This is a genomic window from Bifidobacterium pseudolongum subsp. pseudolongum DSM 20099 (genome assembly GCF_000771225.1).
GTDB classification, from domain to species: domain Bacteria; phylum Actinomycetota; class Actinomycetes; order Actinomycetales; family Bifidobacteriaceae; genus Bifidobacterium; species Bifidobacterium pseudolongum.
On record NZ_JDTZ01000005.1, the window covers coordinates 57,672 to 115,342 of the forward strand.

A 57,671-nucleotide genomic window follows, 5' to 3' on the forward strand; every position below is an offset into this window, starting at 1 on the left:
TGCAGTAGATGTGTTTGCGCGTGCCCGGGTCCATGCCCACGAACGCGCGCACTGCCTGCTCGAGGTCGGTGTTGACGCCGCGCGCCGCCACGCCGTCGTATTCGAGCCGCAGCGCCATGTCCCACGCGCGCACGCCCGACACGGCGTCGACGCCGGTGGCGTGCAGGCTCGTGAAGTCGACGTCCCACAGCCAGCTCATGTCGCGGCCGTCGGCGTATTCGTCGTTGATGCAGATCATCGTGTTGCAGCCGGCCGGCGGGAACGAGGCGAGCGCCAGACGGAACCCCATCGGGTTCTTCACGAGCAGCAGCTCGACGGGCGAGCCCTGCACGTCGATCACCTCGCCGCGTCCGAACGCCGGCGTGACCTGCGCGAGCGCATCGACGAGCGCATCGGTCGAGGCGCCGGCGAAGCGCTGGGCGCGCATCACGAAGCCGTCGCGGCGTTTGGCGGGCAGGCGTGCGGCGCGCTCGCGGATCGCCTGCGGGTTGCGTACGCTAGCCTGCACCGCGCGCACCACGGCGAGCGCGGCCGCCGCGTTGTACAGGTTGTAGACGCCTTCGAGGCGCACCTCGGAGTCGTATTCGGTGCCGTCGATGAGCAGTTGCGCGCGGTGGTCGCCCACGCCGGTGAGCATCACGTCGGCCACGGTGCCCGCGGTCGGTTCGGCGGGCGCGGACGCCGGTGCGGCGTCACGCTCGAAGGTCGTGGCCATGTCGTCGTCGGTCGGGAAGAACCGGCGCAGGGCCTGCGAAAGGCCGAAGTGCACAGTGCGCGCACCGCTTGGCACGACCTGCGCGAGCGCGGCGATGCGCGGGTCCTCGCGGTTGAGCACCACCGTGCCGGTCGTGGCGGCTGCGACGCGTGACAGCAGGCGCGCGGTGTTGTCGATCTCGCCGAAGCGATCGAGCTGGTCGCGCATCACGTTGAGCAGCAGCGCGTAGTCGGGGCGCACCTGCTCCACGAAATGCACGGCGTAGGCCTCGTCGAGCTCGAGCACGGCGATGTCGGCGTCGAGCGCGCCGTCCGCCGAGACCTCCTGCAACAGCGCGGAGACGACGCCGCGCGTGAAGTTGGAGCCGGTGGGATTCGTGAACACGCGCAATCCCAACGATTCGAGCATCATCGAGACCATGCGCGTGGTGGTCGTCTTGCCGTTGGTGCCCGAGACAAGCACCACACCGAGCGGCAGCTGCGCGAGCGTGCGGCGCAGGAAGCCGGGGTCCACGCGTTCCACGACCTTGCCGGGGAACGCGCTGCCCCCATGGTGCGTGATGCGCGAAGCCCAGCGCACGCCTTTGCCGATCGTGGGCGTGGCGAAGGCGTACCAAGGCGCGCGCGGCGCCGGTGTGCCGGTGGGTGCTTGCGTCATGTCAGACCCCCTGTTGCATGTTCTGGGCCATGTCGCTGAAGCGCGAGTACTGGCCCTGGAACCCGAGTTGGAACGTTGCGGTGGGGCCGTTGCGGTGCTTTGCCATGATGATGTCCGCCTCGCCCGGCCTGTCCTCTTTATCATAGACGTCGGGGCGGTGCACCAGGAAGATCACGTCGGCGTCCTGCTCGATCGAGCCGGATTCGCGCAGGTCGGAGATCTGCGGCTTGCGGTCGTTGCGCATCTCGGAATTGCGGTTGAGCTGGCTCAACGCCACGACCGGCAGCTCGAGCTCTTTCGCGAGCAGCTTGAGCGCGCGCGAGAATTCGGAAACCTCCTGCTGGCGGCTTTCCACCTGCTTGCCCGAGCTCATGAGCTGCAGATAGTCGATCACCACGAGCTTGAGGCCCTGCGTCTGCTTGAGGCGGCGGCACTTGGCGCGGATCTCCATGAGGCTCATGTTCGGCGAATCGTCGATGTACAGCGGGGCGCTCTCGAGCTTGCCGTAGAAGTCGTTGAGCACGTTCCAGCGGCCGGGGTCGATGTCGTCGGGGTTGCGCATCGCGGCGAGCGGAATGTTCGTCTCCGCGGCGATGATGCGCTGCGCGAGCTCGATGCGGCTCATCTCGAGGCTGAAGATCACGGTGGGCTCGTGGTGCTTGAGCGCGGCCGAACGCGCGAAGTCCACGCCGAGCGTCGATTTGCCCATCGCGGGGCGGCCGGCCACCACCACCATCTGGCCGGGCTGCAGGCCCTTCGTCATCGCATCGATCTCGCGGAAGCCGGTGGGGATGCCGGCTTCGATCTCGCCTTTCTGGATGCGGTCGATCTGGTCGAGCGCCGTGTTCACGGCGTCGCGCAGCGGCACGTAGTCCTGATGCACCTTGCCTTCGCCCATCTCGTAGGCCTCGGCCTGTGCCAGGTTGATCACGTCCTGGGCCTGCGCGCCGCCGGCGTTGTAGCCGAGCTGGGTGATTTTGGTGCCGGTGGCGATCACGCGGCGCAGCAGCGCGCGCTGGTGCACGATCTCGGCGTAATACAGGGCGTTCGCGGCCGTCGGCACCTCCGACGCCAGGTCGTGCAGGTAGTTCACACCGCCGATCTTCTGCAGGTCGCCGCGCTCGTCGAGCTTCGTGGCCACCGTCACGCTGTCCACGGGGTCGCCGGCGCTGAACATGGCCAGGATCGTCTCATAGATCGTCTGGTGGTTCGGCTGGTAGAAATCCTCGGGGTCGAGGGCCTGCGAGATCTCGCCGATTGCGTCTTTGCTCACGAGCATGCCGCCCAACGCGGCGCGCTCGGCGTCATCATCGTGCGGGGGCACGCGGTCGAACAGCGATGCGTCATTCATGTCGGTTTTCTGGAATCCTTCAGCCATAGCTCACGAGTATATCCATGGAATGGCACAGGCGAAACCGTGCGGATGGAGCACTACCCGTAGCGGAAGAGGACGGAGAGGGAGAGGCATCAACGCACTTGTTGGGGGCTGCCGCATTTTCCCTGTAACGTGACCCGTCGCCCACCGAGGTGTCGCGCCTACAATCGGAAATCAGGATATGGGAGGCTGCATATGGCAAGTATCGAAGACATCAGAACCAGCATCATCAACGACCCGCGCAACGCGCGCTTCACCGCCGAAGGGTGGAAGCCGGTGTTCTCCGCACCATCCACCGCCGTGATCACGATTGTCGGCCAGACGCCGAGCGCGGACGCGCAGCGCAGCGGGCTGTGCTGGGACGACCGCAGCGGTGACCGCCTGCGCGAATGGCTCGACGTGGACCGCGAGACGTTCTACCATTCCGGCCTGTTCGCGCTCGTGCCGATGGATTTCTACTTCCTCGGCGATGGAGAGGACGGCCATGGAGACACACCGCGCCCGTGGGTCGCGCCACAATGGCACCCGCAGATCAACGCGGACCTGCCGCATGTGCAGCTGACGGTCCTAGCGGGCGAAGACGCGCAGCGCTACTACCTGCATGAGAACACCGAAGCGCGCGAGACGCAGACCGTGGAGCATTTCGAACAATACCTGCCCAAGTTCTTCCCCATCGTGCACCCTTCGGGCCGCACCAACATCTGGCGTACCGAGCATCCGTGGTTCGACGAGCGCGTGATCCCCGCACTGCGCACACGCGTGCATGGGATCATCGACGCGCGGCAGTGACGTGCCCTGCCCCCTACATGGAAAGGTGACCGATGGAAACGATTGAGCGCATCACACAGGAGATCATGGCCGACCCGGCCAACCGCAGCTACACCGAGCGGGGCATTCCACCGCTGTTCAGTGCGCCCACGACCGCGCGCATCAACATCGTGGGGCAGGCGCCGGGCGTGCGCGCGCAGGAGACGCGGCTGTTCTGGAACGACCCAAGCGGCGACCGCCTGCGCGCATGGATGGGCGTGGACCGCGACACGTTCTACCATTCGGGCATGTTCGCGATCCTGCCGATGGATTTCTATTTTCCGGGCAAAGGCAAATCAGGCGACCTGGCGCCGCGGCGCGGATTCGCCGAGAAGTGGCATCCGCGCATCCTGGCCGACCTGCCCGATATCCAGCTCACAATCCTCGTGGGCCAATACGCGACGCACCACTACCTGCACCTCAAGTCGTCGGTCAAGCTCACGAGCATCGTCGAGGACTACCGCAGCTACCTGCCCGAGTTCTTCCCCATCGTGCACCCTTCGCCACGCAACGGCATCTGGCTCGGCGCCCACCCGTGGTTCGAGCGCGACGTGGTGCCTGCGCTGCAGCAGCGCGTGCACAGCATCCTGCAGTGAGCGAAAACAGCGACGCTGGATACCAGTCCAGCAGGCCACTGCATTTTGGCGGTGGGCAGAAAACCACGGTGATGCCGCCCTGTGGATTGGTGTATCCACAAAATCGTGATTTATCCACATTCTGGGGATAACCATGTGGATTGCCGCTGATTTTATCCACATTCGGTGGATAAGTCTGTGGATAGCGTGGGGATACGAGGTGTACAGCCTCCATTCCCCACTGTTCCGATTTGCCATATGGCTAGTTCTCTGCTATACTGCCCGCACCATTCACATGTGGTATTGCGCGACCGAAGCCATCGTCGTCACCAGTTTGGCGCGCCACCGGCTCCACCCCACCTTGCCCGAGATCTGCTCTTCGGCGGTGGCTCCCAACGAACACATGTCGGCACGCGTCAAGTCGAACAGCATGTCGAGCAGCGCCGGGTCGTGCTCCACGCGCCGCGCAAGCTCACCGCCCGCCTCGGGGTCGTTCGGGTTGCGCGAACTCGCGAATTCCGAAAGTGTCAGATGCTCGCGCACAAGCAATGTAGCCCAGTGCACGATTCGCGGGTCGAAACCCATGCGCGTGAGCACCGCGCGCGCATGGCGCGCCCCTTCACGCGCGTGGTCAGTGACACCGGGCCGTTTGCCGATGTCGTGCAGGATCCCCGCGAGCAACAGCGCCGTGTACTGGTCGCTCGTGTAGTTCTCGGATGTGCGCGGCGCCACCCCGGCCGCCAGAAAATCGGGACGCACATGGGTGAGCTGCGCCGTCACTTCGAGCATGTGCCGGTCGATTGTGAAGCGGTGCGCGGCGGAGGCGCTCGGCCGGTTGCGGATCGCCTCCCATTCGGGCATCCACCGGCTGGGGATCCCCACAAAGTCCAGCTCCTCCCACGTGCGCGCCAGTTGATCGCCGGTGGCGAGCAGGCGCACGAACAGCGCGCGCGTCTCGTCCGTCCACTCCGTGTAGCGGATCGGTGCGCGCCGCAGGTTCAGCAGTGTGGACGTATTGATCGAAAGTCCGTGTTCGGCCGCTGCTACCGACGCACGCAGCGGCAGCGCGCCGTCGGTCCGCACATCGGCGCCGGGGGCGAGCACAACCTCGTGTTCGTGCTCGGCCACGCCGGCGGCGAGCACGTCGAATGTCGGCGCTTCGCGTTTGCCGCCGGCGCGCGGATGGCGGAGCTGAAAGAACGAAAAACGCGGTTTGTCATGCACGAGTGTGCGTTCGGCGCGCGCCGCCGTGGCGTCGAGCGAGAACGCGATGGTGCGCCCGAGCCGCGCGAGCAATGTCTGCAAATCATCGATCGACTTCGCCTCGCGCGCACCACTCGGCAGCGTGGGATCCGCAAGCCCGAGCATCGCGGCTACCGGCGCCTGGTATGGCGCGAGCAACAGGTTCGTGTCTTTGCCCGCGGCCATATGGATGCAGTCGCGCACATCGAGCAGGCGTTCCACACTGGCGTCGTACCTGCCGTGCGGGCGGTCCGCGAGCCACGACGCGGCGAGCGCGCCCAACAACACGGTGTCGCGCAGTCCGCCGCGTGACTCCTTGATGTCGGGCTGGTTCACATACGGCATCTGCCCGAACCGCTCCAGCCGCACGCGCGCGGAGTCGAGCAGTTCCGGCAGCCGTTTGCGCGCGGCCTTGCGCCAGCGCTCCAAAATGGCGGTGGATGTGCGCGTCACGAGTTCACCGTCGCCCGCGACCGCGCGCACGTCGAGCCAGCCCATCGCCGCCGGCAGGTCGTGGTCGGTCACGGCCTCGCACTCCGCCACTGTGCGCACCGAATAATCCAGGTCGATTCCCGCGTCCCAGATTGGATACCACAGCTTGTTCGCGAGTTCGGCGAGCCGCGCATGGTCCAACGCGCGGCCGTCGCTGATCAGCACGAGGTCGAGGTCGGACGCGGGGCCGATCTGCCCGCGCGCGAGCGAACCGACGGCGGCGAGCGCTACGCCGCGACTCGGCACGTCGAACGGCACGGCCTGCGCGGCTTCGTTCCACAATTGCGCCAGCGCGTCCATCGCGAGCGCGGTGCGCGCGGCGCGCTTGGCGGTGCCGCCGCGCAGTACGCCGTCCGCGTCCGGCGCGCTCAGTTCGAGCATGCATGTTTTGAGATCGCTGACTGCGCTGGGCATGGGTTCCTTTCGCGTATGAGAATCCCCGCGCGCGCTTGCTGCGCCACGCGGGGATGGGATTGCGCGCGGGCGGGCGGAAGGGTTCAGGGACCGCCCGCCCGCGCATGTCTTGTTGTGCGGTCAGATGGCCGCGGAGCCGGTTTCGCCGGTGCGCACGCGCGCCACCATGTCGAGCGGGGCGACCCACACCTTGCCGTCGCCGATCGTGCCGGAGCCGGCGGATTTGATGATGACGTCGACGAGTGTTTCCGCATCGGCGTCGTCGCACAGGACCTCCACGCGGATCTTGGGGATCAGGTCCACCGTGTATTCGGCGCCGCGGTAGATCTCGGTGTGGCCGCGCTGGCGGCCGTAGCCGTTGGCCTCCGAAACGGTCAGGCCGTGCACGCCGGCGGCCGCGAGGGCCTCCTTGACGTCGTCGAGCTTATGGGGCTGGATGATGGCGGTAATCAGTTTCATTTCACTTCATCTCCCTGATGACGGAGCTGGCGGTGCCAGCGAAATCGTATGCGCGCTCGCCCTGGTCGGCCAGATCGATGCCGCTGACTTCCTGCGCGGTGGTGACGCGCCAGCCGACGGTCTTCTCAAGCGCGAAGGCGATGATGGTGGTGATGACCGCGGAGAACGCCATGGCGACGACCGCGATGATGATCTGCACGACGAGCTGGCGCCAGTCGCCGCCGCAGAACAGGCCGGTGTCCTGCATGAAGAAGCCGAGGGCCACGGTACCGATGAGGCCGCCGACACCGTGCACGCCGACCACATCGAGCGAATCGTCGTAGCCGAGCTTGAACTTGAGCGAGCAGGCGAGGCACGTGCAGATACCGGCGATCGCGCCGAGCACGATGGACCACAGCGGCGAAACGACATCGGCGGCCGGGGTGATGGCGACGAGGCCGGCCACGATGCCCGAGGCGGCGCCGATCGCGGTGTAGTGGCCCGTGCGGATCTTCTCGGTGAAGCCCCAGGCGAGCATGGCGGCCGCCGCGGCGAGCGACGTGGAGACCCAGGCGTAGCCGGCCACGCCGTTGGCGGCGAAGGCGGAGCCCGCGTTGAAGCCGAACCAGCCGAACCACAGCAGGAAGGCGCCGAGCATGACGAACGGCACGTTGTGTGGGCGCATCGGCTCGGTGCCGAAGCCCTTGCGCTTGCCGATGATGAGGACGATGATCAGCGCTGCCACAGCGGCGTTGATGTGGACGACCGTACCGCCTGCGAAGTCGTGCGCGGCGGCGCCGATCGCCTGCGAGATCGCGCCATCCGCAGAGAGGATGCCGCCGTTCCACACCATGTGGGCCATGGGAGCATAATCGAAGGTGATCCACAGCGCCACGAAGATCATCCACGTGCTGTACTTGACGCGTTCGGCGATCGCGCCACAGATGAGGGCGACGGTGATCATGGCGAACGCGGCCTGGAACGCCACGTCCACACTGGCCGGGTAGTTGTTGCTGTTCACCCCGGCGGATGTGAACACGCCATCCTGGGCGACCATTGTGTCGCGCAGCAGGAACCCTGTGGCGGGATCACCGAACACACCACCGATCGAATTGCCGGCGTATGCGATCGACCATCCCCACAGGCCCCAGATGAGCATCGTGACGGACAGCGCGGCGGCTTCCATCATCAACATGTTGAGCACGGCCTTCGCACGGACCATGCCGCCGTAGAAAAGCGCCACACCTGGCGTCATCAGGAACACAAGACACGCAGAGGTCAAGATCCACGCGGTATTGCCGGAATCAAGCTGTCCCATACGGCCACCTCCCTATTTATATTTATGTAGTCTTTCTTTCATTTTCGTCCCGCGCATCGCGTGGGCGACTCTCCAATGATGCAGCCCCCTGCGGGGCTCACATGCGCTATGGAACGCCCCGCGGATTTTGAACAAGTTACGGCGCATTACGAATGTGTAACCTCACGCAGAGGGCTGCGAAGGGCTGCTTGGGTCAGCCGAGGATCCCGTCGACAAACGATTCGGGATCGAACGGGGCCAGATCGTCGGGGCCCTCGCCCACACCCACGAGCTTGACCGGCACGCCGAGTTCCTTCTGCACGGAAATCACAATGCCGCCCTTCGCGGAACCGTCGAGCTTCGTCAACACCACACCGGTGATGCCGATCGCCTCGGCGAACACCTTGGCCTGCGCCATGCCGTTTTGGCCGGTCGTGGCGTCGAGCACGAGCAGCACTTCGTCCACGGGCAGGTTCTTTTCGGTCACGCGGCGGATCTTGCCGAGCTCGTCCATCAGGTTCGCCTTGTTCTGCAGGCGGCCGGCGGTGTCGATGATCAGCACGTCCACGTCGTCGTCCTTCGCTTTCGCGGCGGCTTCGAACGCCACCGAGGCCGGGTCGGCGCCCTCTTTGTCGGAGCGCACCACAGGCACGTCCACTTTCGCGCCCCACGTCTCGAGCTGGTCTGCGGCGGCGGCGCGGAATGTGTCGGCGGCGCCCAGCATCACGGTCTTGTCTTCCGAGACGAACAGGCGCGCGAGTTTGCCCGCGGTCGTCGTCTTGCCGGTGCCATTGACGCCGACCATGATGATGACGCTCGGCTTCTTGGCGCCCGGTTTCTCCGCCTCGAGGCTGCGGTCCACATCCGTGCCCACCAAGGCGAGCAGTTCGCTGCGCAGCGCCTCACGCAGCTGCGTGGGGTCGGTCTCGCCGGTCACGCGCGCGTCGGTGCGCAGTTGTTCCACAAGCTGTTCGGAAGCCTCGGCGCCCACATCGGCGAGCAGCAGCGTGTCTTCCACATCCTCCCAGTCGGTCTCCGACAGGTGGTCCTTCGCCAGAATGTTGAACAGCGCCTTGCCGAAGGGATTGCCCGACTTCGACAGGCGTTCGCGCAGGCGCTGCAGGCGGCCCTTCTTGCCTTCCGGCTTCTCGACGGGCGGCACTGGCTCGGCAGGCTCCTCGACGACGACCGCTTCGAGGGACTCGCCCCCTTCGGGACCGGGCTCCTCGACGAGTCCCGGCTCGGCGGGCGGCGCGAGCGTGTCCGGAGTCTGTTCGGCGCGCTCCCTCCCCTGCCCGGCCGGCTCGGGCACCGTGGGCTTTTGCGCCGCACGTTCCGCGGCCAGACGCTCATCGGCCTTCGCCTTCGCGGCCTCTTGTGATTGCTGTATGTTCTTCTTACGTGAGCGGTCCATCCAGATGCCGCCCACAATGAGCAGCACCGCGATGACCACGACGGCAATGATGCCGTACACCATGTTGGTATCCATGCCCTCCAGCCTAGACCATTGCGCGCACCGCCCCAAGCCCGGCCGGGCGAGGGGATGTGAAAAACTGGTGGGCATGGCCAATGCTTCGAGAATGTCTTCATACCAACGCCGCGAACAGCTCATCTGCGTCGGGCGCGCGCTCTTCGCCGCAAAAGGCTTCGAGTCGGTCAGCGTCGAAGAGATCGCCGCGACCGCCAAAGTGAGCAAACCGATCGTCTACGAGCATTTCGGCGGCAAGGAGGGCCTGTACGCGGTCGTCGTGGACCGCGAGATGCGCGCGCTCAACGACATGCTCCTCGGCGCACTGCGCGCCGACGACGTGCACCCGCGCCAAATCGTGGAGCGCACGACGCTCGCGCTGCTCACCTATATAGAGGAGAACACCGAAGGATTCCAGGTGCTCGCGCGCGATTCGCCGACGACCGACCCGACGAGCTCGTTCTCGTCGTTGCTCGGCGACGTCTCCACGCGCGTGGGGCAGATCCTTGAGGAGTGGTTCAAACGGCAGAAACTGCCCGCGAAGAACGCGCCGTACTATGCGCAGATGCTCGTGGGGATGACCGTGTACACCGGCCAGTATTGGGCCGACCGGCGCAAACTGAGCAAAGAGCAGCTCGCCGCGCTGATCGTGAACCTGGCATGGAATGGACTGAGCCGCATGGAAGCCAAGCCGACCCTGCGGTTCGAAGGCGGCAAGGCCACCAAAGCGGCCGCCGCCCCCGAACCCGAACACCATCCCGACGGGGAGGCGGCTACTTCGTCCAGTGATCAGACATCTTGAACGCGTTATGCATCAGGTTGCTCGCCTCGTAGAGCACCTGGTTGAGCAACCGCTGCGTGCGCCCCTGCAGCCAGTGCGCCATCTGATTGTTCGCCTCGCCGAGCGCGAGCCGCACCGCCGCCGTGCGCTCCGTGCCGTTGTCGCCTTCGAGCGCGTCGGCGTCATCGGCGATTGATGCGTCGGTGTGCTTGACAAGCGCATGGCCGTAGGTCTGCACATCCTCGATGTACTGTTCGATCAGGTTCATCGTGCCATACCAGTGCGCGTCGGCGATCACCGCGATGATGCGGTTCGTCCAATACAGCGAATCAGTTGACGCGTCCACACCCGGCGTGTCGCGCAGGTACGCGGGCGTGTCCACAACATTCGCATAGAACGGCGCCGGCGCGGTGAACGCGCCGCAGCCGTACGAGATCCACATGACCGACCGGTACGCCTGCGCCGCGTACGGGCGGATCTGCATGCACACCATATGCCCAGTGCGGTTGATGCCGATCGGGCGGTAGGCGTGGCGCGTCACCGCCGTGCCCGCGGTGCCGTACGGGTCATACGGCGTGCCGTCGAAATGCGAGCCCAGCAGGAATGCCACATCCTCGATCGTGATCTTGCGCTCCGGCTCGCGGCACCACGGCATGTCCTGCGAGGCGGGCGTGTATTGCGCGGCCGGCGAATCCCAGTCTTCGCTGGGATTGAGATGGCGCTGCATGTACCACGCGCGCGGCGTGTTGTAGATCGCGTCTTTCGGCGTGGCCGTGCCGAACGCCGAACGCGGGTCGAAGTGCGCGGGGCTGCCGTCTGGGCTCGTCATGTCACGGTCGAGGTGGTTCTCTTCGATGAATTCGCGCAGATCGGCGCTGCACATGTTGTTGCGGCGCTCGCTGAACGCATCGTCCAGATCGAGCGAATCGATGCCCAGCTGGTTGGGAATCGCCGCGTAGCAGTCGTCGGGCACACGGCGCGCGATCCAGTGGTGGCCGCCGATTGTCTCGACGTACCAGATTTCGTTGACGTCGCTGATGATGATGCCGTTCGACTCGTACGTGCCGACTTCCTCAAGCAGACGGCCGAGGCGCTCCACGCCTTCGCGCGCGGTCTTGACGTACGGCAGCACGATGGTGATGATGTCCTCTTCGCCAAAGCCTCCCGGTGTTTCCTCCACATACCCCGGCTCGCCCGGCTCGCCGACGGCCGGCTTGAGCGCCACAAACGGGTCGGCGGCGAGCACGCGCGGATTGACGGCGATCGTCTCGGTGGCGCTCATCGCCACATTGTGTTCGTTGACGCCGGCCTCCGCGAGCACGCCGCGGTTCGGCACCACATTCGGCACGATGCTGTAGCGGCAAGGGTCGCCGGGCAGGTCGAGCTCCATGTGGCTGATCACGCTGCGGTAGTGGTGCGGCTGGTCGGCCGGCGCCACGGCCACGAAATGCTTGGGGTCGTAGGTGCCGCTGCCTGAATCGTCATTGCGGGCGATGATGGTGGATCCGTCGTAACTGGCTGATTTGCCGACTAACAATGTGGTACAAGACATAGGCACTACGTTAGCGCACGCGCCCCGGTGCGGGAGGCCGTCCCACACCCGATTTTGCGTTTTCGTGCGGTGGTTGTAGAATAGCGGCTTGTTGCCCCTCTAGCTCAACGGTTAGAGCAGCGTCCTTTTAAGTCGTGGGTTCAGGGTTCGAATCCCTGGGGGGGCACCGACAAAGGCCCCGAACCATTGCAATTCCATGGATTCAGGGCCTCACTCATATCACCACACATACGCATGACCGCACTGTTTGGGTGCACTTTGGGCGCACATTCAGCGATAAAAGCCCTATAGGCTCTCCAGCCCTCCCCACGCATCCCACTTTCCGCTGCATCCCAACCCTGCGTGGGAAAAGCCCGGTACAATACAGGAAAAGCCTAGGACTGACCTCCTAGAAAATCCCAAAGAATACCGCACCCCGCTTCTGGATGGCTGTCGGTGTCTAGTGGGCAGACGCATGCGGCTGCCATTTGTGCTTTGGGCGTCCGTCCGTGTCTAGAGACCAGCTATATGCAGCCGTCTTCGGCTTCTTGGGTGGTCGTCTGTGTCTAGTGGCTAGACAGGAGCAGTCACCACCCATACCCTAGATGGTCGTCGGCGTCTAATGGCTAGACTGAAGCGGTCACCACCCATGCTTTGGATGACCGTCAGTGTCTAGAATCCAGCCGTGGGCGGCCACGGCGATGACGAAAACGGCGAATATATTGCCAATATGATCATCATCCCCACCCAACACAGCAGTCCTTTCCGTTACCGGTAGCATCCTTTTCTGCTATGGGTAGTGCCCCTTCGCTACGGGTAGCGCGCCCGCAGCCAGCCGCCAGATACAATCGTTGGAAAATGGCGGCTCATAGACGCAGCGACGCCAAAAATACACTACCCGTAGCGAAAAGGCGCACTCGCCAGGGACAATCGAGGATGGCCAGGCCCTCCGACCAACGCTATCCCCATGATGCACCACACCAGCAAGAGGCGGACGGCTCCGGTACCGGATCAAGCGAATCCGACTCCGGCGAATCCTCCACGGAGTCGAGCGATTGGCTCATGGAGCTCTTCGAGATCGCCTGAACCCGCCAATCAACTCAATCCAGTGCGAGGATCCGGTCGCACCAGTGGGCGGCGAGCTCGTCGTCGTGCGTGATGACGAGCACCGCAACCCCGCGGTCGGCGAGCGCGCACAGCAGCGCGCCGACCTGCATCATGTGCGCGCGGTCGAGCCCGCTCGTCGGCTCGTCGAGCACCACGAACCGCTTCTTTCCCATCAACGCCACGGCAATCGCGAGCCGTTGCTTCTGGCCTCCGGAAAGGCTCATCGGGTGCCGGTCCGCCACGTCGAGCAGATCGAGTTCGGCCAGCAGCGCGTCGCATTGTTCGCGCGCGGCGGCGAGCTCCTGTTCGCTGCCGCCGCGCTGCACCGTTTCGAGCATGACTTCGGCGCGCACGCTTTCGGCGAAGAGCTGGTAGTGCACGTCTTGCATCACGAGTGCCGCGGCGCGCGAGAGCGCCGACGCGCTCGCCGGCTCGCCGCCGAGTTCGATTGTGCCGGCGAGCGGCGCCTGCAGCCCGCACAGCGTGCGCGCGAAGGTGCTTTTACCGGCGCCGTTATGCCCCATGATTCCCACGATCTGCCCGCCGTAGACATCGACGTCCGGAATGCGCCGACTGAATGCCGCGCCACGTCCGCGTCGAAGCATCCCGCGCGTGCGGTATCCCACTTCGAGCCCTCGTGTGCCGAGCACCGGCGCGCCTCCCGCCGGGCACTCCAGGTGCGAGAGGGCGGCGATCCGCGCGCGGTCCTCGCTCACGTCGAGCGCGCGCAACCCCCACGCCTCGCGCTGCGACGCCGGCAGTGCCTCGAATTCGCGTGCGGTGTAGGTGCCAAGCAGTTCGCCGCTACCGAACACGCAGTAGCGGTCCACGAGATCGGCGCACCATGCCAGCCGGTGTTCGGCGATTACAATCGCCACCCCGTCGGCTTTCAGTGCGGCGATCATGCCGTGCAGGCGCGCCATCGACGCGGCGTCGAGGTTGCTCGTCGGCTCGTCGAGCACCATGACCGCCGGTTCGAGCACGGCCGCGGACGCCACGGCGAGCCGCTGCTGCTGGCCTCCCGACAGGTTAACGATTGCGCGGTCGAGCAGGTCGTCGATGCCGAAGCGCGCCGCCACCTGCCGCACGCGTTCGCGGATCCGCGGCGCCGGCATGCCGACGTTCTCGCACGGGAATGCGAGTTCGTCGGTCGAACGGGCATGGAAATACTGGGTTTTGGGGTTCTGGAACACGCTGCCCACCACGCGCGCATATGACTCGAGCGGCGCACGGCCGGCCTCAAGGCCGCCGGTGCACGCGCGCCCGGTGAGCGCACCGGTGAAATGGCTCGGCGCAAGCCCGTTGACGAGACGCGTGACGGTGGTTTTGCCGCAGCCGCTGGGCCCGACGAGCATCACGAGTTCACCCGCGCGCACGTGCAGCGTCACGTTGCGCAGGGCGGCGCCTTCGCCGCTGTATGCAAACGTGCAGTCGCGCACTTCGCACAATGCCGTGCTGTCCACTCCCCTGTCCTTTCTCAGCCGGTGACCGCGGCGACCGCGAGCGGCGCCAGGCTCAACGCCACGGCGAGCCAATCCACCGCGCGCATGCGCAGTTCGACCATGCTCGACGGCTCGCCGGACGCGCCCAACCCGCGCGCCAGGCCCGCCACCGTCAGGTCGCGCGCCACGTTCGCCGCGTTCATCAACAGCGGCACCAATATGTATTCGAGCGAGCGCAGCGGATGCCGTGCCAACGCCATGCCGCCGCCAGCGAATCCGCGCAGGCGCAGGCTTTGGCGGATGAGCCGGTAATCATGGCGGATCGTGGGGAAGAAGCGCATCATCACCACCACGGGGATCACGAGCGCGTCCGGCGCGCGCATGCGGCGCATCGCGCACACCATGTCACCCGGGCGTGTTGTGGCGAATATGGCCATGCCGGCGGTCAGGCACGGCATCATCATGCACACGCCGGCCGCGGTGGCGCCGGCGATGTGCAGCCACGGCAGGCGGTCCACGCCGAGCGCGCTCGCCCATTCCACCGCACACAGCGCACCGTAGACGGCGAGCATGCGCGCACCAGCCGCGGCTTTGCCGCCGAGCAGCAGCGGCAGGGAGAACAGCGCGACCGCGAGCGATTGCGCGGCGGGGCCGGCGTGCAGGAACATGAGCACATTGGCCACGGCGAGCATGGCGAGCTTGGCGCGCGGGTCGAGGCGCAGCGAGCCGGTGTGGGCGCGGGCCACGCGCACCGCGGTTTGCGTCATTGCGCGACCCCGGCCTTGGCGAAGTGGCGTCGCATCAGCGTGAGGCCGAAGATGCCGCCCGCGAGCGCGCCGATGACGATCGCGAGCATCGCGCCGGCAAACGTGGCCATGTTGACGTGGTCGAACAGGCTCGCGATGTAGGCGGAGTCCTTGCCTTTGCGCTCAAGGCTCGCGATGTAGGCGTCTTTCATGAGCCACACCGGCAGAATCGGGCCGACGCAGCCGAACGAGAACAGCACGTAGCCGCCGAGGAGCGCCGCCTTGTTGCGGTAGGCGCCGAGGCGCGCCACGAGGTCGCCGAGCAGCGGGAACACGATGCCGGTGACGAGCGATGTGGCGAAGTGCCCGGAGACGAACAGGAACAGTCCCAGCACCATGCCCATCGTGGTGGTCGCGCCGAATGCGCGCACGCGCGCGTTGAGCAGCATGAACACCGGGCCCGCGAGCAGCGCGGCGAACGCGGGCAGCAGCAGGTTGCCGGCCACGCCGAAGATGATGTTGCTGACGAGTGCGCACAGCGCCACAATCATGAAATACAGTGCGGAGAACACGCCGATGTTGATGTAGTCGGGCACGGCGAGGCGGCGTTTGGTGTCTTGCGCGGTGGGCAGTGCGGACTGCTGGGTCATGCGTTGCGCTCCGTTTCGGTGGGGCAGCCCGGCGCGTGCTTGCTTGGTTTTGCGCGCCGCGAAAAGACCGTCATGCGGAAGACTGGCGTCTGCATGACGGACATGCGCTGCGTTGGTACGTGAATGATTCACAATCTATTGGCCACAAGCGTGTAAAACAAGAGTTTTGCGCAAAGAATCCCCATTAATTCCACAATGCGGACTGTATTGTGGAACTTGGCAGCGCATCACAGGTCGCCCACAGCACAACTGCGCGCACGCCTTCGGCATAACGCTACACTACCCGTAGCGCTACGTAGAGCGTATCGTTTATGATGGCCCTACGGCACTGTTCACCGTCCGGCAGAAGAGGAGACCCATGCGCAACATATGGTTCATTCTCAAGCGCGACCTCAAGCGCCTGGTCCGCGTACCCACGGCATGGGTCATCATCTTCGGCCTCACGTTCATCCCCGCACTGTACGCGTGGTTCAACATCGCCGGGTTCTGGGACCCGTACGGCAACACATCGGGCATCCGCGTGGCGGTGGCCAACGAAGACAAGGGCGCGGACAGCTCTCTGCTGGGCAAGATGAATCTGGGCGACCAGATCGTGGGCACCCTCAAGAAGAACCACCAGCTCGGATGGCAATTCATGTCGAAAGCCGAAGCCATGGAGTGCGTCGAATCGGCGCACTGCTACGCCGCCATTGTGATCCCCGGCGACTTCAGCGAAGCGATGGCCAACGTGCTCACCAGTTCCGGCACACGCCCGCAGCTCGACTATTACGTCAACGAGAAGGCGAACGCCGTGGCCCCCAAGATCACCGGCGTCGGCGCCACAACTGTGGACCGCCAGGTCAACAGCACCTTCGTCTCCACCGCCAGCAGCGTGATCAGCGGCATCGTCAACACAACCAACACGTCGATCAGCAGTCAGGCAGACAGCTCCGTGCAGCAGGCGCTCGCGCAGATCACCAAAACCAAAGACAACCTGGGCAAGACGCGCACCATGATCGCCGACCTGCGCACCACGCTGTCCAACACCAAAACCAAGACCGACGCAGCCGAAAAAGCGCTCGACGGCGTCACCGCTGCCGCCAACTCCGCCGGCACCGGACTGGCTACCGCCTCCAGCCTGCTCACGAAAACACAATCCGGGCTCAACGGCTTCACCGCAAGCGCCTCCGACCAGCTCGACAAAGGCAGCAACCTGTTCCTGCAGGCGAGCGGCCAGGCCACAACCGACGCCACACGCATCACGAACGGCATCCTCACCGCCAACGGCGCCGCCGGCACCGCGCTCAACAGCATGACGAGCGTCAACAACGACGTGGCGCAGATCATCGAAGACCTCAAGAATCTGCCAGACAACCCGTTCACCGAAGACATCAACCAGATCGTGGACGACCTGACCCGCGAAAACCAGAAAGCGGCGGCCACACTCGCCGCGCTCACCCAGCTCAACGATTCCACAAAAACCGCGGCCACCAGTGCGCAAAGCACGATCGACCAGTTCTCGCAGACCAGCACGAGCACACTGAACGCGATCAGTGGCGCGCGCAACACGCTCAGCTCGAGCGCGCTGCCACAGCTCAACGCCGGGCTGAGCGCGCTCGCCGGCACGAGCGGCACGCTCTCCGGCGGCCTGAGCGGCGAAAGCGCGCTCGTCGGCCAAAGCAAGATCGTGCTCACCCAACTCGGGAGCATCTGCGCCGACGCCGCCGATTCGCTCAAAAGTACCGACGCGCTGCTCGACACGTTCATCGGCAAACTCAACACGGTGGGCACCGATCTCGGCGCGCTCGCCAATGTGAACGTGCTCGACGAGATCACCGGCGACGGCGGCTCGCTCAACGCCGAGCGCATCGCGAATTTCATGCTCTCGCCGACCGTGCTGAAAACGCACACGCTCTACCCCGTGCACACCTACGGCTCCGCGATGGCGCCGCTGTTCACGAGCCTCGCGCTGTGGGTGGGCGCGTTCATGCTCATGGTGCTCATCAAGCTCGAAGTGGACGACGAAGGCCTCGCCGGGCGGCATGTGACGATGAACCAGACCTACATGGCACGCTGGCTGCTGCTCGCGATGATCGCGGGACTCCAGGGGCTCGTGTGCTCGATCGGCGACCTGGTCATCGGCGTGCAGACAGTGAACGCGCCCCTGTTCGTGTTCACCGCATGGTTCACCTCGCTCGTCTATGTGTCGATCGCGTACGCGCTTTCCGCCACGTTCATGCACGTGGGCAAGGCGCTCGTGGTGGCGATGGTCATGCTGCAGATCCCCGGTGCCTCCGGCCTCTACCCCATCGAGATGATGCCGCACTTCTACCGTGCGCTGTACCCGCTGTTCCCCTTCACCTATTCGATCGACGCGTTCCGCGAGACGATCGGCGGCTTCTACGACGGCCATTGGGGCAAGGTGATGCTCACACTGCTGCTGTTCGCAGCGCTGTCGTTCGCGATCGGGCTGGGGCTGCGCCCGCTCATGTCGAACTTCAACCACCTGTTCGCGCGCGAAATCGAGGAATCGGACATGATTGTGGGCGAGCAGGTGTACACGCCGGTGCACCGCTTCAACCTCTCGCTCGCGATCCGCGTGCTCGCCGACCAAGCCGGCTACCGCAAAGAGGTAGAGGAGCGCGCCCACCGATTCGCGCACCTCTACCCCAAGCTCATGCGCGGCGCATTGGTGGCCGGGTTCGTGGTGCCGATCGTGCTGTTCGTCACGTTCTCGTTCACCGACGGCACCAAGCTCGTCGCGCTCGCCACATGGATCGTCTGGATCCTGCTGATCATCACGTTCCTCATGGTCGTCGAATCGATCCGCGACAGCCTGCGCCAGCAAGCCGAACTCGGCACCCTCAGCGAACAGTCGCTGCGCGAGCTGATCCTGCACCAGGGCCTGCTGAGCGGCGGGCACAAGCATAGGCGCCGGTTCAGCGCCGTGATGGCCCAAGGGGCGCCCCACGGTGCGGACGAGGACGACGATTCCCCCGACGTCGAACATCTCGCGGACTTGGAAGACGCACTCGACATGAACCTTGACCAACTGCGCCATCGCCTGTTCGACGGCCGTAAGCACCACGAAGGGAAGCACGCATCATGAGCATGATCGGCAAGATCTTCGTCAGCGACGTCAAACACATCACCAGCAACATCGTCTCGATCATCATCGTGATCGGCCTGACCGTGATCCCCGGCCTGTTCACCTGGTTCAACGTGGCAGCTTGCTGGGACCCCTTCGCCAACACCCGCAACCTGCAGTTCGCCATCGCGAACGAAGACGACGGGTACAAGGGCGACCTGCTGCCCGTGCGCGTCGACATCGGCAGCCAGGTGATCAACACACTACGCGCCAATTCACAGCTCGACTGGACCTTCACCAAAACCGCGCAGGACGCAATCGAAGGCACCAAATCGGGCAAATACTATGCAGCCGTGGTGATTCCCAAAGGCTTCAGCAAGACGATGATGACGTTCTTCACGAACGACGCGCAGCACGCCACACTCGACTACTACAACAACGAGAAACTCAACGCGCTCGCCCCCAAGGTCACCGGGCAGGGCGCCGACGAGATCTCCGCGCAGATCAACGAGATGTTCGCCAAAACACTTACGGGCACCGCGCTCGACATCGCCTCGTCGATGCTCGATTCGCTCAGCAAACCGGAGGCGCAGAGCCGGCTGAAGGATTTCAACGCGAACATCGGCGAGCTGTCGGGCACACTCAACGAAAGCGCCTCCACATTGCGCGCGTACGCCGGCCTGACCGACTCCGCCCAGACGCTGCTCAGCAGTTCGCAGCAGCTCATCGGGCAGGCCGGCGACACCGCCGAAGACGCGGCGGGCAAAATGGGCGACGCCAAAAAGGCGGTGGGTGACCTGACCGGCGCGCTCGATACCTCCGTGGCGGCGGTCGGCGACGCGCTCGACGCCAGCTCAAGCAGCCTCGAGGCGCTTTCCGGGCGCGTCGACACACTGTTCAGCAGCGTGGATGGCCAAGCCAACGCCGCCGTGGCCGCGATCAAGGACCAGTCCGGCAACATCGCGGCGGAAAGCAAGGCCTACGCCGCCACACGCGACCGCCTGCAGGCACTCCTCGACGGATCGTCGCTGCCGGAAAACGGCTTGGTGCGCCAAGGGATCCAATCGTTCATCAACCGCCTCGACGCCGTCTCGAAGACGTTGGGAAATCTGGCGAGCACACTCGACGCGGCCGCCGCCGACATCACCGACCATGTGGATGTCAACGGCGATACGCGCGCGTCGATCAAAGACCTCGCCGCGCAGGCCGGGGCTGCGATCAGCGGCATCAGCGGCGACTTCGACTCGACGATCAAGCCTGACCTCGCGCAGATGAACAGCTCGTTCACCAGCGCGGCGCAGCAGATCAACACGAGCGTGGGCACGGCGAAGGACGCGCTCGGCGACCTCGACAGCGCGGGCGAGAGTGCGAAAACACAGCTGACGAGCGTGCGCACACTGATCGACGATTCCGCGACCGACCTCGAAAACGCCGGCAAGAAGCTCTCCGACTTCAACGGCCAGCTCAACAAGGCACTGACGACCGGGGACATGGGGATGGTCAAGCAGGTGCTCAGCGGCAATTCCAATGCGCTCGCCACCACGCTTTCGGCACCCGTGGAGTTGAAGACGAAGAGGCTGTTCCCGGTGGAGAACTTCGGCGCGGCGTTGACGCCGTTCTACACGTTCCTGCCGCTGTGGGTGGGGGCGCTGCTGCTCGTGGTCACGCTCAAGACGAGCCTTTCGGCCAAGCGCAGCAAGGAATTGGGCGACCCGAAGCCATGGCAGGAGTTCCTGGGCCATTACGGTGTGTTCGCCTGCATCGCGCTGATGCAGAGCACGTTCTCATGCGCCGGCACGCTGCTGTTCCTGCGCGTACAGTCGGTGCACCCCATGTTGTTCATGCTCACCGGCTGGTTCAGCTCGCTCGTGTATTCGTTCTTCACCTACACGCTTGTGGCAAGCTTCAGCAACGTGGGCAAGGCGATCGGCGTACTCTTCCTGGTCATGCAGATCTCCGGTTCCGACGCGGCGTACCCGCTCGCGATCCTGCCGAAGTTCGTGAGTGACCTCAGCCCGTTCCTGCCGGTCACGTATTCGGTCACGGCGTTGCGCGGCGCGATCGCCGGCATCTATGAAAACGACTATTGGATAGCCATGGGCAAACTCGCGCTGTTCCTGGTGCCGCTGCTGCTCATCGGACTGCTGCTGCGGCCAAGCTTGGGCAAGTTCAACGCATGGTACAGCGCCAAGGTGGAAAGCACGAAACTGGTCGGCTGAAGGGATGGGCATGAATATGAAAGAGACGAAAGAGCAGCAGCGCGAGCGTACCGACAGCAAGATCATGCGCGCCACGTTGGAGATCATCATCGCCCAAGGCATTGGCGCGGTCAACATCGAATCAGTGGCGCGGCGGTCGGGTGTGGCCAAGACCACGATCTACCGCCGGTACGCCAATACCGACGACCTGATCCGGCACCTCACGCTCACCGTGGCGCCGTCGCTGGATTTCTCCGCGCTCGAGCCGTCGCGTGAATCATTGCGCACCGTGTTACAGCACATCATCGACTGTTTCGACGAGGAATTCGAACTCAAGGCGATTGGCGTCGTGCTGTCTTCGGAGAACGCCCACTTGCGCAACATCGCGAAGAGTGTGATCGAGCCGGCGGCCGAACGGTTCTACGATTTTCTGCGCCGGGGCATGGCGATCGGCGCGTTCCGCGATGGGCTCGACGCGCCGTTCCTGTTCCAGACCGTGCTCGGTTCGATGCTCGCGTACAAGGCGCTCGGCACCTCGTCCGCGGCCCCGCACGCCGATTGGGCGGGCAACATGACGGGGTTGTTGTGGGCGTCCATCCGGCCTGCGCAATAATTCACAGAAGACTTTCAGAATTCTCCACCGTTCTCTCAAGACAGCCGTGGTTATATTGAAGACATCAGCCGAACAGCTGACATAACTGAAACCTTCTTTCTTCTCTTTCCTCTCTCAAGAGACCCGACCACTTCCCTTGGCCGGGTCTCTTTCGTTATGCGGCCAAACGGTTGGAGTCAGTATGTGCGGCCCTCACCGCCACGCTCCTGAACGCCATATGCCCCCTTATGATGGACGTCCCTGTCTGAGCTCAGACACAGGCTACCGCCGATTGCGCCCTACATAGCTGTTGGTGTCTAAGCTCAGTCACGGAAGGTCGCCACAGCTGCCCAAGATGGACGTTGGTGTCTGAGGTCACCCATAAACGTCCATCAATCGCGCCCTACACAGCTGTTGGTGTCTGACCATCGACACCAACAGCCATAGCAGATGAGGGCGGCGGGTTACGCAGCAACCTCATCGGCACCTGCACTCAGCGGCCGCAGCAGGGTGCGCCGCAGCACGGGTACCGAAAGCAGCGTCAGGTACGCGATCGAGAACAGACAGCCCGCAAGCACATCACTCGCATAGTGCACGCCAAGATACACACGCGTGAACATGATGACCGGCACAATCGCGCCCAACGCCACGATGAGCGCCCAAACAGCGGCGGTATGGCGCCGGTAGTGGTACAGCAGATAGATGAGGAATCCGTAGAAGGCGGTGGCTGCCATCGCATGCCCGGAGGGGAAGCTGAAGCCGCGCTCCACAACCAGATGCTCCACCGAGGGCCGTGGCCGTTGCACAATCGCCTTGATGACCTCGTTCAGCGCGGCCTCCACCGCCAGATTGAGCGCGATCGCCACACCGATGCGCACATGGTGGCGCACAGCAAGCACGATGAGCAACACCATGGCGATCACGATGAGCCCCACCGCGCTCGCAAGTTGCGTGAACGCACGGACCACCGGCGTGAGCCCCGGGCTGATCATGTGTGTGTGGATCCAGTCGTAGATGGCGGTGTCCATGGGCAGGATGTGGTACGTGTGCACGGCCACGCCGAGCGCGACGGCGCCGGCGAGGCACAGCACACCGAGAATCTGCCAGCCGAATCGTGAAAAGAAAGCATGCATAAGCGCCCACTGTACGCGCGGCGCGGCATGTCTGCGGGCAATGGGCATAATGGCGCACAGAGAGAGTCGAACATCAGTTCGATTGATTGATAAGGAGTGGATGATCCCATGCGTACGTGGAGGCGGTTCTACAGGCGGCACCGCATAGCGGTCACGGCGGCGGTGCTCGGGGTGGCGGCCCTCGTATTGGTGGGCCGGGTGCCCCTGATGCCCGACGCCGACGCGCTGTTCACACCGGTGAGCGGGGTGAGCACGCTCGTGGCGAGCCCGGTCGCCGGCGGTGCGCTGTTGTTCCGGCAACGCTCACGCAAAGCGATCCGCTGGTATGCGCTCGCGATGCTTGCGGGGGCCACGGCGCCGATGCTGTATGGCTACTTCCACAACATCCTGCCCGATACACCCATGCCATCGACGGTGGGCGACGTGGTGGCCATGCTCTCCTCCTTTGCCCCTGCCCTGCTGTTTGTGGGCGGCGCGCTGCTCGGCTACTGGCTCGCCCGCCGCCGTTGGTAGGCGCATAAAGGAAAAAGAAATGAGGCCCGGCCGAAGGGGTTCAAAAGCCGGGCCTCATAGAGAGGGAAGAAGAAGAGAAGATATTCAGTTTTCCACCAACCTTGCGGCCGGTGATTACATGGTACCCACCCCACTCTTGGCGTTCCTGTAAAGCAACCTCAAAATCCTCTGTGAATCGATGCGCTCAGCCGGTGATCTCCACAGTGTTGCCTTCCGCATCCAGAATGCAGCTTTCGTAATAGCCGTCTCCGGTGACGCGCGGACCGCTGATTTTCTCATATCCGTCCGCCACGAGCTGCGCGGTGAGTTCATCCACGCGCTCTCGCGAGCCGACGTTGAACGCGACGTGCGCATACCCACGCGCACCGCGATCCACCGGGCGCGCGATCGCGTCGTTATGCCATGACCTCCAGGCGCGTATTGCCGCCGTCGAATGTGATGAAGTACGACGAGAACCCGGTCCGCGGATTCTCATACCGCTCGCCGCGCACGCCGTCGAAATACTGTTCGTAGAAACGCGCGCCGCGCTCCAGATCCTCCACGTACACAGCCGCATGATCGATGAACATGTGCTCTCCTTACTGTTTTCGCCCTTCCATTGTATGGAGCCGCGCCGGCGGCTTTTCCGTCCACCGCACAAATCGATGTTGGATCACCTCAACCGGATTTGCCTACGACGTGCATCAGTCACTATCTGCGAATGCTGATGCCATCGTAATGCACCCCAAATGCAGCGGCCACATAGCCCGGCACCGCGGTGCACGTGGCGCATGCCACCGTAAGCCATACAGGCGCGTCAATCGCGGATGTGGTCACAGTCAGCACATACGCCACCACACCCATCACCATGCATGCCACATACACCACTGTGCGCGTACGCGGACTGAATGTCGGGGTGAAATCGTCATCGCTCTCCACATCCGCATGTGCATCATCCATCAGGCTCTGAGTATCATCCAATAAGCCTCACCTCCTTTCACGCAACAAGTCACCAAATCATGCACCGCGCATCACGTATTTGTTCCATGCGGCACGGTCGCCATAGAACACGTTGAGGTCGAGGTCTCCGGCATATCCAGGCAGTCGCCCATGCGACGAATACTGGCGCATCGCGCATGCATATGCGCCCTCGTTCCAAGGATGGGACTGGTAGCCGGTCGGCGCATCATCCGCGTACTGCGCCACCCACAGACCGCAGTCATGCCGGCTTGCCACCGGAGCGACGGATGCCATAGCCGACTGCTGCACATACACCAGGGGATGCACACCGGTTAGCCGGACATACCTAGACAGGAACCTATCCAGATACGCCGTATCACCCCATGCCGTATTGTCAGCAGCCTCCCAGTCCACAGCGGGCAGACCGTGATGCAAATAGCCGACCGTGTTCACTGCGAAGAACCGAGCCTCGGCTTCGGCACCGACTCCACGAATGTAGTGCATGTAGCCAAACGGTTTGCTGAGCGCAATGCATCGCTGGATTTTCGCGTCCGCACCCGTCCACACGCCACGCACGATCCCGTTGCCGGTGAACTCACCCGCACCCCATGTGGCCTGCACCACAAGGAAATCAAATGGTACCCGGCCAGGATCGAAATCTGCCTTCCAATTACTGATATCGATTCCCTGAATAATTTGTTCCTTTCATATTCATTCATATTCATGTCTTATCTCCGAGTAACGGCCACGAATGCCTCCTGAGTAGTCGCATGTTATACTACTTCCAATTGATGAGCAGCAACCATGGGAGTAGGTGATGGGTATGCGCCTCATCCACAACATTCATTTCCGAGATAAGTTAAAGCGCATTCGCACCGATCAATGGATTACGGGCATTCGGAAAGCACTTTGGTGGATGGGATTGTGCACTCAAGCGGGATGCATCTATCTGGCATTGGCCCACGGCGATTGGCTCGGGAGAGCAAAGCAAACAACTTGGGCAGCTTTCACCGCAGTATTGATTGCAGGAATAGCGAGCTGGTTTCTATGTGCTATTGCGCGAATAATCGGCGTGCGGTTTCCAACGTCCATCGATACCCGACAGAGTAATATAACTGATAAATCCCATCAAATATTAGCCACCGTCGTTACCGTCATCACTTTACCTCTCTCCCTCCCTCTCCTGCTTTTGGCTTTGATCACTGCATTTTATTAGCATTCGATGTCCGATCACAAAGCAAAATCCGCAATGACTCGTTATCTAGAATAATTTCGAGAAAACTATCTGCGATGTTCCTCATCTTCGTCGAAACAATGGGGGCATCAACACTTACGGAAACTGATGCCTCCATTGCTCTACCTTCTCTATCTCACCTATGTGGATTGGCCAAAAATGCAGCATATGCTCGAGCCAAAACTGCTCCTTCACTCATAGATGGTAATGTATTCGCGTTAGCAGCACCCTGCAACATTCCCAACGTGCACGTGAAGTTTGCATCACCTACATCGATGCCATTAAGAAGGGGCAGGAAAGCCCTCACGACATTGTCTGCAACACCACCAAATCGGCTCTTGTAAAAACGAGCAATTCGATGTGTATGACTTTGCGAGAATGTAGTTTTAATTGCCTCAGAGAGAGAATGCTCAGAAACATGTTCCTTCATATACTTGGTAAGCATCCAAGCATCAGCGTCAGCCAATACGTCAGCGTAACCGAATCCCACACCATCCTCAAGAGAACCGAGATGAGCATGCAGCCACTGCGCTAGGTCAGCCCCCTTTCCTTCGCGCGTGTAGGCACCCCAGATTTGAAGAAGGTCTAGCGGCCATCCGCCCAAATCGCCAAGCCCATATTTATCCTGCCGTGTCTCCACTCCCCATGTAAGGTACCCCAACATGGTTGCGGCACAATGCGCGATATCCGGGTAAACTCCGGACGTTCTAATATCATGCTGCCGCTTACACACCGTCACGCATACCGCCCGAGCTTGCGCGACTTCCGCCGATGTGCTGAGCTCTGGAGTATATGTATGCCACATGAGCTGCTTTCCCGAACTGCCATCAGACCAGTACTTTGGCTTGCGAAGCCATTCAAGAATGAACTCACCAATAGAAGATCTATAGGCATACAGCGGATTAAAAATAGTCCCCATTTCTGATACACACTCATTCTCCACACCAAGAATCCACTGATAGAAAGGATCTTTCGCCGAATCTGACGGATCCGGATCATCGTATCCTCCAGTACTCGTATTCGAAACATAACCACATGCCGAAACTCGCCCCGAGTAGGCGACGCGATCGAGGTCCCATTTGTCGTGGTATCCGCTGATTTCAGCGAACTGGTCGTAGTTCCAGTTCGCTGGAATCGGGAAGCCAAGATTGCCGGAAAAACCGGTGGACATGTCGGACACGAAGCTTGAGATGGAGTAACCATGTTCGGAGACAATCGAGCAGGTGTTGCGCGACGCGTAAATACCCACACCGTAGCCATCGCTGAGATTGTCCTGAATGGCCTTAAAATATGGCACGATCACGTCTTCGACTTGATACTCATACACGTCCATATCCACCGCGAAATAGATGACAGTGGGCGGCACGCCGAGTCGTTGCGCAGCCTTGACGGCTTCCTGCGCATGACGTTTACCTGCTTCCGGGGTGAAATGCGTGAGTTTGGTGGAGTATTCCTGAAAGATCGGGAAGTACTTGAGTCCATGCTTGACGATGCGTTCAAGCTCACCAGGCCTAATCGCCTTGAAATAATCCGCCGGATTCAAGCTCTCCTGCCCCGGTTCTGTCAGGTAGCGACCCACGATCTCATATCCATCCGCTTTGAGCTGTTCGGCGAATTCGTCGGTGATCTCAAATCGCGTATCGCACGCCTTGGCCGGGCGATTCGGGTTACCGCACGAAGTCAGCAGGCTCATCCATGTGTAGGCATCCACGCTTTGGCTCACCGGCGACCGCCCCATCCCCATCGTCGTTTTCGCCGACCTGTGCAGATTCTTGCAGGTCTCCCCCGTGAAACTCGTAGACGAAGCAGAACAACGCACCCGCAGGAACCCCTAACACATCTGCGGCAATCGCGATATCGGTCATCGACGGCAAGCTACCACCCTTCAACAGCACGCTCGAACATTTGTTCGATACTGTACGACAGTATACACCCGCTGCAACAATTGTCACATTGTACTTGGGTACTTGCCCCGATACCGCTCCAACATTTTTACGGAAAATACCTCCCTACGCATGTCGCGTTTGCTGGCATAGTAGACTGGCCCCATCAGATCGTAGAGATTGGGGCAGTTTGGGTCTCGACATCTGAAGTATTTCAAAGTTGAAATACTGTAAATAGCCAAAGCAACAGAGAAGGACACGTCATGAAGCCACGTTATTTGTCAGTCGCGTGCATCATCACCGCGTTTAGCATGATGATCCTTATGGCTGCGCTGCCGCTCATTGCGCCGCAGCAAGCCCATGCATCCCCCGCTTCGCTCCCAGAAAACGTGCATTTGGTCGAAGAAGGCATTGTAGCTAATCCGGAAGTTCTGGAACAGGATATTACGCAGCTCAACGCTGATGATTCGGATGACATCCTATGGGAAGGATACCTATCCGGAGAACTGCAGCTCTCTCCGACATGGTAGAATCCAGCATACGCAACAGCCGTCTCAACATACGCAGCAGGCGGCAATATCGTCAAAACGGCATGCACATCAACCAATTACAAAGTCATCTCCACAACAAGACCAGGCGTACTTGGAAACAGCTACTATTACACTTGCTGGGCAGGTACAGGTTACTACTACAATGGAGCCCCAATGGGCCGATACGGCAATGCCGTCGTGAGCATCATCTGCCCGGGCAACAATCGGGGATCCATAGAACAGCAATACATTGACGATGTCAACAACTACACATGGAGCCCTTATCGAGGCCCTCATCCCAACAATAGCAACTACTGCTATACATTCCCTTCTTTGCGCGTCTACCGAGCAATCAAGCTCAACCAGTAGGCAGCACTTGATGTTGCATCTTATGCGATATCCTCACAGCAGATGACGAGTGCGAAAGAGCTCGCTGAGCAGTCTCTTTCGCACTCGTCATCCTATTTCCCGCGAACACCTACTTATCCTGCAGGCAGTGGGCATATCATTGAAATCCAATAGCGGAATGTCATGACTGAATACGGGGGCAACATGACTGACAATTCTTCCGAACGCACCAATACACAACACGACAACAATCTCGATTTCTTCGACACCGGATTCACCAGTGAAGAAATGGCGCCCACCGCGCCCCCGCCACACCAGCGCCGCAATACGGTGCTCGCCGTCATCGTGGCGCTGCTCGCCACTGCGGGGTTGCTCGCGGCGGTTGTCATTCCGATCGTCAACGCATCCAACCGCCGCCAGCAGGAGGAACACGCCACCGCACTCGCCGACTGCGAGTCCGCGCAACGCGAGTTCGACACACTCAACACCACATACACGACGACGCTGTCGAACGCATCCAAGCTCGCGCAAGGCGACGGCAAAACAATCAGCGAGGAGCATGCCACCGCGCTCGCGAACAAAATCGAACACATCGACGACACGCACACCGTCTCCACGCTCACGACATCATCCTGCGAAACCAGCCAAAGCACCAGCGACCTCAATGAGCTCGCCCGCAGATTCGGCGCTGCGAGCACGAGCATGGTCAACCGCATGCGCGACGTGCAGACCGACGCCGACACGCTGCGCCGGCTCGTGGACGGCGCGCGCAACTCGGACCGGCGCGGCGAACTGCAAAAGCAGCTCACCGTTGCGAAAGCCGCGTACGAGCGTTCGGCGAACAAGGCGAGCGAGCCTCTGCGCGCCGAGCTGAACGCGCGGATCTCCACCGCGAGCGCAATGCTCGAGCCGGGCTCCACCGCCACGAACCCGCAGGTCAACGACGCGCTCGGCGCGCTCGCCACCGCCACGAACGCGGTGGTCGGCGCCATGCCGCTCGACTGCGAATTCGCCGCGTGCATCGCGCTCACCTTCGACGACGGCCCGAACAAGCAGGTGACACCACAGCTGCTGGCGGCGCTCCAGCAGGCGGATGCGCCGGCCACGTTCTTCGTGCAAGGTCAGTTCGTCTCCGGCAGCAACAGGCAGTTGCTCGCGACCATGGCCGCGCAGGGCAACGACATCGGTTCGCTGAGCTGGCGGCACAAGCAGCTGCATACACTCTCCCCCAGCGAACTCGGCAAGTGGTTCGCCGACACCGACGAGGTCATCGTGAACGCCGGCGTGGGCAAGCCGACCCTGTTCCGGCCGCCAGACGGCGCATGGAGCGAGGCCGTGGTCGAAGCAGCACGCGGCAACGGGCAATCGGTGATTCTGTGGAATGTGGATTCACGCGACTGGGACCCCAAGACGAGCGCCGCGGACATCGCGCGCAATGTGCTCGACGGCGCGTCTTCCGGCGCGATCGTCGCGCTGCACGACGGCAATGAGCGCACAGTGGAGGCGATCCCGCAGATCGTGAGCGGGCTACGCGAGCGCGGATTCACGCTCGTCACCGTCTCCCAGCTGCTGTCCGGTGAGCTCTCCCCCGGCACGGTGTTCTACGCGCGCGGTGACACCGCGCCGGCGGGTGATGTTATGCAGTGAGCGCACACTACTGCGCCAAGGAGAACTGCGCGTTGTAGATGTCGGCGTAGAAACCGCCGCGCGCGAGCAGCTCGTCGTGTGTGCCGCGTTCCACGATGTCGCCGTCCTTCATGACGAGGATCATGTCGGCGTCGCGGATCGTGGAGAGGCGGTGCGCGATGACGAAACTCGTGCGCCCTTCGGTGAGCCTGTCCATCGCCGTCTGGATCAGTTCCTCGGTGCGCGTATCGACCGAACTCGTCGCCTCGTCGAGGATCAGGATCGGCGAATCCTGCACCATCGCGCGCGCGATCGTCAGCAGCTGTTTCTGGCCTTGCGACAGCGTGGCCGACTCGTCGAGCACGGTGTCATACCCGTTGGGCAGCGACATGATGTAGCGGTGCAATCCCACGGCCTTGCACGCCGCGATGACCTGCTCGTCGCTCACGCCCTCCTTCGCATAGACGATGTTCTCGCGCACGGTGCCTTGGAACACCCAGGTGTCCTGCAGCACCATCGAGAACTGGTCATGCACGTTCCAGCGCGGCACGTCCTTCGTGTCGATGCCGTCAATCGAGATCTTGCCGCCGTTGATTTCATAGAACCGCATGAGCAGGTTGACCATCGTCGTCTTGCCCGCGCCCGTCGGCCCGACGATCGCGACCTTCTGCCCCGGCTGCACGTCCGCGGAGAAATCATGGATGATCATGCGGTCGGCGTCATACCCGAACCTGACGTGCTCGAAGCTGACGCGCCCCTCGACCGGCGTGATCTCGCCGTCATCACCCATGCCGAGCAGCGGCTGCTTGGACGATTCGTCGGCGAGCTCCGGTTCGTTGAGGAACGTGAACACGCGCTCGGCGCCGGCCGCACAGCGCTGCAGGTTCTGGAACGCCTGCGCGAACTGCGAAAGCGGCTGCGTGAAGAAACGGATGTACAGCATGAACGCCACGATGACACCGAATTCGATGCGCCCGCTCATCGCGAGCCACGCGCCGACGACACACACGACGACATACCCGAGATTACCGACGAGGTTCATCATCGGCATCATCAGGCCGGAAAGGAACTGGCTCTTCCACCCCGACTCGTACAGGTCGTTGTTGTAGCGCTCGAACCGGCGGATCGCGTCCGCCTCGCCGCCGAACGCCTTGACGACCGTGTGCCCGCTGTACATCTCCTCGACGTGGCCGTTGACGTCGCCGAGCGCCGCCTGCTGCTTGACGAAGTACCGCTGCGAGAACCGCATGACGACGAGCATGAGCACCATGCCCAGCAGGCTCGCCGCGATCGCGCACAACGCGAGCAGCCAGTTGTTCGCGAACATCATGATCAGTGCGCCGAAGAACAGCGTGACCGAGGTGATCAGTGAGCCGAGCGACTGCCCGAGCGTCTGCCCCACGGCGTCCACGTCGTTCGTGATGCGGCTCATCACGTCGCCGTTGCTGTGCTCGTCGAAGTATTTGAGCGGCAGTTTGTTCATCTTCACGTCGATCGCCGAGCGCAGGCGTTGCGCCGTGCGCTGCGTGACGGTCGCCATCATCCAGCTCTGCACGTACGAGCACAGCGCGTACGCCACATACAGCGCCACGAGCGTCCAGCCGATGCGCGTGACGGCGGCCATGTCGATGGCCCCCAGCACCGGCTTGCCGTTGATCATCGCGGGCAGGCCCTTGGTGATCTCGTCGGTCATGTCACCCAGATAATCCGGGCCGATGATCTGGCAGACCGTGCCCACCACGCCCAGCACAAGCGCGACGATGATCGCCGGGATGTACCGGCGGCTGAACCGCATCAGGTCCTTGAGCGCGCCGCCCAGATCATCCGCTTTTTCGGTGGGCGCACCACCGCGCGGGCCGTGCGGCCCCATTCCTCTTGGCATAATGCATTCCTTCCATTCACAAAACGACTGTTTCCATCATGCGCGGCGTCACGCGCCGAGTTCCTCTTCGCTCAGCTGCGATTGCGCGATCTGCCGGTACACATCGCACGACTCGAGCAGTTCGCGATGCGTGCCCTTGCCGACGAGCCGGCCGTCGTCGAGCACGAGGATGCAGTCCGCGTCCATGATCGTGCCGACGCGCTGCGCGACGATGATCTTCGTCGCGTCTTTCGCATACTCCTTGAGCGCGTCGCGCACCACGCGGTCGGTCTTGAAATCGAGCGCGGAGAACGAATCATCGAAGATGAGGATCTCCGGGTTGCGGTAGACGGCGCGCGCGATCGACAGGCGCTGCCGCTGGCCGCCTGACACGTTCGTGCCGCCCTGCGCGATCGCCGCGTCGAAGGCGCCGCGCATCTTCTCCACGAACTCGGTCGCCTGCGCCACATCGCACGCCTCTTCGACGCGGTTCTCCTCCTGCGCGGTCAGTGCGCGCGTCTCGTCCGCCTTGAGCATCTCGCGCTCCGCCTTGCGTCCACTCGCGCGTGACGCGTCAAGCATCGGCACGTCCTCCGGTTCACCCGGGCGGTCGCCGTAGCTGACATTCGACTTCACCGTGCCTTTGAACAGGAACGACTGTTGCGGCACATAGCCGATCTTGTCGCGCAGGGCCTTGAGGTCGTAGTCGCGCACGTCCACGCCGTCGACGAACACGGCGCCGGCGCTCGCGTCGTAGAAGCGCGGCACAAGATTGATGAGCGATGATTTGCCCGAACCGGTCGACCCGATGATCGCCACGGTGTCGCCTTGGTCCGCCGTGAAACTGATGCCTTCGAGCATCGCCTCGCGCGAATCGGGGTAGGTGAAGCTCACGTCGCGGAACTCGATGCGGCCGGCGAGCTCGAGGTTATCGCGGTAGTCGGCGGCATCGGCCGCGGTGATCACGCCCGCCTGCTTCGCCTCGGCCACGGTCAGGCCGCGTTCGCGCGTGCCGGACGTGACGAGCGGCTCGGTGTTGATCACTTCCATCACACGGTGCGCGGAGACGTCGGCGCGCGGCCACAGCACGAACACCATGCTCATCAGCAGGAAGCTCATGATGACCTGCACGGCGTAGCTCGAAAAGACGATCATGTTCGAAAACAGCGTGAGTTTCTCGGTCGCGCCGGCGTCTTCGATCAGGTAGGCGCCGATCCAGTAGATCGCGAGCGAAAGCCCGTTCATGATCGTGCTCATCAGCGGCATCATGACGCTCATCGCGCGGTTCGTGAACAGCTGCGTGTTCGTCAGCGCGGTGTTCGCGTCGTCGAACTTCGCCTCCTGATAATCCTGGGCGTTGTAGGCGCGCACCACGCGCATGCCGGTGAGGTTCTCACGCGCCACGAGGTTGATGTCGTCGGTCAGGCGCTGCATCGCCTTGAATTTCGGCATCACCAGAGCCATGAGGATGCCGACCGCGCACAGCAGCACCACAACGGCGATGCCCGTGGTGAGCGTCCATTCGAACCCTTCGCCCGCGATCTTGCACACGGCCCATACGGCCATGATTGGCGATTTGATGAGCATCTGCAGACCCATCGTGATGAACATCTGGATCTGCGTCACGTCGTTCGTCGAGCGCGTGATGAGGCTCGCCGTGGAGAAGCGGTGCATCTCGGACGGTCCGAACGACTCGACTTTGCGGAACTCGAGCGAGCGCAGGCGCTGGCCGAACGAGGCAGCCACGCGCGCGGCGAAGTACCCGGTGATGACGGCGCAGACGAGCGAGCCGAACGAGACGAGCAGCATCTTGCCGCCCGAGATCCAGATGTCGCGCATCTGGCTGCCCGGCGTCTCGACGAGCCGCGTGATTTCGGACATGTAGCTCGGCAGTTCGAGGTCGAAGTACACTTGGCCGACGATGGTGACGAGCGAGATGAGTAACTGCCCTATCTCCGTTTTGGAGAGGTATTTCATGATTCGTAACATCGTTTTTCCTTATGCTGTAGGGCTGTGGTGAGGGTGACGTGGGTTGGCTCAGCCGTCGGTGGCGTCTTGCGCCCCGTCGGCGAGGGGCGGGCCCATCGCGCATGCGCCGCCTTCGCGCGCCATCTCGAGCATCCGTTCATGCAGCCTGTGGCTGCGCGTGAAGGCTGCGCGCACCTGCTCTTCGGTAGGCGCCGGCGCGTCCGGCTCGCAGATCGACAGATAGGTCATGAATTCGGCAAGCAGCGCAGTGAAATCGCGCGTCCGTGTTTCGCCCATCTGCGTGAACACCCATTCGAGTCTGGCCACGAGCTTGTCGCCGTGTTCACGGAACGCGCGCCACCCCGCATCGGACAATGCGATGACGACGCTGCGGCGATCGTCAGGATCGGCGGTGCGCATAATCCAGCCCTTCCTGCCGAGGCCGGCAAGGATCGTGGAGATGCGGCCGGATGTGGCGCCCATCGCCTCGGCGAGCTGGGATGGCGTGCGCGACCCTTGGAATGCGAGTTCGCGCAACACGAACATCTCGCCCTGCGCGCAGCGTTCGAATGAACGTGTCGCCTTCGAGCGTGACGCCCACATCGCGAACATCACCTCATGCACCGCTTCCAGTCGGTAATCCATCATCATCCCCGTACATTGGAGTCAAATTTGTCTTGCACTGTAAACTACTTACAGTGCAAGACAAATTTCCGGCAAGGAACATGGTCGTGCGTGGCTACCCCCTAGCCACGCACGACCATCACCATGCCTACACACGGTTGTACGCAGCTACCGACTAGCCACATACAACCGTCATTGTGCCCGAACATGGCAGTAGGCAGCTACCCACTAGCCATATACAGCCGCAATCAGTGCAGCGCCTCGCGCAAACCGCGACTACTGTAGCGGTCGTGCAGCAGGCAGTAGCCGCCGAACACGACGAGCCACACAAGGCCTGCAACCGCCGGGCCGCGCGTGTCCGGACCGATGAACAGCGTGCCATACACGAACACGAAAAACGCGATCGTGAGCGGATTGAGCACACGGTACGCCGGCATGAGGAAGCCGCCGGGCATGAACTGCGGCGAATTGCGGTAGCGGTAGTGCGCCACCATCGTGAGGATGTAGATGAAGATGAACACCGCGGACGCCGCCGAGGAGAACAGCACGAACGCGCCGGAGACGCCCGGCATCGCAGAAAGCGCCGGGGACAGCAGCACAAGCGCGCCTGAGACGATGATCGCGCGCGCCGGCACCTTCGTCTTCGACACGACGCCCAGCTTGCCCAACACTGGCGAGTGGGATTCCTCGCCGATCTGGAACAAATGGCGCCCCGCGGAATAGAGCAGCGAGTTGAGCGACGAGGCCGCCGCCGTAAGCACCACAAAGAACACGACGGCCGCGGCCCAATGCAGGCCGGCGAACTCGAACACCATGATGAACGGCGACGAGAACTGGTTGCCGCCGCCATCCGACATGAAGTTGCGCCACGGCACAATCGCCATGATCGCAAGCAGCGCGCCCACATAGAACACGAGTACACGCATGATGATGCCGTTGATCGCCTTCGGCAACACCTTGCGCGGGTTCTTCGTCTCGGAGACGGTCACACCCACGAACTCGATCATCGTGTACGAGAAAAAGACCATCTGGAAGCTCATGAGCAACTGCGTCCAGCCGTTCGGCGCGAGCGAGAAGCCGTCGAAGATATGCGACAGCGAGGCCTGCCCCGCCGGGTATACATGGTCGGAGCCGGGCAGTTTCGTGGCGCCGTATTTATAACCGGCCACCACCATGATAATCGACGTGACGATGAGCGCGAGGATTAGAAAAATCTTGATCATCGAGAACCAGAACTCGGTCTCTCCGAACAGTTTCACCGCGATCAGGTTCACACCCACGAGCGCCACAAGGAACAACAGTTCGATGAGCCACTGCCATGACTGCACATCGAATCCGAGCGTGCCGAAGAACGTCACGCAATACTGCCCCACCGCGGAAAGCTCGGTCATGCCGGTCAGGATCAGCACGAGCCAATACGTCCACAGCGCGAATTTGCCAGCGCCGTTGCCCAAGTACATGCGGATGAAATTGATGAACGTGTGCTGGCTGGGGTCGCGGTACATCAGCTCGCCGATCGCGCGCATCATGAGGAACATGAAGCCGCCCACCAGAATGTAGATCAGCACGATGTTCGGGCCGTCGAGCGCGATCGACTTGCCCGACCCCAGGAACAGGCCGGTGCCGATCGCGCCGCCGATCGCAATAAATTGCACGTGCCGGTTCGTCAGGCCGCGTTCCATCGCGTTGCTCTCGTCGAGCGTCTCAAGGGAGGCGTTCACTTCCGCCTCACGCGTTGGTGTAGAGGTGTGTGGTGTGTGTTCTGCCATAATACGACCGACTGTAACAGCCCACTATTGCGGCCCGTTTCACTATATGAGTATTTTCGTTCATATTGCCTAATGAGTAACCGCCGCTATTCCACCGCCTTGAGCGAGCCGACCGGGTCGATCCGGTCGAGCACCGGATTGACGAACAGCCGTACAAGGAACGCGAACGCGAGCGTCACGACGACGGTGATGGCGTAACTCCACCACGCGATGTGCACTTCGAAATACAACCCCGGCATATTGAGCACACCGGTGAGCAGCCCCGCGACCCAACGCCCGAGCGGCAGGCCGACGATGACGCCCATCACCGTGAGCACCATCATCTCGCGGTTCACATAATGGTGCACCTCGTTGTCGTAGAACCCGAGCACCTTGAGCGTGGCCATCTCGCGTATGCGTTCCGAGACGTTCGTGTGCGCGAGCGTGAACAGCACCACAAGCGCGAGGCTGCCCGCGAGCAGCACGATCAGGCCCACGACCGCGCCCATCAGATTGAACTTGAAATGCTCGGCCTGGTAGGCGGTCGAGGCGGCGCTCAGCACAATCGCGTCGTCTTCGAGCTGGTCCACATATTTGATCTGTTCGTCACTGCCGCCCTTGAGCTTCGCGTAGACGGCGTTCCATGTGATCGCCGGATGCTCGCTCGCCGCCTCTCCGACCGGCGAGGCGGGGAAGAGCCGGTGGTAGAGGTCTTCGGAGATGAAGGTCTCCGCACCGATGAGGCTGCGCGTGACGGCCGCGACCTTGACATGGTGCGGTTGCGTGCCTTCGCCGCGCAGGTCCACCTCGTCGCCCGCCTGCACGCCGAGCGATTGCGCGGCGGACTGCGCGACGATGATGCCGCCATCGCCGAGCGTGACCGGCTGCGCACGGCCACCGCCGTGCACCCAGCCGAAGATCGAATTGCTCCGTGCCGGCTCCAGCCGGAACATCGTGTTGAGCTCGCCGAGCTGCGATTCCGGGATGATCGTCAGCTGCACCGACGTGCTGCTGCCTTCGCCGTTCGTGATCTCGCCGCTTTCGATGCGCGTCTCCATGATGGCGGTCGTCTTTCCGTCCTGCACGAGCTTGCTGTGCAGTTCGTCTTCGTCGCCGTCGGCGGTCATCGCGAACATGTCGTATTGATCCACGCCGCGGTACTGGTTCGGTCCGAGCGCCGCCACCGTGTCGTTGATCGCAAGGCCACACAAGATGATCGCGGCGCAGCCGGCCACACCGCTGACCGTCATGATGAGGCGCGATTTGAAGCGGAAGATGTTGCGCGCCGTCACTTTGTTGAGGAAGCTTATGCGCTTCCACACCGGGCGGATGCGTTCAAGCAGGATGCGCGAGCCCGCTTTCGGCGCCTTCGGCCGCATGAGCGTGGCCGGCATCTGCCGCATATCGCGGATCGACGCGAACAACGCCGCCCCGAGCACACCGACGACAAAGAGCAGGATGCCCAGAGACCCGTAGAGCCAGTCGTATTCCAGCGTGAGGTCGGGAATCGTGTACAGGCCGCGGATCACCACGAGCAGGAACGCCGGAATCCCCAGGAATCCAATGAGCAACCCCAACCCACCGCCGATAAGGCACGCGAGCAGCGCGAACAGCGCATACCGCAGTGTGATCGTCACACGCCCGTACCCCAGCCCCAGATACGTGCCGATCAGCCCGCGGTCCTCTTCGACGAGGCGACTCATCGTCGTCAGGCTCATCATCACCGCCACCACAAGAAACACAATCGGGAACGCGTTGCCAAGCGATTGGATCGAACTGATGTCTGATTTGAGCGAACTGAAGCCACTGAGCGCCGTGCGCGACTGCACGTACCAGCGTGGCGCGATGTCATCGATCGTCTGCTGCTCGGCGGTGAAACGGCTATCAATCTCCTGTTTGTTCGTGTTGACCTGCTGCTGCGCCTCCTTGAGCTGCGCGTCGGCCTGCACCCATTGGCGTTGCGCGCTTGCGAGCGGTTCGGGCATCGCCATGCCCGTCGGCACTTGCGCGGCCTGCGCGTCGAGCGCCTTGAGCTGCTCGTCGAGTTGGCTGCGCTGTGCATCGAGCCGTGCCTGCGCAGTGTGGATTTCGGCGTACGCCTGTTCCTTCGCGCGCGTCAGTTCGTCCTGCGCACGCTTCTGCAACGCGTCACGCCGCGCCTCCTCACGCTTCGTCTGCACGTCGCGTTCAATGCGCGAGACCGTCGACGACACGAGCGAGTCGTAATCGTCGCTGAACGCGTCTTTGTTCTGCGTATCTGCGAGCCGCATGACGACCGCACCATACACGTCCCCGTCCGCGCCGAAGGTCTTTTCAAGCGAACCCGGCGCGACGTAGCACGTGTAGTCGTTCGCGACCGCCGAACGGAATGCGGACCCCGAATACCCTTCCGGATTCGACAGATCGGATGGGTCGGTCACGATGCCGACGATCGTGAGCGCGTGCGTGCCGTCGCGCTCATCACCGCCGGACGCAGCGGTCACATCGATCGTGTCCCCGATACGGTGGTGCGTATCGTACGCGAACTGTTCGGTCACGGCGACCTCGCCAGGTGCGTCGGGAAGACGCCCCTCACGCACATACGGCACGTCGATTGCATCTTTCGCGCCGTCCGCGGGTTCGCGGAGCGTCGCGTTGAGACGATGGCCGCCCTCGCCATCGATCGTCACACGCTCGATATGCACACCGACGGCATCGTCGACGCCATCAACGCCACGCAACGCGTCGACATCGTCATCGGTCAGACCCATCGTCGACACGACCTCCACATCGTGCAGCCCCTGCTGCTCGTAGAACCGGTTCGCGGCGAGGAACGTGTCGCGGCAGCCCGCGTAGATGCCGGTGAGCACGGCCACGCCGAGCATCGAGATGATCATGATCGACAGGAACGGCTTCCACGCGCGCAGCCACGACCTCCACGTGTCCAGCAGGAACGCCGAACCCAGCGCCTTGTGCCTTGTCATGTCAGCCACCTCACCATTCGATGTCGCTGATCGGCGTCGGGTGCTCGTTGATCTCCTGGCTGATGACCTTGCCGGAACGGAAGCGGATGATCTTGTGCGCCATCGGCGCGAGCGCGGAGTTGTGCGTGATGATCAGCACGGTCATGTGCTCGTCGTGGCAGATGTCCTGCAGCAGCTGCAGCACCTCCTTGCCCGTCTCGTAGTCGAGCGCGCCGGTCGGCTCGTCGCACAGCAGCAGTTTCGGTTTCTTCGCCACCGCGCGCGCGATTGAGACGCGCTGCTGCTCGCCGCCGGACAGCTGCGCGGGGAAATTGTCGAGCCGGTCTCCCAAGCCCACTTTGTCGAGCGTCTGCTCGGGGTCGAAATGGTCCGCGCAGATCTGCGACGCGAGTTCGACGTTCTCGAGCGCCGTGAGATTGGGGATCAGGTTGTAGAACTGGAACACGAAGCCGATGTCGTTGCGGCGGTACGTGATCAGGTCGTGGTGGTTGAGATCGGTGATGTCGCGGCCGCCCACCACCACGGTGCCGCTCGTCGCGGTGTCCATGCCGCCCAAAATATTGAGCGCCGTCGTCTTACCCGCGCCGGACTGCCCGAGGATCACGCTCAGTTCGCCTTCGTCGGCAGTGAAACTCGCGCCGTCGAGCGCGCGGATCACGGAATCCCCCGCCGGATATTCCTTGACCACGTCATTGAATTCGATGTATGCCATCGTGCGCTCCTTTCGCCCCGCTGCACAACCCAGTATCGTCGAGTTTTGGCGGCGAAACGCCGATTTTTCGGCAATACCCCACCGTCAGGATGCGCGGACGCGCCTGCCGCACGCCGCACAAATCGCAAATACCAGCCGTATTTGCGATTTGTGCGGCGCAGAATGACGAAAACAGCGAATACAAGCAGCGGCGGCGCACTCAGCGCCGGGGCCGCTGCGTGAGCGCGTAGGCGGCGAACAGCACAGCGAGCCAAACCACGCCGGCGATGAGCGCGATGCGGTAGCTCGGCGAGAAGCACATGAGCACCGCCACAAGCGCGAGGAACGCGATGATCACATACGGCATCCAACGCCAGCCGGGCAGCTTGAACTGGATCTTCGCGAGCGCCTCGTCACCGCGCAATCCGCGCAGTTCGCCCGGCCCGTCGCCCGCCGCCACACGCTTGCGGAACAGCATTTCGGTGATCATGATCATCGTCCAGTTGATGATCGCGGCGATCGTGGCGATCGACATCAGGTAGTTGAACGCGAACTGCGGCCACAGGAACACAACAACCACCGCGACCACGGTGACGGCGGCGCTCGTCAGCACGGCGGCCACCGGCACGCCGCGCTTGTTCACGCGGCCCAAGTACGCCGGCGCGTTGCCCTGGCGCGCGAGCGAGAACAGCATGCGCGAGTTCGAATACAGCGCGGAATTGTAGACGCTCATGACCGCTGTGAGGCACACGAAATTGAGGATGCCGGCGGCCACCGGCACGCCGACCGAGTCGAAGATCTGCACGAAGGGGCTCATCGTGCCGTCGATACGGTCCCACGGAACCACGGCCATGATGATGCCGAGCGCGGCCACGTAGAACACGAGGATGCGCCAGATGATGCCGTTCGTGGCCTTCGGGATCGTCCTGCGCGGGTCTTCCACTTCGCCCGCCGTGACGCCGATGAGTTCGGTGCCGCCGAAGCTGAACATGACGACGACGAGCGCCATCAGCAGGCCGGCCCAGTGCCCGTCGCCCGCGCGCGTGAGTGCGCCATGCGGGAAGAAGCCGCCGTCCACCGTGAACCAGTTCGCGAACGATGCGCGCACACCGGAGTCGGTGGGCAGATTGGCGATGATCACCCATAGACCGCCGGCGATCATCGCGATCACCGCCACGATCTTGATCAGCGCGAACCAAAACTCGAACTCGCCGAATTCACTGACGCCGAACAGGTTGAGCACGGTGATCAGCACGAGGAAGAACGCCGCGGAGGCCCACTGCGGAATGTTCGGGAACCAGTAGTTCACGAACGAGCCGACAACCGCCAGTTCGACCATCGAGACGAGCACATAGTTGAACCAGTAGTTCCACCCCGAGATGAACCCGGCGCGCTTCGACCAGTAGCGCGACGCGTAGTAGCTGAACGCACCCGCCTTGGGGTCCTCGACGCTCATTTCGCTCAGCGCGCGCACAATCATGAAGATCGCGGCGCCGCCGATGAGATATGCCAACAAAATCGACGGTCCGGCGAGCGCAATCGATTCGCTCGAGCCGTAGAACAGGCCCGTGCCGATCGCGCCACCGAGCGCGATGAGCTGGATATGCCTGTTTTTCAATGATTTGCGCAGCTGTTGTGGCTGCTCACTCACTTCGGGTGTGGAGGCCATGGTCGTCCTTTGGTATCGCGGCGCGCTCCGCGCCATGAAATATGCCGCCGCTTATTCTATGAACGCGTTGTTACGGTTAGGCGCGCAGCGGATTCGGCGGAAGGACGGCCATGTTCTCACTCGCAGGCGATGCCGTCGCCATCGCGGTCGAGCTTCGAGCTGTAGCCCGGTTCGCCCTGATGGAGCGGGGCCTTGCCAGCGGCGCGCACGGCGGTACAGTTCTTGTAATACACGTTCGTGTCTTGCTGTGCGGGCTGCAGCGCAGGTTCTTGCGTGGGGGCTGGCTGCGGCGTCGGCACTTCCTGCGTGGGTTGCGGTTCGACCGTCTGCGCCGGCTGTTGCTCGGCCTGTACCGGAGTGATCACACCGCCGTCCGCGGGAATGGTTTGCGTTGGGCAGGTGGCGAGCACGTTCGCCATCGCATCGTGTTCGGCCTGCGTGACCCACAGGCGGTACTTCTGCTTGACGCCGATCTGCCGCGCCACATACTCGCAGCGGAACCCGGTGTTCGCGGGAAGCCATGTGGCCGCGTCGCCATCCGACTTGCGCTGGTTCGACGGGCCGTCCACCGCGAGCAGGTTGTATGGGTCGTTCGCCAGGTTCCGGCGTTCGTCTTCGGTGAGCTGCTGTGCGCCTTTCTGCCACGCGTCGGACAACGCCACCACATGGTCGATCTGCACGGCGGCGCTCGTGTCCTGACCGCGCACGAAGTCGATGCGTGTGCCGGTATACGGATCCTGCAGCACACCGCTCGCCACCACACAGTCATGCGTGTTCGCCTTGTAGGTCTTGTCGGTCAGGTCGCGGTTGAGGATGTCGTTGCGGGTATCGCAGCCGTTGTGGTCCACGTCGGCCCATGCCGCGCCGAACTGGTCGCGGCTATACCCGGTCTTCGGCGCACGGCCCTTCACTGCAAGCGTGTCGAGCACGGTGAGCGCGTTGTCTTGCGCACCTTCCGGCGCCTGTCCGATCATATCCGCGGTGGATTGCTGTTCTTCCGCGGTTTGCGACGGCTCCGGCTCCGGCGTGGTGGTGGCCGAAGGCGAGCTCGTCGTTGAAGGCTGCGCGCTGGAGCTGGAGGTCGAATCGACCGGCGAGCAGCCAAAAACGGTGAGGAGCAAAGCGCCCGCGGACAGCGAAGCGGCAAGGGTGCGCCAAGTGGAGGCCATAGCTGGTTCTTCTCTTCTCTATGCAATATATGGAGCGAAAACAATCAATATGGTACGCCCGCCATGCCCATGCACGCGGGACGTCTCACATATGGTCACAAAACTTCCATATTGCGAACAGCCAAGGCATGAGTGACCGTATCTCGCTTACGCGAGTGCCCTAATCGGCCTAAGGCCGAGTATAGGGCCTGCAATTTGTTGAAATCGCACGGTGTTCAGGGCGCCATACTTGCTGGTGGAAGGTTTTGGGCACCCGCGTAAGCGAGATACAGCACCCCCATGCCGAAACAATGGTCCGCGGGCGATCATGCGACCGCCCGCGGACCATTGAGGAAAGAAAAGGAAAGAGATAAGAATCAGAAGTTCAGCGAGACATGCACCTCCTCAGTTCCGGGTGCCACGATCGGCACGGTGGTACCGCTGACGGGGCTTGCCGTCCACGGTCAGGGGAGCCTTGCCGGTGCGCCGCGCGTCGATCACATAGCGCACGCCGCGCCATCCACGCTCAATGTGCAACTCGGTGAACTGCGCGGGCAGGTGCGGTTCGAGGCGCAGGCCGTCGAATGTGGGCTGCACGCCCAGCAGATACTGCGAGACGTCCACGAAGGTCCATGCGGCCGTGCCGGTGAGCCACGAATTCTTGCCTTCACCCGGCGTCGGAGCCTCGGGACCGGCCACCATCTGGCAGTAGACGTACGGCTCGGTGCGGTGCACTTCGGAATACTGCTCCACATACGCGGGACATGTGCGCGTATACACGTTGAATGCTTCGCTGTCGTTGCCGATCTTGGCGTTGGCAATCGAAATCGACGGGTTGTTGTGGCAGAAGATGCCGCCGTTTTCCTTGTAGCCGCGCGGATACGACGAGATCTCGCCGAGCTCGATGCGGTAGGTGGAATACGCCGGCGCCAGGATCGCCGTGCCACAGCGGCATGTGAGCAGGTCCTTGGTGGACCGCAGCGCCTGCGCGGCCATGCCGTCAAGGCCGCGGTCGGACCACGAGAAGCACACCTGCGGCGTGGCGTAGTCGGAGCCGGGCAGCAGTTGGATCTCGCCGGGGCCCAGCAGTTCGCCCGCGCCGAGCAGCGGCTCGTGCTGCGGCAGGTTGTCGAGCCGGTAGGTCTGATTGCCGCTCCACGCCAGATGGCACGCCCAGACCTCGCCCGAGTCGAACAGCGGCCCACCGTCGCTCGCGATGAACAGCCACGGGCTTTCGTGGCTCGTCTTGCCATGGCGGCAGTCGCGCGTCACGGAACCGCGCGGCAGCGGGCCGGTCTGCGGCTATTTTTCGAGCGGCCAGCGGCCGGTGAACTGCGTGAGGTGGTCGGCGCGGCGCGGGACCGGCAGCACGGAGTCGAGCCAGTTCACCGTGAGCGGCTCGTCATGTTCCATGTCGATGTTGGTGATGCGCTCGTCCATGAGCACCAAGCCACCTTCGGCGAGGCGCAGCCGCACGTCGAGCCCCACAAGGTTGACAGCGTCTTTGGCGTGCACAAGCAGCTCGTGGCCGCCCTCCGCCACCTGCGTTTCGACCGCAGTCCAGCGCACGAACACGGGAGTGGTGCCGCGGTACGCCTCAAGCCCGGGGCGCCCGGCGAAGGCCTCGGCACCTTGCGGCAGCAACGACGGCCGCAGCGCCGCGTCCGGCTTTTCGGCGGGCGGCGTGACCTTGAGCGTCATCGCGTCGAGCGCGGCGAGTCCGTCTTCGGCGCTTGGCACACCGAAATTGCGGCCCCAGTATTCCACTTGCGGCATCTCGTTTTCCGGCGCCTTCAGCACAACGGCCACACCGTCGCGCCGCAATGCCACATGATTCCCGTTATCGAACATCGTTGTCTCCTAGCATGGCGGGTTCACCGGTTCAGTGTAGTTCGCGCGCCCCGCGGCTGTGCGGCGCGCGTGAAGGATTGACTTTTCCGCATAACCAGTATAAATTAAGCGTTTAAGTAAAGCAAACAGAACATCGTGTTCTGTGCGTTTCGCGGCACCGGAGCCGCAGTAAGGAGGACGCTATGCCGAACACCGACCGGCTCACCGACGCGCAACGCGAGGCGATCGACGCGCTCACTTCCGCCCCACAATACGCCGGTGTGTCGAAGTTGCGCATCTTCATGCGACTGCCCGCCAAGCACAAGGCCGCATATTTCCGCGAGCACTTCCTCGTGCCGTGCATCGCCGCGGTGATCGCAATCGCGCTGTGCACGTTCGTGATTGTGCGCATCGCCTCGCCGCGTGAACGGCCCGCCCTGTACGCGGCGGTCGTCGACAGCTCGCTGCCGTTGGGCGAGGCCACCAAACTCGAGCAATCCACCGAGCACGAGCTCGGCGCCGACGTGATCGTGGACGACTATTTCGACACCACGAAAGACGGCATCTCCAAACTGCAGACCATGATCTCGAGCGAGCAGATCGACGTGGTGATCGCGCCGCCGGGCGTGTTCAAGGAACTCGCTTCCTACGGCTATTTCAGCAATCTGCACGAGGCGCTCCCGGCCGCCGAATACGGCCAGCTGCACGCGTACACACAGGATTTCCGCGGATTCGACGATGCGCAGCTCGCCGACGACGTGGATGATTCCGGCAGTGGCAGGGGCGCCGCCGAACCCTACGGGCTCAAGCTTGAGCGTGCCGGCGAATGGCACCGGTACGCGGATGGCAGCGATGCGCTCGTGGGCATTGTGGCCAACACCAAGCAGCAGGCGAACGCGCAGCGGTTCATCGATTACCTGTACCACTAAGCCAGTCAGTCAACCACCACATCTACCCGAAGGAGCGCACGATGAGCGCAGGCATCTTCCGCCAGGACAACCCGTACAACACGATCATGGGCCGCATCGGCGACCTCGCCATGCTCTCGGTGGCGTGGATGGTCTTCTCGATCCCCGTCTTCATGATCGGCGCCTCCACATCCGCCGCGTGCGAAGTAGCGCGCGAGATCGTCGAAGACACCGACGAAGGCGTGTTTCGCACGTTCTGGCGCGCATTCAAGCGCCGTTTCGGCACGAGCTGCCTGTTCACGTTGCTGTATGCCGTGGTGTTCGGCCTCGGCGCGTTCGACCTGTGGTGGATCTCGCGCCAGTCGGGCGATTCCGCATCGATCTTCTACGGCGTCACCGTCACGGTGTTCGTGATCGTGGCCATGCTGCTCGCGTTCGTGCTGCCGCTTTCCGGCCGTAGCAAGCTCACAGTACGCGAGCAGATCGCGCAATCCGCACGCCTCGCGCTGATGAAGCCGCTCGTCGCGCTGCTCATTGTGGTGCTTGTGGCGCTGCCGATCGCGCTGATGGCGCTTGTGCCCGGCGCGATCATGTGGGTGCCGCTGCCGTGGGTGGTCCTTGGCTTCGGCGTCTCGTTCTGGGCGGCGATGCTCGCGACGTGCAGGGCCTTCGCCCTCAAGCCTGCTGACCGGCCGGCGCAGGACCAGTAGATTCGCGCACTTTCAGCACATACGGCGGCTCTTCGACGACGCCTACATCCTCGCCGTCGATGAGCTTGAGCATGAGCGAGGCGGCCATGTGGCCCGAGCGCACGATGTCGCGGTTGAGCGCGGTGATGCCCGGATGCGCCGCCTCGCACATGAACGAATCGTCCCACGACATGATCGACAGGTCTTCCGGCACCCGCACACCCTGGATGGCGGCCACGCCTTCGCCGGCAAGCGCCATCACGTCGTTGTCGTAGATGATCGCGGTAGGGCTTGGGTTCACGCTGAGCAGGCGGCGTGTGGCGTCGGCGCCCGAGGCGGGTGTGTAGTCGGTGTGCAGGCAGCGGTAGCGGATGCCGAGTTCGGTCGTGGCCTCCGAGAACGCGGCGTCGCGGATATACGAATGCCCGAGTTCCTCCGGACCCGCCACGCGCGCGATGCTGCGGTGCCCCAAGTCGTACAGGTGCCGCACGGCGAGCCCCACGGCCGTCGCGTCGTCGCTGGCGAGCGTGGGCAGGCCGGCGGTCAGCGACGCGTCGGCCACGGCGAGCACCGGCATCTGCGGGTTCTGCTTCATCGTCTCGATGCGGTTGTCGCCGATCTCCAGATTCAACAGCAGCATGGCGTCCACATTGCTTGTGGCGATCCAATCCCGGATGATCGCGTCCTCATCGTCATGGTCCATCGACATGCGCACGAGCAGCGAATAGTCCTTCTCCTCGAGTTCGGCGCCAAGGCCGGAAATCAGGCTCATCATGTATGGCTCGACCGCGAGCAGCTGCGGGTCGTAGCCCAAGACCAGGCCGATGCGCCGCGTCTTCGATTGCGCGAGTGACTGCGCCGCGCCGTTCGGCTTCCAGCCCAGTTCGCGCGCGACCTCGAGCACTTTCGCGCGCGTCGCCTCGGACACGCCCGGCTTGCCGTTGAGTGCGTACGACACCGCGCTGCTGGACACCCCCGAAGCCTTCGCCACATCGAAAATAGTCACCTTCGACTTCTGCACTGCCATGCTCCGCTCCTCATCTCCTCATCTTCAGCTCCGCGCCGACCGGTCGGGCTGTTCATGTTCAGTTGGCTGAACAACCGGTTACTTAACTAACTTAAGTCACGCGCTGTACGTTTGAGCTGTACGAATGAATCGCTTAAGACCATCGTACGCTCGCACCATGCATGCGCGCTGCGAGCCGAACGCGGCGTGCATAATAGGCAAGCAGGCAAAGGGCCCGGCGGCTACTGCGACCGCCGGGCCCCGGGACTCACCGCTTGAGGTCGTTCGCCGTGCGCAGCACGTTCGCCTCGGCGAAATCGGCCGGATCCCCGGTGTGGCTGGTCGTGATGTGCAGGGTGACCGTTTCGCCCGGCAGCAGGCTGACCATACCCTCGTCGACGCGTGCGGCGGGATCCACCTTGTCGACCATGCAGAACAGGTCGCGCACATACCCGCGCGCCGTGACGGTCAGCTCCACGCCGTCCGCGGTGCGCCCGGCGGTGGCGCTGAACGCGTCCGCCGGCGCGGCGAGCCGCTGGTCGATGATCTCCGCACCGTTGAAGATGACGCGCGGGAACGCATCGTCGGACGGCGTGGCCACGATGAGCTCGTTCGCCGGATCGCCGAACGTCGCAACGGATTCATCGAGCGGGAAGCCGCGATGGCCGGGCGCGCCGATCGTCACATCGTCAATCCGCTGCGTGGCGAGCACGTCGCCGGCGAGCGTGCTCCACGCGGGCGGCGCCTGGTAGCCGAATTCGTCGGCGAAGCGCGGCGTGTAGTCGGCATACACGGTGTAGTCGGCGCGGTTCCACGCGTCCCAGATGTGCATCGTGCCGTCGGTGTCCCAGTTGGCGTTCGTGAAGCGCGTGAAGCTCATCGGCGAGCTCGGCAGGTACACATGCGTCGGGTCCAGGTCGGCGAGCAGCTGCGGGAACAGCTCGGAGTAGTAATAGTCGCCCCACGGCTTTTCGCCGTAGCCGTAGTCGTTCGGCTTGCGGTCGTCGTCACGCAGGGCCTGCTTGTAGCCGCCCCACTCCGCGTAGGCCACGTAGTTCTCGTTCGAGCCGTTCCATACAATCAGGCTCGGGTGCGGGCTCAGGCGGATGATCTGCTCACGGGCCTCGGCCTCCACCTCTTCCTTCGTCTCGGCGTCTTCCGGGTACGCGGCGCACGCGAGCATGAAGTCATGCCACACCATGATGCCGTGCTCGTCGCACAGGTCGTAGAACACGTCGTCCTCGTAGATGCCGCCGCCCCAGATGCGCACCATGTTCGCGTTGGCTTCCACGAGGTCGCGGATGCCGCGCTCGTAATCGCGCTTCGAGATGCGCGAGATGAAGGCGTCGTCGGGGATCCAGTTGTAGCCGTGCGCGTGCACCGGCACGTCGTTCACGTAGATCTGGAACGGGCGGCCCACTTCGTCGGCGCGCGTGTCGACGTGCGTCGTGCGGAAGCCGATGCGGCCGCTCCATGCGGCCTGCAGGTCGGCACCGGCCGTGACCGAGACCGCGTAGAGCGGCTGGTCGCCGTAGCCGATGGGCCACCAGAGTTTCGCTTCGGGCACGGCGATCGTGATTGTCGTCTCGTTGCGGCCCTGATCCACGGAACCGTCGGCTTCGAGCATCGTGCCGTAGCCTTCGAGCGTCACGTGCACCGGCACGGGCGTCTGCTGGCTGTGCGCGTCCATCGGGCTCATGACGCGGCCTTTGCCGGCGCGCTCCACCACAACGTGCACGTTGAGGATGCCGGTGCCGTCCGCCGAGACGTCGACGAGCGGGCGCACCTCGGCGAGGCGCACGCCCGACCACGAGTCGATGCCGATTTCGCGCCAGATGCCGGCGTTCGCCACATCGATGCCCCAGTCCCAGCCGAAGGTGTAGCTCGGCTTGCGGATCTGGCTGAACGCGTGGTGTTCGGTGTGCGGGTAGTAGCCGCGGCGCTGTTCGGCCTGGTCGGAGTAGCGCACGGGCGACATGAACGTGACGGTCAGTTCGTTCGCGCCGTCATGGAGCAGGCCGTTGATGTCGAAGCGGTAGCTGCGGTGGCAGTTCTCGGTCTGCGCCACCGGGTCGCTGTTGAGTTCGATCGTGGCGACGGTGTCGAGGCCGTAGACCACCAGGTCGTGGCGGTCCGCGCCGCCGTCATGCCAGTCGAAGCGGCATGTGAACCGCCAGTCGATGTCGCCGATCCACTGCTGCTTGGTCTCGTTGTCACCGTCGAACGGGTCGTCGATCAGGCCGGCGTTGAGCAGGTCGAGCGCGGCTTCCCCCGGCACCGTCGCGGGGATGCCCGAGACGAGCGGGTCGCACAGCTCGGCCGGCGCCATCTCCGGGTTCATCGCGGTGAGCGTCCAGCCGCTGTGCAGCGGTGCGAAAGTGGTTGGGGTGTGGGTCATGGTGGCCTCCTTGATGGGGTCTGCGCAAGCCTCTGCGTCGGGGGGCGGCAGATCGGATAAATGGGGAAAGAGTGGAGCCGTACCGACCGTCATTCGATCGGCACGGCTCCTGATGGTGAGGAAAGGGGAAAGAAACGTGTTGTTGCTGTGTGCGGATTACTCCTTGACCGCGCCTGCGGCGACGCCGTTGTAGATCTGCTTCTGGAAGATCAGGAACAGGATCAGGGCGGGCAGCAGCGTCACGATCACGCCGGCGCAGATCAGGTTGTATTTGCTGCCTTGCGGGCCGGTGAAGGCGTATAGCGAGATGGCGACCGTGCCGAGTTTCTGCTTGTCTTGCAGGTACAGGTTCGCGGCATAGTACTCGTTGTAGATGCCGACGCCCTTGAGGATCAGCGCGGTCACGATGGCCGGCTTGAGCAGCGGGAGCAGGATGCGCCCGTAGATCGTGAAGTAGCTCGCGCCGTCGATCATCGCGGCCTCATCGAGTGATATGGGCAGGTTCTCGAAGTATTGGATGAAGATGTAGATCGAGATGACATCCGTGCCCATCGACATGATGATGTAGCCCCACAGGGAGTTGATCATGCCGAGCGAGCCCATGATCTTGTAGACCGCCACCTGCATCGCGATGCCGGGGAGCAGTGCCGCGATCGTGAACGCGCCGCGGATGAACGCGTTGCCGGGAAACTGGAAACGGCTGAGCATATAGGCGAGCTGGGTGCCGATGATCGTGGTCATGAAGCAGACGCACACCAGCACAATGAAGCTGTTGCGGAACGCCACGGCCATGTTCGACAGCTTGAACGCCTCAGCGTAGTTGCTGAAGTTGAACCAGTTGTGCGGCATGGCCATCACGTTGCCGGTCTTGTATTCCGCGTCCGTCTTCGCGGCCGTCCACACGCACGAGACGAGGGGCAGCAGGATGCAGAACGTGATGAAGACGAGGCTGAAATACTTGAGGAAGACGAGGATCCCACGGCGCGCGTGGTACAGCGGGCCGACCTTCTTCACTTGGGTTTCCATGGCGGCTCCTTTCTCTGGGTCGCTGTGCATGGGGCTCATGTTGTTGCTGTTGGCGTTGACGGTTGCGCTGCTCATGACTCCACCGCCGTTTCCGCCTTGGCGCCCGGACCGTTCCTGAAGAGCGGCGCCGCGCTGACCGCAACCTTGTTCTGGTTGCGCAGGGCCTTCTTGCGGGCCTTTTCCACCTTCTGGGCGTGCTTGCGGGCCTTGGCGGTGCCGTCGTCCGCGTCACGGAACAGGTAGTTCATCACGACCTTCTGGATCAGTGCGCAGATCATGATGATCACGAGCAGCACCACGGCCATCGCGGAGGCGAGGCCGACCTTCTGGTCGGAGTGCGCGATCTTGTCCATCTGCACAAAGAAGGTGCCGGTGCCGTTGGCGCCCGAGGTGATGACGTACGGCGCCTCGAATGCGGAAAGCGAGCCGGTGATCGAGAGGATGATGTTGAGCACGAGGATCGTCTGGATGCCCGGCAGGATGATGTGCTTGAACTGCTGCCACTTGTTGGCGCCATCGATCTCCGCGGCCTCGTAAAGCGAGCCGTCGATCGACATGATCGCGCCGATGAAGAGAATCATCGTCTGGCCCAGGTACCTCCACACTGAGGAGGCCACGAGCGACCAGTTGTTCACCTTCTGGTCACGCAGCCAGTACGGCAGGTTGTCGAGGCTGAACCCGCACCACTGGAGCACCGAGTCGAGCACGTAGCCGCGGGTGTAGAAGAACTTGAAGATGAAGCCGATGGCGATGCCGTTGATCAGGTAGGGGAAGAACATGGCGCCCTTGAAGAAGCTGCCGCCCTTGACCTTGAAGGCGAGCACGGTGGCCAGGTAGAGGGCGAGGGCGACCTGGATCAGCGCGCCGACCATTAGTACAGCGAAAGCTTGAGCGTGGCGAGCAGGTCCGGGCGGGTGAAGATGTCGGTGTAGTTCTTCAGGCCGATGAACTTGGGGGTGCCGATGTACTTCATCTTGTAGAAGCTGTATCCGCACATCTGGAAGAACGGCAGATAGGTGAACACAACGAGCAATGCAATGGGGAGCGCGCAGAAGAGGACGATGATGCCGATCTTCTTCCAGTCGCGGGGCTGCTTGTTGAACGGAACCGCCTCGGCGGTGCTCACAGCCGGTTGTGAGGTAGTCATGATGGTCTCTGTTCCTTCCTTATCCAACCGCGAATGCTGTGGGTTCGCGGCCCCGTTGGGGATTCAGCCATGAATCCCGCCCGGGTATCCACCTCAGGCTTCTCTGCCTGCCTGTGATAAGCGATGCCACATAATATATCGCTGTGATTTCAGTTTGTCAAGCGCTTAAGTAGTTCCGTCATGCCTACGCGTGCTCAGCATAGCTCAAATGCCATGCAATCGTTGTCATTAATATAACCATTTTCCCAATGTTTTCAACAATTATCGCCTGCAAACACCGCATCGACCGCCTTCCCTTGCCGTCAACTCCATTTTCACGTTGTAGTCAAAAAGCATTAAGCGCTTCACGAATTCGGCGTGTCTCAATGTGCCGCCGATGTACAGCGCACCTGCTCACTTCATATATAGGACCACGAAGATGAGCGTATAGGAACCGAGCGTGTTGTCTATCCTGTCGGCACCATGTTGTGACAGCAAGCGCACCGGTCTGTCTGCATTGGGGGCGCCCATTGATATGCGCGCTTTTCCTTGGCGAGGCATATCTGTCTGAAATATCGGTACCCTTCCGTTTTTTCGGACAGTTATGAGGCGTATCTGTCTCAAAAATCGGTGCCGTTCCGTTTTTTTCGGACAGGTACAGACGGTTGTCATCCTCAGCGGCCTCGGATATGACTTTCGTCAGGGGTGCTCAGAGGCTCGTCGCCCACCGCCACAACGTGTTGCCGACAGGATGAACAACACGTTTTAGCTCCTCTATGCTCGAAGATGCCCCAGACACAACAACGGCTGCTTCCGGCGAAAAAGCCGGAAGCAGCCGTTGTAGGGAGCTGCGGATGCCATCAGCGCGCGCTATGGTCGGCGATGAAGCGGCGGTACCAGTCGAAGCTGTCTTTCTTGATGCGCTCCTGCGACTCGTAGTCCACGTAGGTCAGGCCGAAGCGCTTGCTATAGCCGAAGGCCCACTCGAAGTTGTCCATCAGTGACCACGCGAAGTATCCGCGCACATCGGTGCCCTCCTCGATCGCGCGGTACACCGCTTCAAGGTGTCGGCGCAGGTAGTCGATGCGGTCGTTGTCGTGCACCATCTTCACACCGTCGGTGCCCACTTCCACCTTGTCGGGGCACGCCATGCCGTTTTCGGTCACCACAAGCGGCATGCCCGGATAGTTGTCGTTGAGCCGCACAAGCGTCTCGTACAGCGCATCCGGGTCGATGTTCCACCCCATCTCGGTGTGCGGACCGGCCGTCGGCAGCCAGTCGACATCGCTCGCACCGGGCGCCGTGGACGCTTCCGTGCTCTGCGGGAACTGCGGGCGGTCGCTCATCTTCACCAGATTCGTGGAGTAATAGTTGAGGCCGAGCACGTCGATCGGCTGGTGGATGAGGTCGAGGTCGCCGTCGCACACGAACCCCCAGTCGCAGATGCCCTTCGTGATCGAGAACAGCTCGTCAGGGTAGCGCCCGCGCAGCATCGGATCAAGGAACACGCGGTTGCCGATGAGGTCCACGCGGTGCACCGCGTCGGCGTCTCCGCGGCAAATCTGCAGGTTGAGCGTCACGGACAGCCCCGGCTTCGCCCCGGCTTCGGCGCGCACGGCTTCGCACATGAGGCCATGGGCGAGGTTGAGGTGGTGCGCCGCGCGGAACGCAAGCGGCCCCGCGCCGAGGCCCGGCGCATGCTCGGTGCCGCCATAGCTCAGATGGGCCGAGCACCAGGGTTCGTTGAGCGTCGTGTACGTGTGCACGCGGTCCCCCAGGCACTTGGCCACGATGCCGGCGTAATCGGCGATCCTGTACGCCGTCTCGCGCTCGAGCCAGCCGCCCTCACGGCCGTCTCCAGACGCCATGTACTGCGGCAGGTCCCAGTGGTAGAGCGTCACGATAGGCGCGATGCCGTATTCGAGCAGGCGGTCGACGATCCTGCTGTAGAAATCAAGGCCTTCCTGGTTCGGCTTGCCATCCGGCGTGGGGATGACGCGCGGGATGCCGATCGAGAAGCGGTAGGCGTTCACCCCCAGGTCGCGCAGCAGCTTGAGGTCGTCTTCCCAACGGTGGTAGAAATCATCGGCCACATCGCCGGTGTCGCCGTTGAGCGTGTGGCCGGTGTGCGAGAACGTGTCCCAGATCGACGGCGTACGGCCGCCTTCGGCAACCGCGCCTTCGATCTGATACGCCGCGGTGGCCGTGCCGAACATGAATCCCTTGGGGAAGATCATCGTCATCGGTGATTCCTTTCTAGTTGGCGCCGCATGCTGTTATGCCCGTGCAGCTGGGGTGAGTGTGCGATAGCCCGGCAACCATTGCCTGCGCTTGCCTTGTTGAATAGATTATCAACAAACCATAACTATTCCAAATACTGTAGCGCTTCAGCATGTCGCGCCGGACGGCTTCGCTATCATCGATACCGGTGGACACACATAGGGTTATCGCCGATAATCGACAGTGCCCGGCGCACGTAAAACCCGCGCACACAGCCACACACAAAGGAGTGTCATGCAGTTCATCTCCGCCTCAGACGAGTCATTGCGCACCGAAGGCCGCATCACCGCCACCGCGGACGGCGACCAGCTGTGGGTCTACCCGTACACGCAGGCGCGCTTCCGCTTCACCGGCCGCACGCTCGCCGTACGCCTGCGCAACCATTGGAATTACGGCGACATCCGCCTCGGCGCGATCATTGACAACACGCAGTACAGCGTACGCATCCCCAGCCCCGCCGAGCCGGGCATGCCCGCGGGCTGCGCCGAAGACGCGGAGACCGGCATGCTCACGCTCACGATCGCCGACCACCTGCCCCCGGTCGAGCATGAGGCGGTCGTGTTCAAACGCCAGGACGGCGGCATGCATTATCTTGAGTTCGCCGGCGTGCTCGTCGACGACGACGCGCGTGTCGCCGGGCCCGCACAGCCACCGAGCGAGCGCCGCATCGAGATTTACGGCGATTCGGTGAGCTGCGGCGAGCGCAACGAGGCGGTGCTGTACACGGGCAAGGCCGACCCGGACGTGGATCTGTCGAGCTACAGCAACTCGTGGTATTCGTACGGCGCGATCGCCGCCCGCAAGCTCGGCGCGGACCTGCGCATCATCGCGCAGGGCGGCGTGCCGCTGCTCGACGGCATCGGCTGGTTCAACGCGCCCGACTACATCGGTATGGAGAGCATCTGGAACCGCGTGGCGTACAATCCCGCGCTCGGCGAGCCGGTCATGTGGGATTTCCGCGAGTATGAGCCGCACGTCGTCGTCATCGCGCTCGGGCAGAACGATTCGCACCCCAGCGATTTCATGGCGCGCGACTACACCGGCGAGACCGCGGCGCATTGGCGCGCGCGGTACGCCGACTTCATCCGCGCGCTGCGTGCGCAATACCCCGACGCGCACATCGTGTGCACGACGACGGTGCTTGAGCATGACGCGAACTGGGACCGCGCGATCGACGAAGTGGTGGCGGAGTGCAACGACCCGCAGGTCACACATTTCGCGTATTCGCGCGCGGGCACCGGCACGCCCGGCCACCCGCGCATCGTCGAGGACGAGGAGATGGCGCGTGAGCTGTGCGCGTATCTCGAGTCGTTCGGCGAAGAACTGTGGGAGCAGTGAGCGCGCCGAGCGCATATAGCCATTGAAAAACGGAATGGGACAGAGGAGCAACAGCATGGTCACAGTGACGGGAATCGCGCCGGGAGCGAGCGGAGCCACGGGCGGCGGCCCGCTCGCCGGGGCGGCGGACCGCACGCACAATGGCTTGCTGCACGTGGCCGCTGTGTTCAGTGACCATATGGTGCTGCAGCGCGAGACGCCAATCGCCGTGTTCGGCACGGCGCCGGCCGGCGAGCGCGTCGTGATCGACCTGACGGACGCGCAGGGTGTGACCGTCGCGCAGACGATGGCCACGGCCCAGACAGGCGGTGAGCATGAGACCGAGGCTCCGTGGCTCGCGATCCTGCCATCCCTGCCGGCAAGCGGACCGTATACCATGCGTGTTTCACATGAAACAGACCGTTTGGATTTCACCGATGTGATGATCGGCGAAGTCTGGCTCGCCGGCGGGCAAAGCAACATGGAGCTCGAACTGCACACGAGCGAACATGGCGCCGAGGCGATTACCGCGGCATCCGATCCACTGCTGCGCTTCTATAACACGCCCAAGGCCGGCCGCATCGACGAGGCCGCGGAGTCCGCTTCCGGCTGGAAGCCGGCGGTGACACCGCAAGTCGCCGGCATGTCGGCGGTCGCCTACCATTTCGGCGCCCGCCTGCGCGCGCAGTTCGGCGCGGATGTGGCCGTTGGTATCATCGACTGCTACATCGGCGGCACGTCGATCACCAGCTGGATGAGCCGCGCCACGCTCGTCGGCTCCGACGCCGGCCGCCCCTACGTGGAGCGGTACGAAGCGGCGATCGCAGGCAAAACCGAGGAACAGATGCGCGCGGAGGCCCACCACTGGCAGACGGTGTTCGACCAGTGGAACAACGACGTCGCGGCGAAGACCCGCGGCACTGGCCCGTCATCCGCGCGGCGCAGCTCGATGCGAGCGAGACGCTCGACGACGTGCTGCTCGTGTGCACGATGGACTGCGGCGAGTTCGACAACATCCACCCGCTCGACAAGGCGACCGTCGGCACGCGCATCGCGGACATGGCGTTGCGCGGGGTGTACGGGCGCGCGGACATTGAGGCGGAAAGCCCGCGCGTGACGAGCGTGGCGCCGGCGGAGGGCGGCGCGCTCGACGTGACCTTCACCAACGCGCGCGGACTGCACTGGCGCGGCACGACGCCTGACACGATGCGCACGGCGGCCCATGAGAGCGGTGCGCGCGCGGCCGGTGAATCGGGGTTCGAAATCGCCGGCGCGGATGGTGCATATGTGGACGCGGGCGCGCGGATCCTGCCCGGCGCCGGCGAACGCGTGACCGTGCGCGTCGAGGCATCGCAGATCGACTCCCCCACTGCCGCGCGGTATGCGTGGAAGAGCTGGGGCCCGGCGCCGCTGTTCAATGGCGCCAACCTGCCGGCGCTGCCGTATGCGGGGTAGTGCTCGGCGCGGTGGCCGTGGTGCCCGTGGTGGTCACGCCACGCCAACCCCTCTTCGTTATGGGTAGTGGCTCTTGCTGCTTCGGGTAGTGCAAAACGGGTCATATCATATTGTTTTCCGATAAATACGCACTACCCGTAGCGGAAGAAACACTACCCATAGCGGAAAACGAAAGGGTGCGCCAAGACGGCTATCTCACTTTGCGCGCCCACCGTTTATCCACCCGCAGCAGCCACACACCGAACGGGATTGTCAGCACACCACCCACGACGAAGATCACACGCACGTCCACCACATCGGCGAGCGGACCGAACACGAGCATGCCGAGCGGTGTGCCGAATCCGGAGAACGTGGTGAGCAGCCCGAAGACGCGTCCCTGCATGTCGGATTCGGTCTCCTGCTGCAGCAGCGTGTATGTGGGCGATGTGCCGATCGCCGTGCTTACGCCGATGAGGAAATCGACGAAAAGATAGAGGAGCAGCGTCGGTGCCAGTCCGAGTGCGCCCGTGCCTATGCCCATGCCGAAGAACGCGGCGGCGAGCAGCGCCATGTTGTCATGGAATAGTTTCGCGCCGACCGTCGCCAGCAGCGCGCCGCCGACCACCATGCCCACGCTCCACGCCATCTCGTTCGCGGCGAGCTTGTCGGAGGCGGTTTCGAGCACGGTGAATCTTAGGTCGAGGGTTTGCCCCCTGGAAACCGCGGTTCATGAGCAGCAGGGTGAGGTTCATCGGCGCGATGTTGACGAAGCACACGAGCGCGTACGAGATGAGCACGCTGCGGATCCGCGGGTAGCGCCACGCGTAGCGCAGCCCCGCGCGCATCTCGGTGCGGACCGATGGTGCTTCATTCGACCGCGTGCGCGCCGCGCTCTGCACACGGATCAGCGCGACGAACGCAATGCCGATGACGGCGGTCGTCACATCGACGTACAGGATCGCCCACAGCGGCATGATGTTGATGAGCACGGCCGCGATCGCGGGCGCGGCGATCATGTTGACCGACTGGATCGTGCCGTTGATCGAGTTGACACGCAGCAGTTTCTCCTCGGGCGTGATGTCGGGGATGAGCGACTGCACGGCGGGCGTCTGCACGCCCCCGCCGGCCGAGCGGATCATGAGGATGACGAAGAACAGCGCAAGCGCTTCGCCGCCGTTGGCGATG

50 protein-coding genes, 1 tRNA gene and 1 pseudogene (2 of these 52 cut by a window edge) are annotated in these 57,671 nt (G+C 63.1%); 17 read left to right on the plus strand and 35 right to left on the minus strand.

All coding sequences use genetic code 11. The features are described from left to right. Positions 1 to 1,372: the 5' portion of a Mur ligase family protein gene (locus tag OU02_RS04900; RefSeq protein WP_033489113.1), read on the minus strand. Its footprint begins 77 nt before the window's first position; only the first 1,372 of its 1,449 coding nucleotides appear in the window; the start codon lies at positions 1,370 to 1,372; its stop codon lies off the left edge, out of view. A gap of 1 nt (position 1,373) precedes the next feature. Continuing rightward, positions 1,374 to 2,750 (minus strand): replicative DNA helicase, encoded by a 1,377-nt coding sequence (gene dnaB, locus OU02_RS04905; RefSeq protein WP_033489114.1) that lies wholly within the window; start codon positions 2,748 to 2,750, stop codon positions 1,374 to 1,376. A 192-nt stretch (positions 2,751 to 2,942) separates the two neighbouring features. On the opposite strand from dnaB, the gene OU02_RS04910 reads away from it, so the two are divergent. Both OU02_RS04910 and OU02_RS04915 read left to right on the plus strand, forming a co-directional pair. Then, positions 2,943 to 3,536 (plus strand): uracil-DNA glycosylase family protein, encoded by a 594-nt coding sequence (locus tag OU02_RS04910; protein WP_033489115.1) that lies wholly within the window; start codon positions 2,943 to 2,945, stop codon positions 3,534 to 3,536. A gap of 32 nt (positions 3,537 to 3,568) precedes the next feature. Continuing rightward, positions 3,569 to 4,150 carry a uracil-DNA glycosylase family protein gene (locus OU02_RS04915; RefSeq protein ID WP_033489116.1) on the plus strand — a complete coding sequence of 194 codons (582 nt, stop codon included), beginning with the start codon at positions 3,569 to 3,571 and terminating at the stop codon, positions 4,148 to 4,150. 270 nt (positions 4,151 to 4,420) lie between these two features. Here OU02_RS04915 and OU02_RS04920 read toward each other — a convergent pair whose 3' ends face one another. From OU02_RS04920 to ftsY, 4 genes are all read right to left on the minus strand, one after another. Beyond that, positions 4,421 to 6,277 carry a [protein-PII] uridylyltransferase family protein gene (locus OU02_RS04920; protein ID WP_033489117.1) on the minus strand — a complete coding sequence of 619 codons (1,857 nt, stop codon included), beginning with the start codon at positions 6,275 to 6,277 and terminating at the stop codon, positions 4,421 to 4,423. Between the two features lie 120 nt (positions 6,278 to 6,397). Further along, positions 6,398 to 6,736 (minus strand): P-II family nitrogen regulator, encoded by a 339-nt coding sequence (locus OU02_RS04925; protein ID WP_022858139.1) that lies wholly within the window; start codon positions 6,734 to 6,736, stop codon positions 6,398 to 6,400. 1 nt (position 6,737) lies between these two features. Beyond that, positions 6,738 to 8,033: an ammonium transporter gene (locus OU02_RS04930; protein WP_033489118.1), complete on the minus strand. Its 1,296-nt coding sequence runs from the start codon at positions 8,031 to 8,033 to the stop codon at positions 6,738 to 6,740. A gap of 193 nt (positions 8,034 to 8,226) precedes the next feature. Continuing rightward, positions 8,227 to 9,501: a signal recognition particle-docking protein FtsY gene (ftsY, locus tag OU02_RS04935; RefSeq protein WP_033489119.1), complete on the minus strand. Its 1,275-nt coding sequence runs from the start codon at positions 9,499 to 9,501 to the stop codon at positions 8,227 to 8,229. 73 nt (positions 9,502 to 9,574) lie between these two features. Here ftsY and OU02_RS04940 point away from each other — a divergent pair, with 73 nt between their 5' ends. Further along, on the plus strand, positions 9,575 to 10,282 hold the full coding sequence (locus OU02_RS04940) for a TetR/AcrR family transcriptional regulator (protein ID WP_080720558.1): 708 nt from the start codon (positions 9,575 to 9,577) through the stop codon (positions 10,280 to 10,282). Here OU02_RS04940 and OU02_RS04945 read toward each other — a convergent pair. Beyond that, positions 10,254 to 11,813: a C69 family dipeptidase gene (locus OU02_RS04945; protein ID WP_033489120.1), complete on the minus strand. Its 1,560-nt coding sequence runs from the start codon at positions 11,811 to 11,813 to the stop codon at positions 10,254 to 10,256. The genes OU02_RS04940 and OU02_RS04945 overlap by 29 nt on opposite strands. Positions 11,814 to 11,906: 93 nt before the next feature. Here OU02_RS04945 and OU02_RS04950 point away from each other — a divergent pair. Further along, positions 11,907 to 11,979, plus strand: a tRNA-Lys gene (locus tag OU02_RS04950). A 749-nt stretch (positions 11,980 to 12,728) separates the two neighbouring features. Further along, positions 12,729 to 12,878, plus strand: a complete 150-nt coding sequence (locus OU02_RS08830; RefSeq protein ID WP_155270063.1) for a hypothetical protein — start codon at positions 12,729 to 12,731, stop codon at positions 12,876 to 12,878. A gap of 14 nt (positions 12,879 to 12,892) precedes the next feature. Here the strand turns inward: OU02_RS08830 and OU02_RS04955 are convergent, their stop codons facing one another. Genes OU02_RS04955 through OU02_RS04965 form a run of 3 tightly spaced genes read right to left on the minus strand, consistent with a single transcriptional unit; the run spans position 12,893 to position 15,737 of the window. After that, complete coding sequence (locus OU02_RS04955) at positions 12,893 to 14,362, minus strand: ABC transporter ATP-binding protein (RefSeq protein WP_033489121.1); 1,470 nt, start codon at positions 14,360 to 14,362, stop codon at positions 12,893 to 12,895. A gap of 14 nt (positions 14,363 to 14,376) precedes the next feature. Next, complete coding sequence (locus tag OU02_RS04960) at positions 14,377 to 15,108, minus strand: energy-coupling factor transporter transmembrane component T (protein ID WP_033489122.1); 732 nt, start codon at positions 15,106 to 15,108, stop codon at positions 14,377 to 14,379. Continuing rightward, on the minus strand, positions 15,105 to 15,737 hold the full coding sequence (locus OU02_RS04965) for an MptD family putative ECF transporter S component (protein ID WP_051918352.1): 633 nt from the start codon (positions 15,735 to 15,737) through the stop codon (positions 15,105 to 15,107). The genes OU02_RS04960 and OU02_RS04965 overlap by 4 nt, the downstream gene beginning before the upstream one ends. A gap of 358 nt (positions 15,738 to 16,095) precedes the next feature. Here OU02_RS04965 and OU02_RS04970 point away from each other — a divergent pair, with 358 nt between their 5' ends. Genes OU02_RS04970 through OU02_RS04980 form a run of 3 tightly spaced genes read left to right on the plus strand, consistent with a single transcriptional unit; the run spans position 16,096 to position 21,615 of the window. Next, positions 16,096 to 18,825: a YhgE/Pip domain-containing protein gene (locus tag OU02_RS04970; RefSeq protein WP_033489123.1), complete on the plus strand. Its 2,730-nt coding sequence runs from the start codon at positions 16,096 to 16,098 to the stop codon at positions 18,823 to 18,825. Next, a complete protein-coding gene (locus OU02_RS04975) occupies positions 18,822 to 21,023 on the plus strand; it encodes a YhgE/Pip domain-containing protein (protein WP_033489124.1) in 2,202 nt (733 codons plus the stop codon). Before OU02_RS04970 ends, OU02_RS04975 begins: the two co-directional genes overlap by 4 nt. Positions 21,024 to 21,033: 10 nt before the next feature. Further along, entirely contained in the window at positions 21,034 to 21,615 is a 582-nt protein-coding gene (locus OU02_RS04980) for a TetR/AcrR family transcriptional regulator (protein ID WP_238552106.1), read from the plus strand. Positions 21,616 to 22,058: 443 nt separating this feature from the next. Here the strand turns inward: OU02_RS04980 and OU02_RS04985 are convergent, their stop codons facing one another. Then, positions 22,059 to 22,727: a phosphatase PAP2 family protein gene (locus tag OU02_RS04985; protein ID WP_051918350.1), complete on the minus strand. Its 669-nt coding sequence runs from the start codon at positions 22,725 to 22,727 to the stop codon at positions 22,059 to 22,061. 108 nt (positions 22,728 to 22,835) lie between these two features. On the opposite strand from OU02_RS04985, the gene OU02_RS04990 reads away from it, so the two are divergent. Continuing rightward, entirely contained in the window at positions 22,836 to 23,240 is a 405-nt protein-coding gene (locus tag OU02_RS04990; RefSeq protein WP_022858152.1) for a hypothetical protein, read from the plus strand. 184 nt (positions 23,241 to 23,424) lie between these two features. Here the strand turns inward: OU02_RS04990 and OU02_RS09025 are convergent, their stop codons facing one another. The 4 genes from OU02_RS09025 to OU02_RS05005 form a co-directional block, all read right to left on the minus strand. Next, positions 23,425 to 23,616, minus strand: coding sequence for a VOC family protein (locus tag OU02_RS09025; protein WP_225531738.1), 192 nt, complete (start codon positions 23,614 to 23,616; stop codon positions 23,425 to 23,427). Positions 23,617 to 23,635: 19 nt separating this feature from the next. Then, entirely contained in the window at positions 23,636 to 23,809 is a 174-nt protein-coding gene (locus tag OU02_RS09030; protein ID WP_225531739.1) for a VOC family protein, read from the minus strand. A 121-nt stretch (positions 23,810 to 23,930) separates the two neighbouring features. Next, positions 23,931 to 24,179: a hypothetical protein gene (locus OU02_RS05000; protein WP_033489125.1), complete on the minus strand. Its 249-nt coding sequence runs from the start codon at positions 24,177 to 24,179 to the stop codon at positions 23,931 to 23,933. 57 nt (positions 24,180 to 24,236) lie between these two features. Next, positions 24,237 to 24,803: a GH25 family lysozyme gene (locus OU02_RS05005; RefSeq protein ID WP_051918349.1), complete on the minus strand. Its 567-nt coding sequence runs from the start codon at positions 24,801 to 24,803 to the stop codon at positions 24,237 to 24,239. Positions 24,804 to 25,002: 199 nt separating this feature from the next. On the opposite strand from OU02_RS05005, the gene OU02_RS08725 reads away from it, so the two are divergent. After that, positions 25,003 to 25,395 carry a hypothetical protein gene (locus OU02_RS08725; RefSeq protein ID WP_152593146.1) on the plus strand — a complete coding sequence of 131 codons (393 nt, stop codon included), beginning with the start codon at positions 25,003 to 25,005 and terminating at the stop codon, positions 25,393 to 25,395. 154 nt (positions 25,396 to 25,549) lie between these two features. On the opposite strand, the gene OU02_RS09035 is transcribed toward OU02_RS08725, so the two are convergent. Next, positions 25,550 to 27,106 carry a glycoside hydrolase domain-containing protein gene (locus OU02_RS09035; protein WP_051918348.1) on the minus strand — a complete coding sequence of 519 codons (1,557 nt, stop codon included), beginning with the start codon at positions 27,104 to 27,106 and terminating at the stop codon, positions 25,550 to 25,552. Continuing rightward, positions 27,081 to 27,278 carry a hypothetical protein gene (locus tag OU02_RS08850; protein WP_052110243.1) on the minus strand — a complete coding sequence of 66 codons (198 nt, stop codon included), beginning with the start codon at positions 27,276 to 27,278 and terminating at the stop codon, positions 27,081 to 27,083. The genes OU02_RS09035 and OU02_RS08850 overlap by 26 nt, the downstream gene beginning before the upstream one ends. A 281-nt stretch (positions 27,279 to 27,559) precedes the next feature. On the opposite strand from OU02_RS08850, the gene OU02_RS05015 reads away from it, so the two are divergent. Beyond that, positions 27,560 to 27,826: a hypothetical protein gene (locus OU02_RS05015; RefSeq protein ID WP_033489126.1), complete on the plus strand. Its 267-nt coding sequence runs from the start codon at positions 27,560 to 27,562 to the stop codon at positions 27,824 to 27,826. 552 nt (positions 27,827 to 28,378) lie between these two features. After that, a complete protein-coding gene (locus OU02_RS05020; RefSeq protein ID WP_238552096.1) occupies positions 28,379 to 29,821 on the plus strand; it encodes a polysaccharide deacetylase family protein in 1,443 nt (480 codons plus the stop codon). Positions 29,822 to 29,828: 7 nt separating this feature from the next. Here the strand turns inward: OU02_RS05020 and OU02_RS05025 are convergent, their stop codons facing one another. The 10 genes and pseudogenes from OU02_RS05025 to OU02_RS08915 form a co-directional block, all read right to left on the minus strand. Then, positions 29,829 to 31,682 (minus strand): ABC transporter ATP-binding protein, encoded by a 1,854-nt coding sequence (locus tag OU02_RS05025; protein WP_129989737.1) that lies wholly within the window; start codon positions 31,680 to 31,682, stop codon positions 29,829 to 29,831. A gap of 48 nt (positions 31,683 to 31,730) precedes the next feature. Further along, positions 31,731 to 33,650, minus strand: a complete 1,920-nt coding sequence (locus OU02_RS05030) for an ABC transporter ATP-binding protein (protein WP_033489129.1) — start codon at positions 33,648 to 33,650, stop codon at positions 31,731 to 31,733. Between the two features lie 48 nt (positions 33,651 to 33,698). After that, positions 33,699 to 34,280 (minus strand): MarR family winged helix-turn-helix transcriptional regulator, encoded by a 582-nt coding sequence (locus tag OU02_RS05035; protein WP_238552084.1) that lies wholly within the window; start codon positions 34,278 to 34,280, stop codon positions 33,699 to 33,701. Positions 34,281 to 34,501: 221 nt separating this feature from the next. Next, positions 34,502 to 36,022: an amino acid permease gene (locus OU02_RS05040; protein WP_033489130.1), complete on the minus strand. Its 1,521-nt coding sequence runs from the start codon at positions 36,020 to 36,022 to the stop codon at positions 34,502 to 34,504. A gap of 86 nt (positions 36,023 to 36,108) precedes the next feature. Next, positions 36,109 to 38,964 carry an ABC transporter permease gene (locus OU02_RS05045; protein ID WP_033489131.1) on the minus strand — a complete coding sequence of 952 codons (2,856 nt, stop codon included), beginning with the start codon at positions 38,962 to 38,964 and terminating at the stop codon, positions 36,109 to 36,111. A 10-nt stretch (positions 38,965 to 38,974) separates the two neighbouring features. Then, a complete protein-coding gene (locus tag OU02_RS05050) occupies positions 38,975 to 39,676 on the minus strand; it encodes an ABC transporter ATP-binding protein (protein WP_033489132.1) in 702 nt (233 codons plus the stop codon). Positions 39,677 to 39,875: 199 nt separating this feature from the next. Beyond that, positions 39,876 to 41,324 (minus strand): amino acid permease, encoded by a 1,449-nt coding sequence (locus tag OU02_RS05055; protein WP_101428207.1) that lies wholly within the window; start codon positions 41,322 to 41,324, stop codon positions 39,876 to 39,878. Positions 41,325 to 41,440: 116 nt separating this feature from the next. Beyond that, on the minus strand, positions 41,441 to 42,493 hold the full coding sequence (locus OU02_RS05060) for a GmrSD restriction endonuclease domain-containing protein (protein ID WP_033489135.1): 1,053 nt from the start codon (positions 42,491 to 42,493) through the stop codon (positions 41,441 to 41,443). Positions 42,494 to 42,877: 384 nt separating this feature from the next. Next, positions 42,878 to 43,468, minus strand: coding sequence for a GH36-type glycosyl hydrolase domain-containing protein (locus OU02_RS08855; protein WP_238552149.1), 591 nt, complete (start codon positions 43,466 to 43,468; stop codon positions 42,878 to 42,880). A 78-nt stretch (positions 43,469 to 43,546) separates the two neighbouring features. Beyond that, positions 43,547 to 44,323, minus strand: a pseudogene (locus OU02_RS08915) (glycoside hydrolase family 36 N-terminal domain-containing protein); the annotation flags it as partial. A gap of 182 nt (positions 44,324 to 44,505) precedes the next feature. Here OU02_RS08915 and OU02_RS05075 point away from each other — a divergent pair. Together OU02_RS05075 and OU02_RS05080 are read left to right on the plus strand one after the other, a co-directional pair. Further along, positions 44,506 to 45,231 (plus strand): phospholipase D-like domain-containing protein, encoded by a 726-nt coding sequence (locus OU02_RS05075; protein WP_033489136.1) that lies wholly within the window; start codon positions 44,506 to 44,508, stop codon positions 45,229 to 45,231. Between the two features lie 41 nt (positions 45,232 to 45,272). Then, complete coding sequence (locus tag OU02_RS05080) at positions 45,273 to 45,920, plus strand: YesL family protein (protein WP_033489138.1); 648 nt, start codon at positions 45,273 to 45,275, stop codon at positions 45,918 to 45,920. On the opposite strand, the gene OU02_RS05085 is transcribed toward OU02_RS05080, so the two are convergent. From OU02_RS05085 to OU02_RS05105, 6 genes are all read right to left on the minus strand, one after another. After that, positions 45,886 to 46,926: a LacI family DNA-binding transcriptional regulator gene (locus OU02_RS05085; RefSeq protein ID WP_033489140.1), complete on the minus strand. Its 1,041-nt coding sequence runs from the start codon at positions 46,924 to 46,926 to the stop codon at positions 45,886 to 45,888. The two genes, OU02_RS05080 and OU02_RS05085, sit on opposite strands and share 35 nt — an antisense overlap. Positions 46,927 to 47,173: 247 nt before the next feature. Further along, complete coding sequence (locus tag OU02_RS05090) at positions 47,174 to 49,303, minus strand: glycoside hydrolase family 2 protein (RefSeq protein WP_033489141.1); 2,130 nt, start codon at positions 49,301 to 49,303, stop codon at positions 47,174 to 47,176. Between the two features lie 156 nt (positions 49,304 to 49,459). Then, positions 49,460 to 50,404: a carbohydrate ABC transporter permease gene (locus OU02_RS05095; RefSeq protein ID WP_238552081.1), complete on the minus strand. Its 945-nt coding sequence runs from the start codon at positions 50,402 to 50,404 to the stop codon at positions 49,460 to 49,462. Continuing rightward, the gene (locus tag OU02_RS08100; RefSeq protein WP_241434872.1) at positions 50,401 to 51,201 is read right to left on the minus strand and encodes a carbohydrate ABC transporter permease; all 801 of its coding nucleotides are present in this window, start codon (positions 51,199 to 51,201) and stop codon (positions 50,401 to 50,403) included. The genes OU02_RS05095 and OU02_RS08100 overlap by 4 nt, the downstream gene beginning before the upstream one ends. Beyond that, positions 51,201 to 51,476 (minus strand): hypothetical protein, encoded by a 276-nt coding sequence (locus OU02_RS09040; protein ID WP_241434873.1) that lies wholly within the window; start codon positions 51,474 to 51,476, stop codon positions 51,201 to 51,203. The genes OU02_RS08100 and OU02_RS09040 overlap by 1 nt, the downstream gene beginning before the upstream one ends. 839 nt (positions 51,477 to 52,315) lie before the next feature. Then, positions 52,316 to 53,698: a GH1 family beta-glucosidase gene (locus tag OU02_RS05105; protein ID WP_033489143.1), complete on the minus strand. Its 1,383-nt coding sequence runs from the start codon at positions 53,696 to 53,698 to the stop codon at positions 52,316 to 52,318. Positions 53,699 to 53,969: 271 nt separating this feature from the next. Between OU02_RS05105 and OU02_RS05110 the strand changes: the two genes are divergently transcribed. From OU02_RS05110 to OU02_RS09045, 3 genes are read left to right on the plus strand one after another with little or no spacing between them, the layout of a single operon-like run. Further along, positions 53,970 to 55,073 carry a GDSL-type esterase/lipase family protein gene (locus OU02_RS05110; RefSeq protein WP_033489144.1) on the plus strand — a complete coding sequence of 368 codons (1,104 nt, stop codon included), beginning with the start codon at positions 53,970 to 53,972 and terminating at the stop codon, positions 55,071 to 55,073. A 55-nt stretch (positions 55,074 to 55,128) separates the two neighbouring features. Continuing rightward, the gene (locus OU02_RS08105) at positions 55,129 to 56,169 is read left to right on the plus strand and encodes a sialate O-acetylesterase (RefSeq protein WP_052110244.1); all 1,041 of its coding nucleotides are present in this window, start codon (positions 55,129 to 55,131) and stop codon (positions 56,167 to 56,169) included. Further along, entirely contained in the window at positions 56,166 to 56,507 is a 342-nt protein-coding gene (locus OU02_RS09045; RefSeq protein WP_052110245.1) for a hypothetical protein, read from the plus strand. Before OU02_RS08105 ends, OU02_RS09045 begins: the two co-directional genes overlap by 4 nt. A gap of 190 nt (positions 56,508 to 56,697) precedes the next feature. On the opposite strand, the gene OU02_RS09050 is transcribed toward OU02_RS09045, so the two are convergent. Beyond that, positions 56,698 to 57,114 carry an MFS transporter gene (locus tag OU02_RS09050; RefSeq protein WP_162473072.1) on the minus strand — a complete coding sequence of 139 codons (417 nt, stop codon included), beginning with the start codon at positions 57,112 to 57,114 and terminating at the stop codon, positions 56,698 to 56,700. Beyond that, a protein-coding gene (locus OU02_RS08110) for an MFS transporter (RefSeq protein WP_080745823.1) crosses the window boundary here: on the minus strand, positions 57,062 to 57,671 show its 3' portion. 287 nt of this gene lie beyond the right edge of the window; the window shows 610 of its 897 coding nt (coding positions 288-897); its start codon lies beyond the right edge, outside the window; the stop codon is at positions 57,062 to 57,064. Before OU02_RS08110 ends, OU02_RS09050 begins: the two co-directional genes overlap by 53 nt.

Coding starts and splice junctions, on each gene's coding strand:
- dnaB (WP_033489114.1), bottom strand. CDS start 2,750: ATGGCTGAAGGATTCCAGAAAACCGACATGAATGACGCATCGCTGTTC.
- OU02_RS04910 (WP_033489115.1), top strand. CDS start 2,943: ATGGCAAGTATCGAAGACATCAGAACCAGCATCATCAACGACCCGCGC.
- OU02_RS04915 (WP_033489116.1), top strand. CDS start 3,569: ATGGAAACGATTGAGCGCATCACACAGGAGATCATGGCCGACCCGGCC.
- OU02_RS04920 (WP_033489117.1), bottom strand. CDS start 6,277: ATGCCCAGCGCAGTCAGCGATCTCAAAACATGCATGCTCGAACTGAGC.
- OU02_RS04925 (WP_022858139.1), bottom strand. CDS start 6,736: ATGAAACTGATTACCGCCATCATCCAGCCCCATAAGCTCGACGACGTC.
- OU02_RS04930 (WP_033489118.1), bottom strand. CDS start 8,033: ATGGGACAGCTTGATTCCGGCAATACCGCGTGGATCTTGACCTCTGCG.
- ftsY (WP_033489119.1), bottom strand. CDS start 9,501: ATGGATACCAACATGGTGTACGGCATCATTGCCGTCGTGGTCATCGCG.
- OU02_RS04940 (WP_080720558.1), top strand. CDS start 9,575: ATGGCCAATGCTTCGAGAATGTCTTCATACCAACGCCGCGAACAGCTC.
- OU02_RS04945 (WP_033489120.1), bottom strand. CDS start 11,813: ATGTCTTGTACCACATTGTTAGTCGGCAAATCAGCCAGTTACGACGGA.
- OU02_RS08830 (WP_155270063.1), top strand. CDS start 12,729: ATGGCCAGGCCCTCCGACCAACGCTATCCCCATGATGCACCACACCAG.
- OU02_RS04960 (WP_033489122.1), bottom strand. CDS start 15,108: ATGACGCAAACCGCGGTGCGCGTGGCCCGCGCCCACACCGGCTCGCTG.
- OU02_RS04965 (WP_051918352.1), bottom strand. CDS start 15,737: ATGACCCAGCAGTCCGCACTGCCCACCGCGCAAGACACCAAACGCCGC.
- OU02_RS04970 (WP_033489123.1), top strand. CDS start 16,096: ATGCGCAACATATGGTTCATTCTCAAGCGCGACCTCAAGCGCCTGGTC.
- OU02_RS04975 (WP_033489124.1), top strand. CDS start 18,822: ATGAGCATGATCGGCAAGATCTTCGTCAGCGACGTCAAACACATCACC.
- OU02_RS04980 (WP_238552106.1), top strand. CDS start 21,034: ATGAATATGAAAGAGACGAAAGAGCAGCAGCGCGAGCGTACCGACAGC.
- OU02_RS04985 (WP_051918350.1), bottom strand. CDS start 22,727: ATGCATGCTTTCTTTTCACGATTCGGCTGGCAGATTCTCGGTGTGCTG.
- OU02_RS04990 (WP_022858152.1), top strand. CDS start 22,836: ATGCGTACGTGGAGGCGGTTCTACAGGCGGCACCGCATAGCGGTCACG.
- OU02_RS09030 (WP_225531739.1), bottom strand. CDS start 23,809: ATGTTCATCGATCATGCGGCTGTGTACGTGGAGGATCTGGAGCGCGGC.
- OU02_RS05000 (WP_033489125.1), bottom strand. CDS start 24,179: ATGGATGATGCACATGCGGATGTGGAGAGCGATGACGATTTCACCCCG.
- OU02_RS08725 (WP_152593146.1), top strand. CDS start 25,003: ATGCGCCTCATCCACAACATTCATTTCCGAGATAAGTTAAAGCGCATT.
- OU02_RS09035 (WP_051918348.1), bottom strand. CDS start 27,106: ATGAGCCTGCTGACTTCGTGCGGTAACCCGAATCGCCCGGCCAAGGCG.
- OU02_RS08850 (WP_052110243.1), bottom strand. CDS start 27,278: ATGACCGATATCGCGATTGCCGCAGATGTGTTAGGGGTTCCTGCGGGT.
- OU02_RS05015 (WP_033489126.1), top strand. CDS start 27,560: ATGAAGCCACGTTATTTGTCAGTCGCGTGCATCATCACCGCGTTTAGC.
- OU02_RS05020 (WP_238552096.1), top strand. CDS start 28,379: ATGACTGACAATTCTTCCGAACGCACCAATACACAACACGACAACAAT.
- OU02_RS05025 (WP_129989737.1), bottom strand. CDS start 31,682: ATGCCAAGAGGAATGGGGCCGCACGGCCCGCGCGGTGGTGCGCCCACC.
- OU02_RS05030 (WP_033489129.1), bottom strand. CDS start 33,650: ATGTTACGAATCATGAAATACCTCTCCAAAACGGAGATAGGGCAGTTA.
- OU02_RS05035 (WP_238552084.1), bottom strand. CDS start 34,280: ATGATGATGGATTACCGACTGGAAGCGGTGCATGAGGTGATGTTCGCG.
- OU02_RS05040 (WP_033489130.1), bottom strand. CDS start 36,022: ATGGCAGAACACACACCACACACCTCTACACCAACGCGTGAGGCGGAA.
- OU02_RS05045 (WP_033489131.1), bottom strand. CDS start 38,964: ATGACAAGGCACAAGGCGCTGGGTTCGGCGTTCCTGCTGGACACGTGG.
- OU02_RS05050 (WP_033489132.1), bottom strand. CDS start 39,676: ATGGCATACATCGAATTCAATGACGTGGTCAAGGAATATCCGGCGGGG.
- OU02_RS05055 (WP_101428207.1), bottom strand. CDS start 41,324: ATGGCCTCCACACCCGAAGTGAGTGAGCAGCCACAACAGCTGCGCAAA.
- OU02_RS05060 (WP_033489135.1), bottom strand. CDS start 42,493: ATGGCCTCCACTTGGCGCACCCTTGCCGCTTCGCTGTCCGCGGGCGCT.
- OU02_RS08855 (WP_238552149.1), bottom strand. CDS start 43,468: ATGGCCGCGCAGGCGCTGCGGTCCACCAAGGACCTGCTCACATGCCGC.
- OU02_RS05075 (WP_033489136.1), top strand. CDS start 44,506: ATGCCGAACACCGACCGGCTCACCGACGCGCAACGCGAGGCGATCGAC.
- OU02_RS05080 (WP_033489138.1), top strand. CDS start 45,273: ATGAGCGCAGGCATCTTCCGCCAGGACAACCCGTACAACACGATCATG.
- OU02_RS05085 (WP_033489140.1), bottom strand. CDS start 46,926: ATGGCAGTGCAGAAGTCGAAGGTGACTATTTTCGATGTGGCGAAGGCT.
- OU02_RS05090 (WP_033489141.1), bottom strand. CDS start 49,303: ATGACCCACACCCCAACCACTTTCGCACCGCTGCACAGCGGCTGGACG.
- OU02_RS05095 (WP_238552081.1), bottom strand. CDS start 50,404: ATGAGCAGCGCAACCGTCAACGCCAACAGCAACAACATGAGCCCCATG.
- OU02_RS08100 (WP_241434872.1), bottom strand. CDS start 51,201: ATGGTCGGCGCGCTGATCCAGGTCGCCCTCGCCCTCTACCTGGCCACC.
- OU02_RS09040 (WP_241434873.1), bottom strand. CDS start 51,476: ATGACTACCTCACAACCGGCTGTGAGCACCGCCGAGGCGGTTCCGTTC.
- OU02_RS05105 (WP_033489143.1), bottom strand. CDS start 53,698: ATGACGATGATCTTCCCCAAGGGATTCATGTTCGGCACGGCCACCGCG.
- OU02_RS05110 (WP_033489144.1), top strand. CDS start 53,970: ATGCAGTTCATCTCCGCCTCAGACGAGTCATTGCGCACCGAAGGCCGC.
- OU02_RS08105 (WP_052110244.1), top strand. CDS start 55,129: ATGGTCACAGTGACGGGAATCGCGCCGGGAGCGAGCGGAGCCACGGGC.
- OU02_RS09050 (WP_162473072.1), bottom strand. CDS start 57,114: ATGGTGGTCGGCGGCGCGCTGCTGGCGACGGTCGGCGCGAAACTATTC.